At 69.1% G+C, this 57,671-nt stretch carries 43 protein-coding genes (1 of these 43 running past the window's edge); 26 read left to right on the top strand and 17 right to left on the bottom strand.

Annotation, left to right across the window (positions count from 1 at the left end):
• From VFZ09_RS48110 to VFZ09_RS48050, 13 genes are all read left to right on the top strand, one after another.
• A protein-coding gene (locus VFZ09_RS48110) for a phosphatidylinositol-specific phospholipase C domain-containing protein (protein WP_329734593.1) crosses the window boundary here: on the top strand, positions 1-776 show its 3' end. Its footprint begins 928 nt before the window's first position; only the last 776 of its 1,704 coding nucleotides appear in the window; its start codon lies beyond the left edge, outside the window; its stop codon occupies positions 774-776.
• A gap of 163 nt (positions 777-939) precedes the next feature.
• Positions 940-6,213, top strand: a complete 5,274-nt coding sequence (locus VFZ09_RS48105; protein WP_329734592.1) for a hypothetical protein — start codon at positions 940-942, stop codon at positions 6,211-6,213.
• Positions 6,213-11,963 carry an alpha-2-macroglobulin gene (locus VFZ09_RS48100; RefSeq protein WP_329734602.1) on the top strand — a complete coding sequence of 1,917 codons (5,751 nt, stop codon included), beginning with the start codon at positions 6,213-6,215 and terminating at the stop codon, positions 11,961-11,963. Before VFZ09_RS48105 ends, VFZ09_RS48100 begins: the two co-directional genes overlap by 1 nt.
• Entirely contained in the window at positions 11,953-14,313 is a 2,361-nt protein-coding gene (gene pbpC / locus VFZ09_RS48095; protein WP_329734591.1) for a penicillin-binding protein 1C, read from the top strand. The genes VFZ09_RS48100 and pbpC overlap by 11 nt, the downstream gene beginning before the upstream one ends.
• Positions 14,314-14,348: 35 nt before the next feature.
• Positions 14,349-14,816: a GNAT family N-acetyltransferase gene (locus VFZ09_RS48090; protein WP_329734590.1), complete on the top strand. Its 468-nt coding sequence runs from the start codon at positions 14,349-14,351 to the stop codon at positions 14,814-14,816.
• Between the two features lie 345 nt (positions 14,817-15,161).
• On the top strand, positions 15,162-16,307 hold the full coding sequence (locus tag VFZ09_RS48085; RefSeq protein ID WP_329734589.1) for a hypothetical protein: 1,146 nt from the start codon (positions 15,162-15,164) through the stop codon (positions 16,305-16,307).
• A gap of 2 nt (positions 16,308-16,309) precedes the next feature.
• A complete protein-coding gene (locus VFZ09_RS48080; protein WP_329734588.1) occupies positions 16,310-17,137 on the top strand; it encodes a hypothetical protein in 828 nt (275 codons plus the stop codon).
• 319 nt (positions 17,138-17,456) lie between these two features.
• Positions 17,457-18,203 carry a hypothetical protein gene (locus VFZ09_RS48075; RefSeq protein WP_329734587.1) on the top strand — a complete coding sequence of 249 codons (747 nt, stop codon included), beginning with the start codon at positions 17,457-17,459 and terminating at the stop codon, positions 18,201-18,203.
• A gap of 543 nt (positions 18,204-18,746) precedes the next feature.
• Positions 18,747-19,355, top strand: coding sequence for a hypothetical protein (locus VFZ09_RS48070; protein WP_329734586.1), 609 nt, complete (start codon positions 18,747-18,749; stop codon positions 19,353-19,355).
• Between the two features lie 104 nt (positions 19,356-19,459).
• Complete coding sequence (locus tag VFZ09_RS48065) at positions 19,460-20,425, top strand: type VI immunity family protein (RefSeq protein ID WP_329734585.1); 966 nt, start codon at positions 19,460-19,462, stop codon at positions 20,423-20,425.
• A gap of 24 nt (positions 20,426-20,449) precedes the next feature.
• Entirely contained in the window at positions 20,450-20,611 is a 162-nt protein-coding gene (locus tag VFZ09_RS48060; RefSeq protein WP_329734584.1) for a hypothetical protein, read from the top strand.
• A 138-nt stretch (positions 20,612-20,749) separates the two neighbouring features.
• On the top strand, positions 20,750-21,517 hold the full coding sequence (locus tag VFZ09_RS48055; RefSeq protein ID WP_329734583.1) for a thioesterase II family protein: 768 nt from the start codon (positions 20,750-20,752) through the stop codon (positions 21,515-21,517).
• Positions 21,518-21,598: 81 nt separating this feature from the next.
• The gene (locus VFZ09_RS48050) at positions 21,599-22,579 is read left to right on the top strand and encodes a hypothetical protein (protein WP_329734582.1); all 981 of its coding nucleotides are present in this window, start codon (positions 21,599-21,601) and stop codon (positions 22,577-22,579) included.
• Between the two features lie 45 nt (positions 22,580-22,624).
• Here VFZ09_RS48050 and VFZ09_RS48045 read toward each other — a convergent pair whose 3' ends face one another.
• Positions 22,625-24,835 (bottom strand): M4 family metallopeptidase, encoded by a 2,211-nt coding sequence (locus tag VFZ09_RS48045; RefSeq protein WP_329734581.1) that lies wholly within the window; start codon positions 24,833-24,835, stop codon positions 22,625-22,627.
• Between the two features lie 197 nt (positions 24,836-25,032).
• Between VFZ09_RS48045 and VFZ09_RS48040 the strand changes: the two genes are divergently transcribed.
• Positions 25,033-26,328 (top strand): AAA family ATPase, encoded by a 1,296-nt coding sequence (locus VFZ09_RS48040; protein ID WP_329734580.1) that lies wholly within the window; start codon positions 25,033-25,035, stop codon positions 26,326-26,328.
• On the opposite strand, the gene VFZ09_RS48035 is transcribed toward VFZ09_RS48040, so the two are convergent.
• Genes VFZ09_RS48035 through VFZ09_RS48020 form a run of 4 tightly spaced genes read right to left on the bottom strand, consistent with a single transcriptional unit; the run spans position 26,313 to position 30,254 of the window.
• Positions 26,313-27,206 (bottom strand): alpha-ketoglutarate-dependent dioxygenase AlkB, encoded by an 894-nt coding sequence (locus VFZ09_RS48035; RefSeq protein WP_329734579.1) that lies wholly within the window; start codon positions 27,204-27,206, stop codon positions 26,313-26,315. The genes VFZ09_RS48040 and VFZ09_RS48035 overlap by 16 nt on opposite strands.
• Before the next feature lie 23 nt (positions 27,207-27,229).
• Complete coding sequence (locus tag VFZ09_RS48030; protein WP_329734578.1) at positions 27,230-29,047, bottom strand: caspase family protein; 1,818 nt, start codon at positions 29,045-29,047, stop codon at positions 27,230-27,232.
• Positions 29,044-29,739, bottom strand: coding sequence for a hypothetical protein (locus tag VFZ09_RS48025; protein ID WP_329734577.1), 696 nt, complete (start codon positions 29,737-29,739; stop codon positions 29,044-29,046). Before VFZ09_RS48025 ends, VFZ09_RS48030 begins: the two co-directional genes overlap by 4 nt.
• Positions 29,736-30,254: an RNA polymerase sigma factor gene (locus VFZ09_RS48020; protein WP_329734576.1), complete on the bottom strand. Its 519-nt coding sequence runs from the start codon at positions 30,252-30,254 to the stop codon at positions 29,736-29,738. Before VFZ09_RS48020 ends, VFZ09_RS48025 begins: the two co-directional genes overlap by 4 nt.
• Before the next feature lie 255 nt (positions 30,255-30,509).
• Here VFZ09_RS48020 and VFZ09_RS48015 point away from each other — a divergent pair, with 255 nt between their 5' ends.
• The 4 genes from VFZ09_RS48015 to VFZ09_RS48000 all read left to right on the top strand — a co-directional run bounded on the left by VFZ09_RS48015 (position 30,510) and on the right by VFZ09_RS48000 (position 34,236).
• Entirely contained in the window at positions 30,510-31,271 is a 762-nt protein-coding gene (locus VFZ09_RS48015; protein WP_329734575.1) for an MBL fold metallo-hydrolase, read from the top strand.
• Positions 31,272-31,280: 9 nt separating this feature from the next.
• Entirely contained in the window at positions 31,281-32,345 is a 1,065-nt protein-coding gene (locus VFZ09_RS48010; protein WP_329734574.1) for a hypothetical protein, read from the top strand.
• A gap of 465 nt (positions 32,346-32,810) precedes the next feature.
• Positions 32,811-33,389, top strand: coding sequence for a hypothetical protein (locus tag VFZ09_RS48005; RefSeq protein ID WP_329734573.1), 579 nt, complete (start codon positions 32,811-32,813; stop codon positions 33,387-33,389).
• Complete coding sequence (locus VFZ09_RS48000) at positions 33,379-34,236, top strand: SEC-C metal-binding domain-containing protein (protein ID WP_329734572.1); 858 nt, start codon at positions 33,379-33,381, stop codon at positions 34,234-34,236. Before VFZ09_RS48005 ends, VFZ09_RS48000 begins: the two co-directional genes overlap by 11 nt.
• Positions 34,237-34,480: 244 nt before the next feature.
• Here VFZ09_RS48000 and VFZ09_RS47995 read toward each other — a convergent pair whose 3' ends face one another.
• Positions 34,481-35,392, bottom strand: coding sequence for an acyl-CoA desaturase (locus VFZ09_RS47995; RefSeq protein WP_329734571.1), 912 nt, complete (start codon positions 35,390-35,392; stop codon positions 34,481-34,483).
• 129 nt (positions 35,393-35,521) lie between these two features.
• On the opposite strand from VFZ09_RS47995, the gene VFZ09_RS47990 reads away from it, so the two are divergent.
• From VFZ09_RS47990 to VFZ09_RS47980, 3 genes are all read left to right on the top strand, one after another.
• On the top strand, positions 35,522-35,935 hold the full coding sequence (locus tag VFZ09_RS47990; RefSeq protein ID WP_329734570.1) for a hypothetical protein: 414 nt from the start codon (positions 35,522-35,524) through the stop codon (positions 35,933-35,935).
• A gap of 67 nt (positions 35,936-36,002) precedes the next feature.
• Positions 36,003-37,115: an isopenicillin N synthase family dioxygenase gene (locus VFZ09_RS47985; RefSeq protein WP_329734569.1), complete on the top strand. Its 1,113-nt coding sequence runs from the start codon at positions 36,003-36,005 to the stop codon at positions 37,113-37,115.
• Positions 37,116-37,120: 5 nt separating this feature from the next.
• Positions 37,121-38,263 carry a BMP family ABC transporter substrate-binding protein gene (locus VFZ09_RS47980; protein ID WP_329734568.1) on the top strand — a complete coding sequence of 381 codons (1,143 nt, stop codon included), beginning with the start codon at positions 37,121-37,123 and terminating at the stop codon, positions 38,261-38,263.
• Positions 38,264-38,272: 9 nt separating this feature from the next.
• On the opposite strand, the gene VFZ09_RS47975 is transcribed toward VFZ09_RS47980, so the two are convergent.
• Positions 38,273-39,166 (bottom strand): tetratricopeptide repeat protein, encoded by an 894-nt coding sequence (locus tag VFZ09_RS47975; RefSeq protein ID WP_329734567.1) that lies wholly within the window; start codon positions 39,164-39,166, stop codon positions 38,273-38,275.
• 227 nt (positions 39,167-39,393) lie between these two features.
• Between VFZ09_RS47975 and VFZ09_RS47970 the strand changes: the two genes are divergently transcribed.
• Positions 39,394-39,894: a hypothetical protein gene (locus tag VFZ09_RS47970; RefSeq protein ID WP_329734566.1), complete on the top strand. Its 501-nt coding sequence runs from the start codon at positions 39,394-39,396 to the stop codon at positions 39,892-39,894.
• Positions 39,895-40,011: 117 nt separating this feature from the next.
• Positions 40,012-40,374: a thioredoxin family protein gene (locus VFZ09_RS47965; protein ID WP_329734565.1), complete on the top strand. Its 363-nt coding sequence runs from the start codon at positions 40,012-40,014 to the stop codon at positions 40,372-40,374.
• A gap of 63 nt (positions 40,375-40,437) precedes the next feature.
• Here the strand turns inward: VFZ09_RS47965 and VFZ09_RS47960 are convergent, their stop codons facing one another.
• From VFZ09_RS47960 to VFZ09_RS47940, 5 genes are all read right to left on the bottom strand, one after another.
• Positions 40,438-40,641, bottom strand: coding sequence for a YbdD/YjiX family protein (locus tag VFZ09_RS47960; protein WP_329734564.1), 204 nt, complete (start codon positions 40,639-40,641; stop codon positions 40,438-40,440).
• Position 40,642: 1 nt separating this feature from the next.
• Positions 40,643-42,706 (bottom strand): carbon starvation CstA family protein, encoded by a 2,064-nt coding sequence (locus tag VFZ09_RS47955; protein WP_329734563.1) that lies wholly within the window; start codon positions 42,704-42,706, stop codon positions 40,643-40,645.
• A gap of 296 nt (positions 42,707-43,002) precedes the next feature.
• Complete coding sequence (locus VFZ09_RS47950) at positions 43,003-44,244, bottom strand: ATPase, T2SS/T4P/T4SS family (RefSeq protein ID WP_329734562.1); 1,242 nt, start codon at positions 44,242-44,244, stop codon at positions 43,003-43,005.
• 139 nt (positions 44,245-44,383) lie between these two features.
• Positions 44,384-45,013 (bottom strand): DUF2267 domain-containing protein, encoded by a 630-nt coding sequence (locus VFZ09_RS47945; RefSeq protein WP_329734561.1) that lies wholly within the window; start codon positions 45,011-45,013, stop codon positions 44,384-44,386.
• A 20-nt stretch (positions 45,014-45,033) separates the two neighbouring features.
• On the bottom strand, positions 45,034-45,621 hold the full coding sequence (locus tag VFZ09_RS47940) for a TIGR02265 family protein (protein WP_329734560.1): 588 nt from the start codon (positions 45,619-45,621) through the stop codon (positions 45,034-45,036).
• A 272-nt stretch (positions 45,622-45,893) separates the two neighbouring features.
• Between VFZ09_RS47940 and VFZ09_RS47935 the strand changes: the two genes are divergently transcribed.
• The 3 genes from VFZ09_RS47935 (at position 45,894) to VFZ09_RS47925 (ending at position 48,922) form a co-directional block, all read left to right on the top strand.
• A complete protein-coding gene (locus VFZ09_RS47935; protein ID WP_329734559.1) occupies positions 45,894-46,490 on the top strand; it encodes a hypothetical protein in 597 nt (198 codons plus the stop codon).
• A gap of 7 nt (positions 46,491-46,497) precedes the next feature.
• Positions 46,498-48,024, top strand: coding sequence for a hypothetical protein (locus VFZ09_RS47930; protein ID WP_329734558.1), 1,527 nt, complete (start codon positions 46,498-46,500; stop codon positions 48,022-48,024).
• Between the two features lie 172 nt (positions 48,025-48,196).
• Positions 48,197-48,922, top strand: coding sequence for a hypothetical protein (locus tag VFZ09_RS47925; protein WP_329734557.1), 726 nt, complete (start codon positions 48,197-48,199; stop codon positions 48,920-48,922).
• Between the two features lie 51 nt (positions 48,923-48,973).
• Here the strand turns inward: VFZ09_RS47925 and VFZ09_RS47920 are convergent, their stop codons facing one another.
• The 5 genes from VFZ09_RS47920 to VFZ09_RS47900 all read right to left on the bottom strand — a co-directional run.
• Positions 48,974-51,208, bottom strand: coding sequence for a cell-cell cohesion protein MtsF (locus VFZ09_RS47920; RefSeq protein WP_329734556.1), 2,235 nt, complete (start codon positions 51,206-51,208; stop codon positions 48,974-48,976).
• Between the two features lie 196 nt (positions 51,209-51,404).
• Positions 51,405-53,810 (bottom strand): helicase-related protein, encoded by a 2,406-nt coding sequence (locus VFZ09_RS47915; RefSeq protein WP_329734555.1) that lies wholly within the window; start codon positions 53,808-53,810, stop codon positions 51,405-51,407.
• A gap of 192 nt (positions 53,811-54,002) precedes the next feature.
• Positions 54,003-55,250, bottom strand: a complete 1,248-nt coding sequence (locus tag VFZ09_RS47910) for a calcium-binding protein (RefSeq protein WP_329734554.1) — start codon at positions 55,248-55,250, stop codon at positions 54,003-54,005.
• A gap of 263 nt (positions 55,251-55,513) precedes the next feature.
• Positions 55,514-56,530: a BPSS1187 family protein gene (locus VFZ09_RS47905; protein WP_329734553.1), complete on the bottom strand. Its 1,017-nt coding sequence runs from the start codon at positions 56,528-56,530 to the stop codon at positions 55,514-55,516.
• Between the two features lie 145 nt (positions 56,531-56,675).
• Positions 56,676-57,671 (bottom strand): hypothetical protein (locus VFZ09_RS47900; RefSeq protein ID WP_329734552.1); only part of this gene is annotated, 996 nt, incomplete at its 5' end.

The raw sequence follows: 57,671 nt of genomic DNA, 5'->3' as shown, positions 1-57,671 counted from the left end.
CGAACGCGGCCTCCCTCGGCGCGGACTTCACCACGGCCTTCAACAACATCTCCTACGGCTGGCACGCCGATGGTGATGACAAGGCGAGGGATCGGGTCATCGAGGCGAGGACGTTCCTGGACCACAAGCTGCCGGGCATGTACTGGCACGTGATCGTCTCGGGCACCCCGGGAGGCGACAACTGGGGCTACTCCGCGACGCACTACGGACTGTACCGGCACTCGGATTGGGTGGATGGCTACAGCCACGTGGCGTTCAACACCCTGTCGAGCGACAGCGCGGTCAGCGAGAGCTTCCTGGCGAGCTATGTCGACGGCCAGCTCGGAAGCCTGAGTGGCACCGCGGAGAACCGGGCGGCGCAGCTGGCCTCCCGCGTGCGGGCCCGCTTCCCCTTCCAGTACTGGACCGTCCTGGTCAAGCGCACGCCCGGGGGCTTCGACAACTGGGCCTACACCTGGTGGGGCGCGCACTACATGCGCTGGTACGGGGACTATGCGTACGCGGTGTGGGGCTACGGCGCCCAGGCCGGCGTGTACCTCTACGAGCACGTGGGGTACCAGGGCGACGTCATCCACCTCACGGGGCCCACCTACGAGCTGAGCAGCCGGGGCTTCAACGACCGCGCGTCCTCCGTGCGCCTCATCGGCAACTACCGGGCGAACCTCTGGCAGCACGACAACTGGGGCGGCTCGGGGCTGTACGTCACGCAGAACATCGACAACCTGGGCACCCAGTGGAATGACCAGGCGTCCTCACTCGAGGTGTGGCGCTACTGAGCGGGCGCTGACGCGGGCCCTCGGCCACGCCCGCGTGGGCCCGCGGACACACCCGGGGTGAAGCGAGGGGCCAGGGGAGCGCCTATGGGGTGGCCCGCCGATTGCTGGTATGAGAGGGCCGCCCGGCCGCACCCCTCGTGCGGCACCTCTCCCAGAGGGCCTCATGCTCCTCTCACCCCTGTCCCTGACCCTCCTGCTGCTCAACGCCGTCAGCCTCTCGCCCGCCTCCGTGCCGGCGAAGGGCAACCAGGAGGCACTCGTCACGCTCGACCGCGCCTCGCGGGTCGTCATCACCGCGCGCACGCCCTCCGGCACCGCCTGCGAGATCGTCGATCAGGTGCGCGGCCCCTTCGCCCAGAGCGGCTCCGCGGGAAGCGCCAACTGTGAGTTGGACCTCCTGCTGGACTCGGGCACCTACAAGCTGCGCCTGACGTCGCGAACGAAGGGCAAGGGCACCCAGGGCAAGGTGGACCTCAAGGCGGTGGCCTACACCGAGGACAACGCCCAGCCCGTGCTGCTGACGCCCGAGCGCGAGGTGCGCCAGGTGCTCGCCCCGCGCCACCAGGCCTCCTTCTGGTTGAAGCTGGACAAGCGCCAGCCCGTCACCCTGCGGGTCTCCGGCCGCACCGCCGGGGATGTGCGGCTGTGGCGCAACGGCGCGTGGCTGGAGCCCGTCGAGGTGAAGGACGCCTCCACGCAGCCGCGCGCGGGGCAGCCCCAGTACGAGTGGTGGATGGAGACCACGCTCGACCCGGGCACCTATCTGCTCACCACCTACGGCACGTCCCCGAAGCAGTGGACCGAGGGCCAGGAGGACAACAGCCTCTCGGTGGCCTACGGCTTCCCGAAGGCGCCCACGGAGCGCTCGCTGAGCGTCACCCTGCCGCCCTGGGGCATGACGGCGGTGGAGCTGCCCTCGGGGCCCTCCGCCGTCTTCCTGTCGCGGGACAGCGGCGGACAGTCCTCCAGCCGCGTGAGCCTCCACGGGATATCCGCTGACGGCGCCAGCAACGTCACCGGGGGCTCGGAGGGGGGCTGCCAGATTCAGGGCAAGGCGCTCGTCCCGCAGTGCAGCGTGATGGTGGGAGGCACGGACGCGAGCCGTCACGTGGCCATCCTCCGGGGTGAGCCCGGGACGCGGCTGACGCTGCAGTGGGCGCGCCTGCCGACGCGCGATCGCTACCTGGACGGCACCTACAGCCAGGGCGGGATGACGCCATACTTCGAGGCGCCCTCCACCGGCGAGTTCCTGGTGGGCCTGCACGAGGTGCCCCTGGATCCGGACAGCGCGCCCCTGGGGTGCATGCTGGAGACGACGTACGGCCGGGACTGGGGCCTCCTGGAGTTCGACGGTCCCGAGGTGGGCCGCGAGCGCGCCTTCCGCCGGGCCTTCAACTACAACGGCTCGAACGCCACCGTCTGGTTCCGGGTGACGAGCTCCGGGCGCTACGTCTTCTCCACCAGCGGAGACCGCAAGAGCCGCTGCGAGCTGTACCAGGTGGATGGCGCCCGGCGCATCCGCATCACCGAGACGAACCCCTCGGGGCAAACGTGCCGCATCACCCACACGGCCGGAGCCGGGGTGTACGAGCTGAAGCTGTACGGCGGCACCGAGGGCATCGAGCGGCTCACGCTGGCTCCCGAGGGCCGCGAGCCCCAGCAGGACACGCCCACCCGCACCGCGTGCCTCATGAAGGGCGTGAAGCTGCAGAAGGATTACCTCTACCGCATCGTCGCCAACCGGAGCACGGGCGGCTCCCTGCGGGGCCTCGTGCTGCGTCCGCTGCCGCTCGCCCTCAACGAGCCCCTGCCGGTGGTGCTCGATGGTCCACAGCCGCTCGAGCTGCCCCTGGTCTCGGGAGGCGCCGTCGAGGTGCGCGCCTCCGGGGGCGAGCCCTTCACGTGCGCCCTGGGCAGCACCCGAGTGGAGGCGCGAGAGGGGAGCTGCCAGCTCCCGGGCTCGGGCGGCACGCTCACGCTGTCCCAGCCGGGCGGCGCGCCCCTCAACCTGGTGGTGCACCGGCCCGCTCCGCCGCCTCCGCCTCCGCTGAGCGCGTACTCGCCCATCTTCCCGCCCCTGCCCTCGCTGCGGCCCTCCGAGCCCGCGTGGTTCGACTTCGAGCGCGGACAGTCGCACTCGCTCACCTTCGACGTGAAGAAGGAGGGCCTCTACCACGTGACGACGCAGGGACTGCTGGCCACCGAGTGCAGCATCCGCACGCCGGTGGTGCCCCAGGTGGGCAGCGCCCAGGGCGGAGGGCGCGGGCGCAACTGCCTCGTGTCCACCTACCTGCGGCCCGGCCGCTACCTGCTCACCGCGAGGACGGTGAACCAGAGCAAGGGCCGCGGGGCCGTGCTGCTGGAGCGGCGAGACCTGAAGACGGCCGAGGGCGTGCGCGCCGATGGTGAGGCCTTCTTCCGCGTGGAGGCGGGCGACCTCATCCAACAGAAGCTCACGGTGCCGCGCGGCGCGGACTACACGCTGTCCACCGCCGCGCCAGGTGCACGGCTCCAGTGCCGCCTGGATGACCCCCAGGGCTGGCCGGTGGTGACGGTGCCCACGCCCTGCGAGCAGACGCTGCGGCTGGCCCAGGGCACGTACCTGTGGACGCAGCTGCCGCTCACGGTGGAGTCCATGCGCCGCACCGCGCTGGAGCGCATCCAGCCTCCGGTGGTGCTCAAAGGCAACAAGGCGCACGCCGTGCGCTTCAACCAGTGGTACCGGGCGGACCTCGGCAAGGACGGCAAGGACGAGTTCACCTTCGAGGTGCCGGCGCGCATGGCCGTGTCCTTCACCCTCAGCAACGGCATGCAGGGGCGGCTCTACACCACGGGCGCGGACGGCACGCGCAGGCCCGTGGACGTCATCGCTCCACAGGGCACGTACACGCCCCCGCCGAGCGACATGGAGCCCGCGCCGGAGGGGGAGCCCTCGGAGGCTCCCGAGTATTCGGAGGGCAATCAGAACGCGGAGTACGCCGAGGGAGAAGAGGCGCCCCCGCCGAGCGAGGAGGAGGCAGCTCCGGCCCCGTACGTGGCGCCCGCGCCGGTGCTGCATGCGCCGCCTCCCGATGGCCAGTCCCTCCAGCTCGAGCCCGGCCGCTACACGCTGGTGACCGAGCACAGCCGCGGAGACGTGGCCATCTCCTACACGTTGTACCTGCGCACGGAGGTGCTCGCGCCGCCCATGGTGAAGGACGTGAACGTCCCCGACCGCATGCCGCTGGTGCTGTCCGTGGACGGCACGCTGCGCCTCTTCACGCGTGGCAGCACGGACGTGCGCTGCCGCCTCTTCGACGGCGCGGGCCGGCTCGTGGTGGAGAGCGCGGACCACGGCGCGGACTGGAACTGCGCCATCGCCGAGCCCCTGCCCGCGGGAAGCTACACGCTGGTGCTGGAGAGCCAGACGCAGCAGCCGGGCCCCTCGCGCATCTCGGTGGAGCTGGCCACGGTGTCCGACGCCGGAGTGCTCGCCGAGGGCGGCACGCTGGAGGTGGGCACCGGCGTGGTGCGCGCCTCGCTGCCGCCCGTGCCAGCGGACACGCTGCAACAGGTGGTGCTGCGGGCGAAGTCGGCCTTCTCCTGCGCCCTGGAGGACGAGCGCGGCGCGGTGGTGTCGCGCGGCATGGACGTGCGCGAGTGCCAGCTGCTGCTCGAGCCGGGCACCTCGCCCTGGCGCGTGCGCGTCTGGACGCTCGGCCAGCCCACGAAGGTGAGCACCAGCGTGGCGGCGCGGCCCCTGCGTCCCTTCTCCGGTGGAAGGATTCCGGCGGGCGAGGCCACGAGCGCGCAGCTGCCCAGGCCCGGCCGCTACGAGACGGGCAACGGCGTCTACTGCCTGCCCGCGTCCCGGCAGGGCCCCCTCAACCCGTGCGGCCCCGAGGCCTCGCTGGAGGCCGGTGACTGGGTGTTTGGCGTGCCCGGCGCCACGGCCGAGACGAAGCTCTCCCTCTCCGAGCGCGTGGACACGCTGGAGGAGCCCGAGGAGCAGCGCGCCCCGCTGAGCCAGCACCCCACGCTGCTGCGCCAGCGCTCGAAGAAGGACGCCCTGCACCTGCTGCGCGTGAGCGTGCCCTTCGGAGACCCGGCCTACCCGGCGTGCCGGCTGGACGGAGGCGTGTCACAGCAGCGCGGCTCCGCGTGCTACGCGGCCACCGGCCCTACCACCGAGTCGCTCGCGCGCTGGTGGACGCCCGTGACGGAGAAGGGCGAGGCCACCGTCCAGCGGCTCTCCTTCCCGGTGCCCAACTCGTCCGTGCAGCTGTCGCCCGGCCTGCAGGACCTGACATGGAGCGGCGGGCCCGCCCTCCGCATGGTGATGCCCGGCGAGCCCACGCGCGTGCAGCTCTCCCTCCCCCGGGAGGCGTGGGCCGTGCTGGTGGATGACAAGGGCGCCGCGGTGGACCTGTGCCCGCCCGGCGACACGCTCTCCCGCTGCATCCTGAGCGGCACGGGCGGCGCGGTGTTCCTCTGGTCCCCGGCCGAGTCCCGTGTACAGACGGAGGTGCTCTCGGTGGAGGCGGCCAGGCCGGCCCTGCCCCTCGCGACCCTCTTCGAGGCCACCTCGCGCGTGCCCGGCCAGCAGGTGCTCGCCTTCGGCAGCTCGGAGGCCCCTCGCCAGCTGCGGGTGACGGGCGCGGAGCGGTGCGTGGCCACGCTCGACGACGGGACGCGGCTGGAGGGTTGTGAGCTCCAGGTGCCGACCGGCCGCCGCGGCCAGCTCCTCCTGGAGACGAACCCGGGCGGCGTGCGCGCGGTGCTCGCGGCGCCGGACGGGCTCGGCCTGGCCCTGCTGCCCCCGGCTCCCAAGTCCAAGGTGCCCGAGCTGCCCGCCGCGAAGGCCCTGCGCCTCTCCGGCGAGGCCGTGGAGCGCACCCTCACCGTGCCCGCGGACGCCGTCGTGCACCTCCGGGGTGACTCGGGTGTCTGCGGCCTCGCGCGGGAGAGCAACGTGCTCGTGGTGGCGGGCCTGGATCGCGGCTGCTCGGTGGATCGGCTGCTCACGGCCGGCACCTACCGGCTCGTGGTGCGAGGCTTCGCCCACCAGCCCCTCACCGGCAACGTCACCTGGACGCACGAGCCGGTGAAGGCGCTGACCGAGGGCGTGGCCCAGGCCGAGGGCTGGGTGGCGCCGGGCCAGACGCACTACTTCCGCTTCGACACCGCCTCGGCCGGCCACATCGGCCTGGGGCTGCAAGTGCCCGCCGAGGTGCTCCAGTGCACCGTGCTCGACACCGCCCAGCGCGTGCTCGCCGAGGGCTGCCAGCAATTCCTCGCCCTGGAGAAGGGCACGTACCTGCTCGCCATCCACGCTCCCAACACGCTGGAGCGTCCCCTCCCCTTCAAGCCCGTCCTCGTGGGCCTCGCCGGTGCGAAGACCGGCGTCCCCGAGGAGTACCTGCGCGACTTCTTCCACCGCATCGGAGAGAACCCGTGATGCGCCTCGTGAACTCCCTGCTCTGCCTGCTCCTGGCGCTCGCGGCCGTGCCCGCGCGGGCGCAGGAGTACCGTCCGGCCGATGAGAGCCAGCGCCCCGAGGGCGGGGGGGTGAAGATCCTCCCCGACCAGTTCCTGCGCGGCTTCGACCCGGTCACCGTCTACTTCCCCGACAACGCTGGCCCCGGCAAGCAGAGCGCCGATGATGGCGCGAAGCTGCTCAAGGTGGTGCCCTCGTGGCCCGGCCAGTGGTTCTGGGCGGACCGCAAGACGCTCCAGTTCCGCCCCGCCGAGCCCTGGCCCGCGCTGGCGCGCTTCTCCTTCGAGGCGGGTGGCGCGCGGAAGATTCTCACCACGATGATGTCGGCGCCCTCGGCCATGTCGCCGCAGCCCGACAGCACGGACCTGAGGCCCTTCCGCACCCTCACGCTCACCTTCCCGCAGGCGCTGCCGCTCGAGTCGCTGCGCAAGATGCTCCGGCTGGAGGTGAGGGACCTGCCGGGCCTGGCGGACTCGCCCACGCGGGTGCTGAAGGACTGGACGCTGTCGCAGCTGCCGCGCGGCAGCCAGCGCGAGCAGGCCGTCTACGCCATCACGCTCGAGGAGGACGTGCCCGAGGGCAAGCAGCTGCGCGTCAACGTCAGCCTCGCGCTGGGGGACGAGGACAAGGTGCTGTGGGTGGGGCGGCTGTCCACGCGGCCGGCCTTCCACCTGCAGCAGGTGCAGTGCGGCCGGAGCCAGTTCTCGCTAACGGGCGGGGCCTCCACGCCGAGGGACATGGCGCTCGCGTGCGGCAACCAGGGAGACCTGCCGCAGCTCGTCTTCTCCGCGCCGGTGGAGGGCCTGTCGCTCACCTCGCTCAAGAAGCTGGTGCGGCTGGAGCCCGCGGTGCCGGGCCTGCACTACCAGGCGTACGGCAGCCGCGTGGCGCTGCGGGGCCGGTTCGTCCCGGACACGCTGTACCGCATGCGCATCGGCGCCGCGCCCATCCACGACGACAGCGGCCGGCCCCTGAGAGACCCCGGTGAGCTCCAGGTCTTCTTCCACCTGGACTTCAAGCAGCCCTTCCTGCGCTGGATGCAGGGCACCGCGCTGGTGGAGGCGAAGGGCCCGCGCATGCTGCCGCTGCAGGGCTACGGTGACGCGCGGGCGGACGTGCGCATCTACCGGGTGGATCCGCTGCACCCGGGCCTGTGGCACTTCCCCAACCGGCCCATCGTCGTCAACGAGCAGAGCGCCCCGCCCTTCCCCGGCGAGGAGCCCCAGGTGAGGCCCACGCCCGGCTACATCGGCGAGGACGAGCTGACGGCGCACATCCGCCTGCTGGGCACGCCGCTCGTCTCCAAGCTGGTGGACCTGCCCCTGCCCAAGCGCGGTGGCACCACCACGTTCGGCCTGGACCTGGCGCCCCTGCTGGATCCGGTGGTGGGCAAGGTGAGGCCGGGCACGTACCTCGTGGGCCTGCGGCGGCTCACCGGCGCGCCCGAGCGCGCCTACGTCCGGGTGCAGATCTCCAACCTGTCGCTGAGCACGGTGGAGGAGCGGGACAAGGCCGTCTTCTTCGTGCGCACGCTGGACACGGCGCAGGAGGTCCGTGGCGCGCGCATCGTGCTCGAGGGCCAGCGCCGCGTGCCGGATCCGAAGCACAAGGGCGATTTCATCCAGGAGCCCTTCACGCACGAGCTCACCACGGACGGCACCGGCCGGGCGACGCTCGGCCCCCAGGGAAACTGGGTGCAGCTCCAGCGCGTCTCCGTGCGCAACGGCGAGGACATCCTCGTGTTGGATCCGCGCGAGGCCCCGGCGTCCTTCGCCAACAACCACTGGTCGCCGTCCTCGGGCTGGCTGGAGTGGCTGTCGCAGCAGACGCCGCCGCCGCCGAACGACGGGCTGCGCGGCTTCCTCTTCACCGAGCGCCCCATCTACCGGCCGGGCGAGAAGGTCTACCTCAAGGGCTTCCTGCGCAATGAGGTGGGCGGAGACTTCGTGGCGCCCGAGAACGCGAGCAAGTACTCGCTGCGCGTGGATGGCCCGGGAGATCAGACGTGGAAGCTGCCGCTGAGCTTCACCGCGCTGTATGGCTTCTCCGCCGAGTTCCAGGAGAAGGACGCGCCCACCGGCGAGTACTACGCGGTGCTCGCCGAGGTGCGCACGGGGCAGACGCTCGCGCGCCGGAAGTTCCAGATAGAGGCCTACCGCCTGCCCACCTTCGAGGTGCAGCTGTCCAGCCCCGCCACGGTGCGCCTGGATGCGCCCTTCAAGGTGAAGGCGGTGGCGCGCTACTACGCGGGCGGCAACGTGGCCGGGCAGCCCATCGCGTGGACCGTGACGCGCCGCCCCTACTACTACGTGCCCAAGGGGCGCGAGGGCTTCCTCTTCGCCTCCAGCAACCAGTTCGCCCGGGAGGGACAGAGCCGCGCCCCCGAGGCGATGACGCGCAACGCGACGCTGGACGACAATGGCGCGGACGAGATGAGCGTCAACCCGGCGCTGGACCTGGACGGCTCGGCGCGCATCTACCGCTTCGAGGCCACCGTCACGGGCGCGGACAACCAGCCCGTCTCCGCGGCGCAGGACGTGAAGGCGCTGCCGCCCTTCGTGCTGGGCCTGAAGCTGCCGCGCTACTCGGACAAGCCCTTCACGCTCACGCCGGACATCATCGCCGTGGGCGTCAACGACAAGCTGGTGAAGGGCCAGGAGGTGCTGGTGCGCCTCTACCGGCGCATCTGGCACAGCCAGCTGCGGGAGACGAGCTTCGCCACCGGCGAGGCCCGCTACGTCACCGAGCAGGAGGACGTGAAGCTCGCCGAGAAGACGATCACCACCACGGAGGACAAGCCCGTGTCCCCGGCCTTCGAGCTGAAGGAGGCGGGCGTGTACGTGGTGGAGCTGGTGGCGCGCGACAAGCTGGGGCGCATGCAGACGCTGTCGGCGGACCTGTACGTGGGAGGCCAGACGCCCATCGCGTGGCAGAAGTCGCGCCAGGGCGTGTTCGGGCTCACCCCGGACAAGAACTCGTACAAGCCGGGCGAGACGGCGCGCCTCATCCTCCAGAGCCCCTTCCAGGAGGGCCGCGCGCTGGTGGTGGTGGAGGAGCCGGGCGGCAACACGTACACCTGGCACGACGTGTCCGGCGGCAAGGCGGTGCACGAGCTGGCCATCCGGGCGCAGTACGTGCCGAACATCCCGGTGCACGTGCTGTTGATGCGGGGACGGCTCGGCGAGGGAGACAAGGACGACTCGCGCTACCGGCCGCAGACGCTCGGGGCCTCGGTGGACGTGAAGGTGGAGCCGGTGAGCAACCAGGTGATGGTGGACATCAAGCACCCCGAGACGGCACGCCCCGGCTCCACCATCCCGGTGGAGCTGACGCTCAAGGATGACCAGGGCAAGCCGCTGGCCGGCGAGGTGACACTGTGGCTGGTGGACGAGGCCGTGCTGTCACTCGCGCCGGAGGCGACGCTCAACCCGCTGGACGAGCTCATCAAGGAGAACACGCGCGGCACCACGCTGCGGGACACGCGCAACAGCCTGGTGGGCAAGCTCTTCGAGCAGGAGGAGACGCCCGGCGGCGACGGCAGCGAGGAGGAGCAGCAAGGCGGCGGCAAGCGCGTGGTGCGCAAGAACTTCCAGACGGTGCCGTACTACCAGGCCACGCTGCAGGTGCCGGCGTCCGGCAAGCTGACGGTGCAGGTGCCGTTGTCGGACGACCTCACCAACTTCCGCGTGCGCGCGGTGGCCATCTCCGGGCTGCAGCGCTTCGGGTACAAGCAGACGGTGCTGCGCGTGCGGCTGCCGGTGCTGGTGCAGCCGCAACTGCCGCGCTTCGTGCGCCAGGGAGACCGCTTCTGGGGCGGCGCGGTGGGCCGCGTGGTGGAGGGCAACGGAGGCCCCGGCTCGGTGGAGGTGAAGGTCTCGGGTCCGGCGGACGTGCAGCCGTTGAACCAGAGCGTGGAGCTGCAGGCCAACCGCGCCATGAGCTTCGTCACCCCCATCACCGTGAAGAGCGCGGACGTGTCCGAGCCGCAGTCCCTCAAGGTGCGCGTGGACATCGAGCGCAAGGCGGACAAGGCGGGAGATGCCTTCGAGGTGCAGCTGCCCGTGCTGCCGGACCGCACGGTGGAGCACTTCGCGTACTTCGACACGCTGAACGCGGGCAACGCCACGCTCAAGCCGCTGCCCGAGCCCGCGCGCCCGGGCACCGCGTCGCAGGAGGTGGCCATCACCTCCATCCCCGGCGTGCTGGAGATGATCTCCGGCCTGCAGTACCTGGCCGATTACCCGCACGGCTGCCTCGAGCAGAAGCTGTCGCAGCTCTACCCGGACGTGGCCATGGCCGCGGTGCTGCGAGACCTGGGCGTGCGCACGCCGTTCGGCAAGCAGATCGACAAGAACGTGCAGCGCATGCAGGACGAGATGGCGCTCTACCAGGATGACCAGGGCCTGATGGCCTTCTGGCCGGGAGGGCCGGGCGACGTGCAGGTGACGGCGCTGGCGGTGGAGTTCCTGGACGGCGCGCGGCGCGCGGGCCTGAAGGTGGACGAGAAGCTCCAGACGCGCGCGGTGGAGGCCCTCAAGCGGGTGCTGCGCAGCACCTGGCCGGGCCTGGTGCAGGAGTGGCGCTACAACCAGCAGACGGCGGCGCTGCGGGCCCTCACGCGCGTGGGCGCGCTGGACCAGCACTACCTCGTGGACCTCTTCCAGCTGCGCGAGCGCCTGGACATCCAGAGCCTGGCGGACCTGGCCTCGACCATGCTCGCCCAGCCGTCCATGTACCGCACCAACCTGGATGCGCTGCGCAACGAGCTGTGGGACAGCGTCATCATCAAGCTGAACAAGGGCAAGCCCGTCTTCGAGGGCCTCAAGTGGCGCCGCGACGCGTGGGGCTACTACGGCTACCTCGGCTCGCGGCCCGCCAGCGTGGCGGCCGTCTTCGAGGCACTGATCCGGCTATCCCCGGAGGACGCGCGGCTGGCTCAGCTGCGCGACGCGCTCCTGTCCTACGCGAACGCGGAGACGGGCTTCGGCAGCACCTTCGAGAACCGCCGGGCCATCGGCGCGCTGGCGCTGTACCTGGAGAAGGCGAAGCCCGCGGTGCCGGACACCACGGTGACACTGTCCTCGGGCGGCACGCTCAAGGTGGACAAGAACACGAAGACGGCCCGCACCGAGGTGGCCAGTGACGCACAGCTCTCCGCCACCGTGAAGGGTGGACCCGTGGGCATGCGCGTGGAGACCCGGTACATCCCGGCCACACCGGGAGACAAGGTGACGCCGCTCAAGCAGGGCTTCATCGTCTCGCGCAGCGCCACCTGGCTGCACGCGGACGGCTCCGAGGAGACGCGCTTCGACGACGCCTCGGGCGAGGTGAAGGAGCTGAAGGTGGGCGACATCCTGGAGCTGCACACGCGCATCGTCACCGAGGAGGATCGCGTCCACGTGGCGCTGGTGGTGCCCTTCGCGGCGGGACTCGAGCCGCTCAACCCGGAGCTGGCGAACGCCTCCTCGGACGCGAAGCCGTCGCAGGCGGACTCGCTCCGCCCGGCCTACGTGCAGCGGCTGGACAACGAGGTGCGCTACTACTTCCTGCAGATGCCGCGCGGCACGCACACCTTCCACTTCCGGGTGCGGGCCGCCACCGAGGGCTCCTTCGTGCACCCGGCGCCCTGGGCCGAGCTGATGTACCGCGAGTCCATCCGCGGCCGCGGCGAGGGCCTGCGCATCGTGGTGAAGGGAGAGCATGAGAAGTAGACGGACACGCGGGGCGGTGGTGCTCGCCCTGGTGGTGCTGGTGGCGGGGGCGTGGTTCGCCTCCAGCCTCCAGGACGGGCTGCTTGGCTACGAGCCCTCGCGCCTCGTGCTGGACCGGCGGGGCACGTACCTGGGCGAGGTGCCCGGAACGGGCGGGGAGCTCGGCTACTGGCCGGTGCCCTACGTGCTGCCCGAGCGCATCGTCCAGGCCACGCTCATTACCGAGGACCGGCACTTCTACGAGCACCCGGGTGTGCACCTGCCCTCGGTGGGGCGGGCGCTGGTGCAGAACGTGCGCAACCTGCGCGTCATCTCGGGAGCGTCCACGCTGGCCATGCAGGTGGCGCGGATGCAGACGCCCGGGGAGCGCACGGCGTGGCGCAAGATGCGCGAGGCGGTGGAGGCGCTGCTGCTCGTGCACGGACACGGCCACGAGAAGGTGCTCCGCCAGTACCTGGCCATCGCCCCGTATGGAAACCGGGTGCACGGCGTGGGGCGGGCGGCACGGCTCTACTTCGACAAGCCGGTGGAGGACCTGTCCTGGGCCCAGGCCGCCTTCCTCGCGGGCCTGCCACAGCTCCCCGGGCGGATGAACCCCTACACCGAGGACGGCCTGCGCCGCGCCCGGAAACGCAGCCACCGCATCCTCCGCGCGCTGCACAAGCAGGGCGTACTGTCCCGGGAGGAATTGGAGCAGTCATTGCAGTCGGACCTGGGCCTGGTGCCCCGGCCCCAGCGCATGCCCGAGGCGCTGCACGCGGTGCTGGAGTGGAGCGGACTGGCCAGTGCCCGGGCCGAGCCCATCTCCACGGCCACGTTGGACCTGGAAGTGCAGTCGAAGGTGGCGAACATCCTCCGGCAGAACCTGAACCGGCTGGATGGCGCGGGAGCGGGCAACACCGCGGCGCTGGTGGTGGACACGGAGACGGGCGACATCCTCGCGTACGTGGGCTCGCGGGACTTCTTCAACCAGGAGCACCGGGGAGCCATCGACTTCGTGAAGCAGCGGCGCTCGCCGGGCTCCACGCTCAAGCCCTTCATCTACGGGCTGGCGCTGGAGAAGGGCATCGTCACCGCCGCTACCGAGCTGGCGGATACCCCCATGGACGTGCGGGTGGAGAATGGCCGCTCGTACGTGCCGGAGAACATCAACCACTCCTTCCTGGGGCCCATGCTGCTGCGCGAGGCATTGGGCAATTCACGCAACATCCCCGCCCTGCGCGTGCTGGAGCGGGTGGGCGTGGAGCCGACGCTGCGCTTCCTGGAGAAGGCGGGCGTGGGAGGCATTTCCTACGAGCCGGATCGCTACGGCCTGGGATTGGCGGTGGGCAACCTGCACGTCACGCTGGAGGAGTTGGCGGAGCTGTACCTGGTGCTCGCCCACGAGGGAGAGACGCGCTCGCTGCGGCGCTTCACGGACGAGCCCGTGGCGCCCTCGCGCCGGTTGATGACGCGCGAGTCGGCCCAGCTGGTGCGCCACATCCTCTCGGACCCGCTGGCGCGGCGGCCGTCGTTCCCCGTGGGCAGCGCGTTGGATTACCCCTACGCGGTGGCGGTGAAGACAGGCACCAGCCAGGGCTTCCGTGACGCCTGGGCCATGGCCTTCAGCGACCGGCTGCTCGTGGCCGTGTGGGTGGGCAATCACGACTGGCGCCGGATGAATGGAGTGGGCGGGCTGCACGGCGCGGCCAACGCGGTGCACGAGATCTTCGACGCGGTGATGCCCGGGTGGCGCCCGTACCGGCCGGTGCTGGATTCCTACCCACCGCCCTCGGGGGCGCTGGCCCTGGACGTGTGCCCGCTGTCGGGCCGGCTGGCGGGGCCGGAGTGCCCCCACCGCAAGAGCGAGTGGTTCGTCCCCGGCACGGCCCCGGCGGAGAGCTGCCCCTTCCACGCGAAGGTGCGGCTGGACCGGCGCAACGGACTGCGGGCGAGCCCCACCTGCCCCGAGCGCGAGGTGGTGACGCGGGTGATGCTGGCGCTGCCAGAGGAGTACGAGCAGTGGGCGCGGCGGCAGCACCTGGACATCGCGCCGCTGAGGGAGAGCCCGCTGTGCCCGAGCCGGCCCGAGGAACTGGAACCGAAGGTGGCCATCCGCGAGCCGAGGGGCACGGTGCGGCTGCTGTATGACCCGGACACGCCAGCATCGGCCTCGACGCTGCGGCTGGCGGCGGACGTGACGCCGAGCACGGAGCCCATTGTCTGGATGGTGGATGGTGTGCCGGTAGCGGAGGTGGGCTACCCGCACGAGTTCCGCTGGAGCCTGCGGCCCGGACAGCACGTCATCACCGCGGCCATGGTGCACCGCCCCCAGGTCAGCCAGCCGGTGACGGTGGTGGTGGAGGACTGACGGAGTAGAATCCTTTGCATCCCCTGGTCCTGCCCATGAGCCTGCCCCTGAAGTTCCACCTCGATGACCTCTCCGGTGAGCCGACCCGCGCCCTGATCGCGAGACACCTCGCCGGCATGCACGCGAACTCTCCCCCGGAAAGCGTGCACGCCTTCGACATCGACAAGCTGCGGCACCCCGACGTGACGTTCTGGTCCGCCTGGTTCGGAGAGGAGATCGCCGGCTGCGGAGCACTCAAGCGCCTCGACGCCGGGCGCGGCGAGCTCAAGTCGATGCGCGTGGCCGACACCTTCCTCGGCCAGGGAGTCGGGAGGGCGATGCTCGAGCACCTCATCGCGGAGGCGAGGAAGAGGGGCATGCGAAGCCTGTGGCTGGAGACGGGCTCGTCCGCGGCGTTCACCCCCGCGCTCCGTCTCTACGAGAGCGCGGGCTTCGTCCGCTGCGGCCCGTTCGACGGTTACACCGATGATCCCTTCAGCATCTTCATGACGCGGGAGCTCTGACAAATCGGGGCAGGCTTCGCGCTACCCTTGGGGGGATGCAGAAGAAGAGGACCCCGGATGAAGCCCCATCGCCTCGGACTCGGCGGGTGTGTATAGCTCCAGGGAATGTCGCCCCCTCCCCGTTCCCACCGAGGCACGGCAGCGGCCCTGCTGACCCTGGCCGCCTGCATCCTGCTGGCAGGCTGTGCCACGGCGCCGCACTGGCGCCCAGCGCATGCACTGGCGCCTGCGCCGGGTGCCTGGCAGCTGTCTGCATCCCCTTCCGCGGAACCCAGGCCGCCCACCACTCCCTGGTGGGAGCACTACCGTCCGTTCATCCCCCGCGAGCAGGACACCTGCGCCCTGTTGCAGGAGTCGGCCCAGGTGGACGAGCACCTGCGCCTGGCCGCGAATCTCCCCCTCCAGCCCCAACAGGCCCTGGCCCTGTGGTCCTGGCTCGCCAAGGCGCCGCTTTCACTTCGCACCTTCGCTCCACGCACCGCTCTCGCCTGGCTGTCGCGCCACGCACTGACACAGCGAAGGCCACTGCCAGCCTCCGAGCTCAGCCCTCTGTGCGAGCGCTTCCTCTCCCTCGTCGTCATGCGGCCCGACGGCTATCTCGCCTCCGCCTCCAGCGGCCAGCCCTCCTGGCGCATGGGACAGGTGGTGCTGCGCGATGGCGCCCTCATGGCCGGCAACTTCTTCGTCGGCCGCCTCTACCTCTCCCATGCTGGCATCTTCTACCCGCTGGACGAGGAGCTGCGTCTCTCCAGCGGCACTCCCCTCGGTGAGCTGGGGCTGGACAAGGACCTCGTCAGCACCTCGCTGGACGGCGCCGAGGAAGCCCTGGCTCAAACCGCGCTCGCCCTGGCCGCCAGTGTGACGGACGTGGACGGCACGCTGGAGGGCCTGCGCCAGCTTCCCACCACCGTGGCCACCCTCATCGAGTCCTCTCCCGAGTACTTCGCCAGCTACCGGGACAGGCCCCTGCGCGAGCAGGTCCGGGAGGCCTCCCGCCTGTCCACGCACCTGCTCATGCTGGCGGGAGGTACGGCGGGCTCGGGCGTACGCATGGCTGGTACTGGAGTGCGGCTGCCGGTGTTGCGGCTCAATGCCCAGGGGTTGCTGGCCGTGGAAGAGGTGGCCGTGCCCATGGGAACGGTCACCACCGCGCTGGGCAGCGGCGCAAGCGCTCTCGTCCTCATGTCCGCGCCACCACCGCTCGACCCGAGTGCGGCACGGGCCCTGTACGACAAGGGCATGCAGGAGGCACGCAAGGCCTTCCCGCACCTGGCCGGTGGCCCCAAGCAGAAGCACCACCTCCACCCCCGCTATCTCGGCGGCCCGGACAATGGCCCCACCGTCCTCCTCGACCCCGCCTATCACCAGCTCATCACCAATGAGTTCCGAAAGAGTCAGGGCTATGGGCGCGGCACCCTGGGCCTGGCACAAGCCCTGGAAATCATGAGAGTGGTCTACTCAAAATACCCGCTCCCCGGAGTGCACTTCTGACCATGCGAGAAACCATCGAACTCAACATCTCGTCGGACAAGGCGGAGGACATCCTCCCTCCAGAGGTAGGAGAGGATCGGGGATTGACCAGACATCTGGTGCTTCCCTCGAACGATCCGCTCCTGGAGAAGATTCGAGAGCATGAGCAGGCATGGCAGCGGCGCGGTTCGACGATGCTCACCTACCTGGAAATCCATCGCGAATACACCCCCAGGGAGTTGAAACAGGCGGAGCGGCTCTGGATGCGCGTGCGCCCCTTCTTCGAGCCCACGGGAGAGGACTGCGGCACGGTGTATGACGAAACCACGGCCTGCCCGAAGTGTGGCTTCGGCGCCAGGCAAATCGGGCCCCTGCGCCTGGAACTGAAGCGCATTCCCAAGAGGGACATTGCCCGGACCCTGGGGGGAGAAATCGTGGTGTCGGCGCGGCTGGCCGAGCAGATGAAGGCCGCGGGCGTCCGTGGCTACGAGTTGGGTCCCGTGGTGAGCCGTCAGGGCAAGCCAACCCCGCACTGGCACCAACTCCTGCTGCCCGAATGCTCGGTGGAGCTCGCGCCCGAAACCCAGGTGGGCGCTGACTTCTTCGTCCCACAGCCCGATGAAGCCCGCTGCCCAGAAGGACACGTGGCCGGATTCACCGTCCTCTCCGAAGTCCACCTCCAGCGCGCCAGCGTGGGCGAAGCGGACTGGCTGTGCACGCGACAAGCCGTGGGCCCACGCATGGGTGCCTTCCGCCCCCTCCCCCTCCTGCTCATCTCCCAACGGCTGTACCAGTTCCTCACCTCGCTCGAGGTCAAGCGCTTCGACGTGGAAGTCGCATACCTGGGTTGACCGCACGGCGGACACATGCCGGTGGCCCCAAGCAGAAGCACCACCTCCCCCCCCGCTATCTTGGCGGCCCGGACAACGGCCCCACCGTCCTCCTCGACCCCGCCTATCACCAGCTCATCACCAATGAGTTCCGGCGACTGGCGGGCTATGGAATGAAACCGCCAATGTTCCATGTCGTGCTGGAAATCATGAAGAGGGTCTACGCCAGATATCCCCTCCCCGGGGTTCATTTCTGACCATGCGGGAACTCATCAAGGTACGGCTTTTCGCGGACGAGGCGAAACTGTTTCTTCCTCCTCATCTTGGACGGGAGAAAGGCATGTCACGCCAGGTGCTGCTCGACCTGGACGCCCCACTCGTCGAACGGATACGGCAGCATGAGCAGGAGAAACGCAGTCAGGGTTCAGTGGCAGTCACCTACTGGCAAATCCACAGGAAATACACGCCCAGGGAATTGAAGGAGGCGGAGTTGCTCTGGCTGCGCGTGCGCCCCTTCTTCGAGCCCACGGGCGAAGACTGCGGCACGGGGTATGACGAAACCACGGCCTGTCCGAAGTGTGGCTTCGGTGCCAGGCAGGTCGGGCCGCTGCACCTGGAGCCGAAGCGCATTCCCAAGAGGGACATCGCCCAGACCTTGGGGGGTGAAATCGTGGTGTCGGCGCGGCTGGCCGAGCAGATGAAGGCCGCGGGCATCCGTGGCTACGCGCTGGGACCCGTGGTGAGCCGTCAGGGCAAGCCAACCCCGCACTGGCATCAACTCCTGCTGCCCGAGTGCTCGGTGGAACTGTCGCCCGAAACCCAGGTGGGAGCCGACTTCTTCGTCCCACAGCCCGACGCGGCCCGCTGTCCGCAGGGGCACGTGGCCGGGTTCGATGTCCTCTCCGAGCTCCACCTCCAGCGCTCCAGCGTGGGCGAGGCGGACTGGCTGTGCACGCGCCAGGCCGTGGGCCAACGCCTGGGTGCCTTCCGCCCCCTCCCCCTCCTGCTCATCTCCCAACGGCTGTACCAGTTCCTCACCTCCCTCGAGGTGAAGCGCTTCGACGTGGAAGTCGCACACCTCGGCTGACACGGATTCGAAGGCCAGGCGTAAGGATGTGGGCAAGGCCCCGCGCTCCGGCGGGATAGGCCCTGGACGAGAAGAGTCAGGCGACAGCAGAACTCCTCTTCATCGCCCGGAAACAGCAGGCCTGAATGAGATATCCTTCGGACACATCCACCGGGAAGCCAAGCAACTCCGAGAGGAAATACAGGTGGCGCGCTGCTGAATCTCACCTCAACCCGCTGGTCGAAAGCCCCACGACCTCCATCCAAGGAGTGTGCTGTGCCTTCCCTACCACCTCGCTGGCCATGGACGCAGACCAGGCCGCTTCTGCTCGCCACCTCGGCCACAGCACTCTTCTGCCTCTTGTATTCCACCGCGCCCCGGGCGCAGCACCGTCCTCTGCCCCCCGTTCTCGTCCAGCCCCAGCCAGCATGGGGCGAGTCGCGCACCGGCGCGCGCCCTCGTTTCAACCAGTCCTGTGGCGCGGCGTGCGCGGCTCCCGTCAACCCGAGCACGGGAGAGATTCTCGCGCCAGCGGCGGCACGGCTCGCTCCCACCGCGGAGAAAGTGGTCCAGGTCATCGAGGCCGCCCAGGGACTCCTCACCCTTCAGCGGCTCCTCACCGAGGCGGAGTTGACCGACGTCCAGACCATCGTCGAGCAATGCGTGGCGCAAGCCCATGCCGATGTCAACGAGGCCTACCAGAAGCAGGGCGGGAAATTTCAGTTCAAGAATGGCAAGTTCCCAAACGACGCCGAGTGTGGCCGGCTCGTGCGATTCGATGAGCACGGAGACAAGGTCACCCTGGCCCAGGAGCTTGACATCCTGAAGCATGCCGCGGCATTCGCCTGCATCAAGGCGCGCCTCCCCGAGGAACTTCGAGACCATTTCTCCGTCGAGCCACGCTACAAGGGCGACCCCGAGGTCAACGGAGCCATCCTCACGAACAACAAGCCCGATTCCCTCAAGCCGGATGTCGTGCTGCATGCCACTCGAAATGCCACCCACATCCAGTGCGTCTTGGAGCTCAAGTTCCCCTGCTACGAAAAGCACCGGCTCGACCCATTGCATTCTCCCGGCGTGGAGGATCAATTGGAGAGCTATAAGCGCCTCGCCAGGAATTGCCAGGTCATTCTCGTCACCCCATCGGGGCGCACTCCGTATGGAGGGGGATGATGGCTGCTCATCACCCCCGCCTCCGTCTCCGGGGCCTTTCAGAAGGCCGGCTGCACCCCCCAGAGAAGCTCCCGCGTTCCCGGCGGCAATTGCTTGCGCGAGAAGTGGTCCGCATCGCCTTCTACATGCCGCACGACCACGCCGACATCTCCCTCGGGGTGGGCCACGCCCTCGACAGCTACATGCGCGCGGCCGGCCAGGGACCGCGGACCCTCAACCACGTCCACTTCTCCCATGACGAAGGAGCCCCTCTGACGGAGGAGTCCTGGGAGCACATACGCCTCATCCTTCACAGCACTCGGAGGGGGTCCTTCCCAGAGGACTACGCCCCGGAGAAGCGCGGGCAGATCGAAAAAAGAGGCTTCGAGAGGGGACTGTTGTTCACGGGAGGCCCTGGCAGCCAGAATGGCTACCAGTTCGAATACCAGGCCCGCATTCCGTGGCGGCCCGCTCCCGAAAAGCCCATGGTGAGCCTGCTCACCGCGACACTTCCCCTCGAGTATCTCGAAGAGCATGGGCCCACACGCGTGCGCCAGTTGGTCCTCGACATGGCCTCCAGGCTGCCGTTCGCCTCCGGCCATGCGGGCCTGGCCCTCCACCTCTACCGGGGACTCCGGCTCACGGACGACGCCTTTCGCGCAGAAGCCCTGCGCTACCCAGGCATTGATCTCCGAGCGGCCTGGCTCCACGAGAAGTGGATGGGCCATCGGGTGGATGGAGTCCACTGGCTCAACTTCCTCGGGCCACCGATTCTCGCCCAACTGGGTGGTGCCACCACGCTACGCTCCCGGCTGCACTCAGCCGAGACGACCCTGGTGGAGCTCGATGCGGAGCGCGTCGTCGTCTCTCTCGGAGAACAGCCGGATGCGGGAGATTCAACCACCGGAAGGACCCTTCCCGCCTACCGCGAGCTCGCCCAGGTGCTGGAGCCCTGGCTCGAACCGCTCTTCCTTCCGCGAGCCGCCGTGTCTGTAGAGCCTCCTCGATACACGAAGCTCCGCCTCACGGAGGTGGAGGCCCGGCACTGGTGGAGCCGCTTCCTCGAACGCCGAGAAGCATCCGGGCCCTGATGCCAGGCTCTCAACGAGGACTCGGTGAAGGACATCGGCGGAGCGCTCGCCCCCAGCCTCACGGACGTCCACGCCTGGCGCAACATGCGCGAGGGTTTCGGCCTGAAGGGCGGATGGCTGACCAACGGGCTGGACAGCATCCACTACACGTCCGAGGACTTCGACCGGCTCTCCGCCTGGGATTGAGCGCCGGGCGCCGGCAAGCCCGCGGGTGGAAGGACCTTGCACTCCGGGTCCCGCCGGACCTCAGTGACCAGCCCATGTCACAAGCCTTCCAGGGGGGTTGACGCGCCCCACCGACCCTTCGCAGCATGGACGTCCCGCATGCACGTCCCTCCCGTCTACCGCCGATGGGTCACCTGCCCCGAGCCGCGCCCCCAGGCCAGCTTGCGCCTGTTCTGCTTCCATTTCGCCGGAGGTGACGCGTCCGTCTTCCGGCTGTGGGCCAAGCAGCTGCCCGCCTCCATCGAGGTGTGCCCCATCGAGCTGCCGGGCCGCGCCACGCGCCGCAACGAGACCCCCATCACCCGCTTCCCCGATCTGCTCGAGAAGCTGGCGAGCATGATGCTCCCCTTCGTCAAGCAGATGCCCTTCGCCCTCTTCGGGCACAGCTTCGGCGGCGTCACCGCCTTCGAGCTGGCGCGCTGGCTGCGGCGCCACAACGCCCGCCTGCCCGTGCACCTCTTCCTGTCGGCCAGCCCGGCCATGCACCTGCGCAAGGGCCCCCCGCCCCCGCTCAGCCATCTGTCGGACAAGGAATTCCTCAAGGAGGTCGCCGCCCGGTTCGGCACGCCCCTCGAGGTGCTCTACAGCGAGGACTTCCGGCTCGGCGTGCTGCCCGCGCTGCGCACGGACGCGCTCGTCGGCGAAAGCTACCAGTACGCCCCCGAGCCCCCGCTGAACGTGCCCATCTCCTCCTTTGGCGCCAAGGAGGACAAGGAGGTCAGCCAGGAGGAGGCCGAGTCCTGGCGCCATCAGACCACCGGGCGCTTCCAGCTGCGCATGTTCCCGGGCAGCCACCTGTTCCTCTCCACCGAGCGGCCTCGCATCTACAAGGCCCTGCTCGAGGACCTGGCGCCGCAATTTCAGTGACGGGGCGCGTGTTTCCCGGCATCTACCGCCCGCCGCTGGCCTCTCCGGCCACCAGGCGGGCGGCCTCCGAGGAAAGCGCACGTGCACATCCGGTATTCCGAGTGGAAGAAGCCCACCGACGCCGCCTACGCCTTCCAGCTCCGCGCCGCGGGCTCCGGGCAGGCGGGCGGCTTCTCCCCGGCCATCCCCGGAGCCGGCCTCCGCCAGGACATCCGCGACGTCGCCCGCGAGGTCCTCACGGACGGGGAGGCGGAGCGCTTCGAGCGGCGGGTGCACCGCTGGCAGGGCCCGGAGGACGTGGTCGGAGCCGCGGGCGAGAAGCCCTACGCGGGCCAGCAGCTCACCTTCGAGGAGTCCCCGTGGTGTGACGCGCTGACGCTGCGAGACATCGACGCGGTGCTGCGCGGCCACGTGCGGGTGATGCGAAGCCCCACCGGGCAGGCCGACTACGTGCTGCGCGACCACCACATGCTGGACGTGGCCCTGTACCACTACCGGACGACGGGCGAGCTGCCCCGGAGCCTCTTCCACGCGGACCGGCACTCCGACTGGTGCAAGGACAGCTACCTGGAGGCGCGCGTGCCCCCGCAGGCCGCCACCTGGTGGAGGCTCTTCGAGGGGTTGAAGCGGCCGGAGGGCTCGGCGCCCGTGCTCACCGAGGAGGACATCTTCTTCACCACCGCCAAGGCCGAGCCGACCGCGACGATGACGGGCCGGGACGTGGGCTTCTCCACGCTCGTCCCCTGGTTCGTGGACACCTCGGCGCTGGACTGGCGGCAGGTGCTGGAGCGGCCCGAGGTCATCCAGGCGGATTGGGTGTCGTTGGATCTGGACTACTTCCAGCCCGCGCCCCAGCTGCGGCTGAGCGGAGGGCTGATGCGGGACGCGCGCTTCCACGGGATGATGGAGCGGGCGCGGGTGCGCGTCTTCGTGCTCTCGCCCCAGTTCACCAACGGGGGCGACAAGGTGGACCCCTGGGAGGTCCAGGGCAGCCTCCACTCGTCGCTGCGGCTGTTGAACCTGCTGCGCCAGCTGCCCGGCAACGTGCGGCGCGTCCCCTGAAAAATGGAACGGGCGGCCCCCCTCGGAGAGAGCCGCCCGCCAGGACTACGGCCTGGTGTAGTTGATGGTCAGCGTGTAGCTGGCCGTACCCGAGCCGGCGCCGCGGACCATGATGTACGCGTTGCTCTGGCCCGCCGGCACCGTCAGGGTGCACGTCTCGGACGCCGTGGAGGTGTTCGAGCGGCAGTCGTAGAGCGAGGTGGTGGGCGCCGAGCCGAAGCGCACGTACAGGTCGGGGTTGCGCGTGCCCGTCATGGTCACCTTGAAGGTGGAGCCGGCCACCACGCTGTACGGGCCGAAGTTGTCGCTCGCGTTCTTGCCCACGCTGTCGCTGAGCGTCTCGGTCACCGGCGTGCCACCGCCACCGCCACCACCGCCGTACGTGCCCTTGAGGGTGACGCCGGAGTAGGCGGAGTAGGCGTTGAGCATCACGTACCAGGTGCCCGCGGCCGGGTTGGTGAAGGGGCAGACCTCGGCGTTACCGCTCGCGTACGGGCGGCAGTCGTAGGTGCTGGAGCTGGGGACGGCGCCGTAGCGGACGTACAGGTCCGCGTCACCCGTGCCGCCGCTGATGTCGAAGGACAGGCTGGACTGACCCGCGGGCACCTCGAGCGCGTAGTACTTCTTGTTGCCGGAGCTGCCCGACAGGCTGCTCACCGGCACGCCGTTGGTCAGCGCGTTCACCACGGGCGGCGGAGGCGGCACGCCCACGGCCTTCCAGGCCTCGTTCACCGCCAGGGCCTCGGCCGAGCCCGCGCCGTAGAGCGCCTCGGCGGCCTGGACGGTGTACGTCTTGGCCTGCTCGAAGGTGGTGCTGGCCGTGAAGAGGTCCGTGTTGGCCTTGTAGAAGATGCGGCCGGCCTTCTCCGGGCCAATGGCGGGCACGGCGTTGGCGGACTTGCCGCGCGGGTGCACGCCGCCCTTGCTCAGCAGCGAGAACACCAGGTTGCTGATGCCCGAGCTGTAGTGCACGTCCACGCCCGAGGAGTAGTCGCCGTAGAAGTCGAGCGACACGCCGTCCTTCACCGGGTCATCCATGTAGCGGAGCGCGTCACCGGCGGTGCCGGGCGTCCAGATGTCCTCGCCAATCTTGAAGACGTCCGCGTCCACGGCCCAGTTGCGCGTCCAGCTCTCGCACACGCCGGCGAAGATGTCGGACATGGACTCGTTGAGGCCGCCGGACTCACCCGAGTAGATGAGGTCCGACTCGGTGTCCGTCACGGCGTGGGTGAGCTCGTGGACGGTGACGTCCAGGTCCTTGCCCAGCTCGATGGAGTCCGAGTTGTTGCCATCGCCGTACACCATCTGGGTGCCGTCCCAGTAGGCGTTCACGTAGTTGCTGCCGTAGTGGACGGTGCTGACGAGCGCGGCACCCGCGTTGTCGTACGAGTCGCGGCCGAAGAGCGTCTGGTAGCAGTGATAGGTGGCGCCCAGCATGTCGTAGTTCATGTCGACATGGGCGTCGCCGATGGCCGCCTGGCCCTCGCTGCGCTTGAGCGTGCCCGGCGTGGTCGAGGTGTTGTTGGCCGAGTACACCTTGCGGTTGAGCGCCGAGTGGATGAGCGGGTTGACGAGCAGCACGCCACCGCGCCGCGCGTCCACGTAGACCAGGTCGTCGGCGGGCATGCCCTCGCGCTCGCCCTTCACGCGCACCTCGTAGGCCAGCCGCGGCTCGGCGCTGCCCTCGGTGCGCACGTAGACCAGCTCCGCGCGGCCCTGGGAGGCGGCGCTCCGGGCGGTGGAGCCCTCCACGGCGGCCTTCAGCGCGGCCTCGGGGGCCACCTTCGCGGCGGCGGAGACGTTCGAGCCATCCCGCGCCGAGCCGTTGGCCGCGTAGACATTGCCCGCCGCGTCCACGTGCACGACGAGCTCGCCGCCCACCACGCGCAGGCCGTCCTTCGTCTGCTGGAAGCGCAGGTGCTGGTGGCCCCGCGCGTCCACGCTGGCGCGGCGGAACACCAGGTCGTTCTCGTTGAGCCGGAACACCGGCGCCACCAGGCTCAGCGCCTCGCGCACGTCCGGCCGCGCGCGCAGCCCCGCCGCCTGGGACGCACGGCCGAACTGGCCGCTCACCGCGTAGGGAATGCCCTCGTCGCTTCCCAGCACCCGGGCGCCCTGGATGCGCGCCAGCGCGGCCTGGATGTCGGAGTCATCGCCCCCCTGCACGGGCGTCCCGCCCTCCTGCATGGAGCCGCACGCGGCCAGGCTGGCTCCCAGCCACGCCACGCAGAACGTCCTCACGAACCGGTTGCTCACGAAGCACTCCTCTGAAGTAGAGGCGACTTTCTTGACATACCTATTGATTGCGCTTCAAGGCACTGTGATGATTTTCACGATTTTTTCTGATTGAGTTGTATAAACGCGGACGCGTGAGCACTTGGTTGTTCACCACTGAAGTGGCACGGTGCGTGGTTTTTCTTTTTCTGAGAAAAGAGAGGCACTTCGGCACCGCCATGAAGCTCACGAAGCTCCACATCCACGGCTACCGGGACATCGCGCCAGGCACGGAGCTCGTGTTCGGTCCAGCACTCAACCTGGTGCTCGGAGAGAACGGCACCGGCAGGACGACGCTGCTGGAGCTGCTCTCGCGCGTGCTCGCCTCGGACTTCTCCGGGCTCATCCGCGAGGAGTTCTCGCTGGAGTACGCCCTCGACTTCCCGGGGATGGAGCTCCACATCACCGTGCGCAACACGCGGGCCACGGGCGCCGCCCCGCCGCCCGTCACCTCCGAGAGCCCGGCGCTGCTGCGGCCGCGGGCCCCGGAGGCCAGGGCGGAGCTCGAGCCCTTCATGGAGCTGGTGCTCGCGCTGGACGCCCCCGGCCCCCGGCTGGTGATGCGCGCCGATGCCACCGGCGTGGCCTGGGAGGTGGACGGACAGCCCGCCTATTCACAGACCATGTATTGGTCGCTGTTGGACCGGACCGTCTGGGTGGTGCTCTTCATGACGGCCCAGCGGCTGGAGCCCGAGGTCCGCGAGCCACTCAAGGAGTTGCTGCGCCGCACCTTCCTGCTCGCCCCCGCGCGCTTCGACGAGGCGCTCGGGACGTTCCAGCAGATGGGCAATATCCAGTATGGAATGGAGATGCGGGGCGACGAGGTCTTCCCGCTCGGGTTGATGTGGCTGCCCACGTGGATGCCCGGGCTGTTGCGCGAGCGGGTGGCGCGCGAGATGCCCGCGCCGGCCGGCCATCTCGACATCCGCCACGACGAGGTGGAGCGGAGCTTCCTGGCGAGGTTCGTCGCGCTCGCGGGCTTCAGCGCGGGCACGTTCCGGGTGGAGCTGCTGGACAAGCGCAGCTACGAGGGCGGCGGACGTCTGGAATTCGGCCGCTTCGGCTTCCACTTCACCCGGCGAGATGGCGTGGTGCTGACGCAGGAGCAGCTCGGCCACGGGCAGAAGCGGCTGCTGTCCTTCCTGTACTACCTGGACGTCAACGAGGACTTCGTCATCGCCGACGAGCTGCCCAACAGCCTGCACCCGCGCCTGGTGGAGGCCTGTGTGAGGGAGCTGGGCCGCCGGCAGTGCTTCCTCACCAGCCAGAACGCGTCCCTCTTCGAGCACCTCCCGCTCGGCTCCGCCGAGGAGGCCCGTGCGTCGCTGCTCCACTGCGGAACGGAGCTGCGGGACGGCCGCGAGTGGAAGGTGTGCGCCAACCCGTCACCGGAGACGGCCGCGAAGCTCTTCGGCACCTACCAGCGGGGAGACACCCCGCTCGCGGCGCTGCTGCGCACTCACGGGTTGTGGTGAGGCGGGTGCGCCTCGCGCTCCCGCTCGAGCTCCTGGCGGAAGAAGGCACTGTGCCGGGCGAGCGTCTCCATGTAGGGCCGCACGTCCTCGCGGGCCTCGGGTGAGAGCTGGGCGTAGGGAATCACGTGCTCGTCCGGCACGTAGCGGAAGGTGAGGTTGATGCGCCGGGTCTTGAAGTCCGGCAGCTCGGGCGGGAGCAGGTGGCCGGCGCGCGTGTCCACCCGCTGCACCCGGTGGAACGTCTGCTCCTTCCACCGCGCGCCCCCGAAGAGTTGGAGCGACCCATCGTCGAGCCACTGCTCCAGCACCACCTCGTCGCGCTCGCCCGGGCGGGTGGAGGTGACGAACTGGATGAGCGCGCGCTCCCCGAAGGACAGCGAGGCCACGGGCCCGGGCTCGAAGTCCTTGTGCTCGCCCACGCGCGCGGTGTCCACCCAGCGCCCGTCCTCGAGGCGGCTGCCGTAGAAGTTCACCAGGCAGGTGTTGAGGTGCCAGCGGGGCGGCATGTCCGGGCCCCGGAACATCCGGCGCGCCAGTTGCTCCACCTTGTCCACCTGGCGCTGGAGCACCGCCGGGAAGGGCTCGGCCTTGACGCAGCGGTCCTTCACGCCCTTGGGCGGCCGGTAGTAGTCGAGGCAGGCGAACTGCCAGTTGCCCAGCCAGTAGACCGGCCGTAACAACCGCCGCTGCTCCTGCCCCGGCGGAGGGGGGAAGTGCTTGGAGTAGCGCTGCTCCCACAGGGGGTGGAGGGCACCGAGCCACGCGAGGATCTCCGCGCGGTCCGCCGCCGGGAGGAAGCTCGCGTTGTAGTGGTGGCCCGGGGTGCGCTGGCGGGCCTTGTGGGCCAGGGAACGGCCATAACGGGGAGGAGGCGCCATGGGAGTCTCTCCCCTACCACACCTCAGAAGGTGGCGAGCACGCCCGCGCTGAACTGGCTCGACGTGGACCTCTCGGCTCCCGGCTGCAAGCCCAGGGAGGCGTTGCCCGTGAGGCTCCAGACGTCGTTGAGGTGGATGGACAGGAGCGGGAACGCCGTCCCATGGAAGCCGCCGAGGTTCAACCCCACCCGGACGTTCAGCCCCCCACGATGGAGGATGCCATCCTGGAGCACGAGCTCCTCCGAGAAGATGGCCCAGGCGGAAACGCCGACGGCCAGGGTCACCACCTCGCCCAGCGTCACGGAGTAGCCGGCTCCCACCGAAGGCACGGGGTTCAACCTGAGCAGCACCGTGTCGGACCCGGAGGTGAAGAAGGAATGGTTGACCGACGCCATCGCATGCACGCTGCTGGAGTCCGACACCCACCACCGCGTCCGCAGACCCGCCACCACCTGGATGGTCTTGAATTCGGGGTGGACCGTGCCGCTCACCTGGGGCACCCACTCGGTCCGGCCCGCCTCCCCCAGGCGGAAGGAGAGCGTCGGCGTGGGAATCCCGAAGAACAGCTTCACCGGGCGGGAGAACGCCAGCGAGGGCAATCCCGCCACGGACAACTGCAGCCGATCCGTCAACCCCACACCGTAGCCCACCGACAGGCTGGGAGGGATCGCATAGGCGATGGGAAGGGGATACGAGCCGTCCTGCGCCACCTCGCCATACCCCACCGACATCGACAGGCCCACCGCGTGGGTGCCGGCCGGGAGGGTGGTGAGGGTGGCGGCCAGCGGCCGGGCATAGCGCTTGGCGGCGAGCCCCGGCGCCCCCACCAGCTCCAGGTTCTCCTCGAGCACCGTCACCGACTTGCCGGCCTCCACCTGGAGCTCCCGGGCGAACGTGCCCTCTGGCGTCCTGCGACGCACCAGATAGGGCCCCACCGGCAGCGCCATGCGCAGGGCACGCCGGCCCTCGGGCACCTCCAGCACCACCAGTCCGGTGTGCAGCTGGATGACCTGCAGGGGTCCCAGCTCCTGCCGCACCTCGAGCGTGCTGCTCGCGCTGGCCAGCCGCGTGAGGGGCAGGTCCTGCCGCCCGCGCAGCCGCAGGTCGAAGCTGGGGTGCTGCACCGCCTCGCCGCGCAGCGAGGTGTCGCGGATGGTGAGGCGCTGCGCATAGGCGAAGGCCTCGCCCACCGTCACCTGTCCGTCGTCGCCCTCGTCCGCCGCGCCGCGCAGGCCGGCCACCAGGTGGTGCGTGAAGAAGGAGCCCTGGAGCTCATCCGTCTCGTGCGACGCCTCCTGTCCCGTGCTGGAGGCGAGCAGCACCGAGCCCTCGCTGGACAGGGCCAGGGGCACCTCCACCGCGAAGGGCGCCGCCGGGGAGAGCCCCTTGGCCCGCGTCCAGCTCCCGCCCTGGCAGGCGTCGAGGATGCCCACGCGCACCGCGGCCCGCTCGTCCTCCAGCCGCGCCCGGAGCGCCTTCAGCTCCAGCGGCTGGCCGTTGGGATAGAGCGCCCGATCGTCCGAGTGGCCCGAGTAGTAGAAGAGCAGCAGTCCCTCCCGGCCCTCCTTCCCGAGCCGCTCCAGCCGCGAGTCCAGCGCCGCGAGGACGCGCGAGGGCTCCGGGTCCTCCAGCACCAGGACGTCGTCCCGGGAGAACTGTCCGGCCTCGACGAGGACGGAGGCGACGCTGCGCGCGTCCCGGTGCGCGTACCGCAGGGGCGTGCGTCCGGGAGCGGCGCGGTTGGCGCCCACCACCACGGCCAGGCGTTTCACGTCCGGGGAGCCGGTGTCGGGTGGAGCGGCGGTGAGGGCAACGAGGGTCAGGGCGAGCAGTGCGTTCATGGCGAAGCGGGCCGCGAAGAGGGTTTGGAGAGGGTGAGCGGGAGGACCCACAGCGACTCGTCGCGCGTGGGCGCCTCGTGGAGCGGGGCCAGGGACTGAACGGAGACGGGCGCGAGGCCGAGGACGACGAGGAGCCGCTCGGGCTGCTCGCCGGGCTCCACCCGCCAACTGGTGGGCAGGAGGGTCTCGCCGCGCTCGGGCAGCGGGCCCTCATGGAGCACCTGCCAGGTGTCACCGTCGGCGGCGGCCACGGTGAGCCAGGTGAAGCCCTCGGGCATGACCTTGAGGCGCAGCAGGTCTCCCTCGGCCACCGGGGACTCGCCGTCCCACAGACGCACCGTGTCCCCGGTCTTCACGTAGAGCGCCACCGCCGGGCTGCCCTTGCTGCGCAGGCCGGCCCTCGGGCCCGGGAGCGTCTCCGTCGCCGTGCGAGGCACCCACAGCACCAGGGCGAGCCCCGCCGCGAGCGCCGCGACGCCCCAGGGCGCCAGGCGGGCCAGGAGCGAGGGAGCGCGGCGAGGCGGCTCGTTGGCGAGCGCCACGGCCCAGGACGGCACCGGCGGCGGCCGGCCCAGGGAGTCGACATGCCCGGCACAGCGGGGACAGGAGGCGAGGTGGGTCCTCACCTCCTCCGTCATGTCCCCGAGCGCGGCGCGGTCCAGCGCCAGGAAGGAAGGGTGGGAGGTGCTCATCGTTCCTCCTCGCGCCAGGGCCCCAGCCGCGCCTCGAGGCGGGTGAGGATGCGGCGCACGGTGCGATCCGACAGATTGGTGACTTCGCCGATTTCCGATTGGGTGAGGCCGTCCAGCCGGTGCAGCAGGGCCACCTCGAGCTCCTCGGCGGGGAGGCTGGAGGCGAGCGACTGGAGGCGCTGACGCACCAGCAGCACGGACTCGATGCTGGGAGCGGGGTGGGCGGTGGTGTCCTGCAGGGCGGCGGACATCTCCACCGGCTGGCGGCGCTGGCGGACCCGGAGCTTGTCGATGAGCAGCCGGGTGCTCACCCGGTAGAGCCAGGGCACCACCTCGTGCACGGGGCGCTGAGCCATACCGGAGCGCCACAGGCGGATGAAGGCCTCCTGGGCCACCTCCTCCGCCTCCGCCGCGTCGCCGAGGGCGCGGGCGCACTTGTTCTGGAGCAGGGGGAAGTATTGGCGGTACGCGGCCGTGACGGTGGCCGACGCACCTTCACGGGGCGGCGCGCTCATGGTGGGAAGAAGCAGGCATGCGGTTTCCTGGAGCATTCCCCCGTACAACGAAATGCCCCGGAAAAAGCGGACACGGCCTCACGGGCCGGGCGGGCGGCTCGGGCGGCTGAGCACGTACGAGGCGCCGACGAGGGAGGTCTCCGCCCCGGCGGTGCCTGGCTGCTCCTGCTCCATGGACGGTTCCCCCGGCATGGCCGCGCCTTATCGCACTCTGGGGTACTGTTCCACCGGCCCCGTGGGCCGCTCGAGGTGACGATGAAGCGCGTGTTGAAGATCGCCGGTCTGGTCCTGTTGGTCCCCGTGTTGGGAGTGGTGGCGCTGTTGCTGGTCATGGTCGTTGGCAACGGGGAGATTCCCGATGGACGGGAGCTGGAGGGCTTCGCCCGGGTGGTGAAGGACGGCCACGTCGGCGTGGACGTGCTCGACGCCGGGGAGGGCGCGGTGGTGCTCATCGACTCGGGCAATGATGCCGAGGGGAAGATCGTCCTGGGCGAGTTGAAGCGGCGCGGGCTCGGGCCGGACGCGGTGAAGGCCATCCTCCTCACGCACGGGCACGCGGACCACGTCGCCGGGTGTCACCTCTTCCCGAAGGCCGAGGTGATGGCGCTCGAGGCGGACGTGCCCATCGCCGAGGGAAAGGCGCGCAGTGGAAGCCCCATCCTCCGGCACCTGCCGCCCACCAACCGCGACGTGCGTGTCACCCGCGCGCTGAAGGACGGCGAGACGCTCCAGGTGGGCACCCTGTCCATCCGCGTGTTCTCCATCCCCGGCCATACCCAGGGCAGCGCGGCGTACCTCGCCAACGGAGTGCTGTTCCTCGGAGACAGCGCGGACGCGACGAAGGACGGCAAGCTCGTGAGCGCCAAGTGGCCGGTGACGGATGACGTGGAGCAGAACCGCGCATCGCTGAAGGCGCTGGCGGCGAAGCTGAAGCCCGAGGAGGTGAAGCACATCGTCTTCTCGCACACCGGGGTGCTGCCCGGATTCGCACCGCTCCGCGACTTCGCGGCGAACTGAGGGGCACACGTGAAGATCTTCCAGCACCTCCTGCTCGGCGCACTGCTGCTCGGACCCGTGGCCCATGGGCAGGAACAAAGCCCGGCCCGGACGGAGAAGGCGGCCCCCGCGCCCGCGGTGACCGAGTCCACCCTGTCGCTGCTCGAGCCCGCGAGTGATGGCTGCGAGTGGGCCCAGGTCGATGCCGTCACTTCTACGCGCCGGGTCATCGTGAAGCTCGCGGTGGACTGCCAGGGGGCGAGCACCGCGCTGAGCCGGGATGGCAAGCAAGGCGTGGCGAGGTTCTGGCGCGGGGGAGTCAGCCAGCCCGTGGTGGGCAAGCCCACGTTCCCGGAGAAGTTCCCCTCCCCCGCGTTCCGCGACCGCCTGTTCCTCGTGGACATGGCGACGGGTGGTGCCGAGGAGCTCCCCCTGCCCGGCTCGGGCGAGCTCATCGAATTCGGCTTCGACGCCAAGGGCCAGTTGCTCGGGCTCACGATTCAGAAGCCCACCCCGGAGCAGGAGCAGGTGGGCGCGGCGGAGGTGGATGGAAACACGATTCGATTCAGGCTCAATGGAACCATGAGACGCCCGCTGTTGGCCCACGCCTTCGTCTGGCGTGACGGAGCGTGGACGCGGCTGGATGTGAAGGCGAGCGATGAGGCCTCGGGGACCGGCCTCCTGCCAATCCGCAAGGAATTGGGTGAACGCTCGAGCCGTGTGTTGGATCCGCGCTTCGCGCCCAGGGAGATCGAAGACGACGCACTGCTGGACCAACTGTATGCGTTCACCCCCGAGCAGCCCGATGGCGAGTGGGCCGCACTGGTGCGTGGTGGCTACACGCTGGCGGTCTGGGGCACGCCCTTTGGTGAGGAATTGCTGGCCACGGGCCTGCTGCGAAGAGTGGATAAGGGAAAGGCGGTCGCGCTCCCCGGTCACACATTCCGCGAGAACGACCTGGTCAGCATCCAGTCACGCGGGTCATTCCTGCTCATCTCGCTCGCCGATTCCGGTGGGCATCCGCGCATGTACCGGGGGAAGAAGCTCGTCTGGAGCTCGGAGAACGCGCGGGCGGTGACGTTCTGGCCGAAGTGACCGGGTGACGCATTCGCCCTCTTTCTGTAGAGGAGGGCGGGGAGCCCGACCCATGCCCGCCCTGGGTCTACATCCGGCAAGACAGCCCCATCGAAGTCTGGACGCAAAAGGACTTGGCCCCGCCACCAAACGGGAGCTACAGCGCATTGGCGGGCTGCGGCTAGAGCACAAACTCTCCCAGGAGCAAGTAGGATGCGGGGGTTCACCCCAAGTATCTAACGCGACTAGAGGGTGGAGGCGGCAACGTCACTCTGGCACTCTGGTAGCCGCATCCGTGGCATACAGAGCAACCTACGCGAGTTGTTGCCCAAGGAGGCAACGGAGCCCTGATCCAGCAGTGTGACTTATGTATCCGTCGAGGACAACCCGAGCAGGCAACTGAGGGCAGTGCGACACTTCCCCCACCATTGGAATCAAGGGCGGACAGGCTATGATGTGATACAGCCCTCCACAGAAAGGGACAACATGCACAACAAAGAATTCACGGAACCAGTGTGTACCATCGAGGCTAGCGACAAGAGCTTCGATTATTGGAAAAATCGCGAAGATACTACGCCAGAACTCCGAGAAGGAATTGCGGCAGCGAATATGCTTATCGTGCCGTCAGAGTCCTACCGCGATTTTCGTGAGCCGACCTTCCCCACTGGGACAGAAGAGTTGCTCGAGTACCTTCGGGAGAATTCGCCACCAGAATTGACGCCAGAAATCTACGCCACCGATACTACATATCAGGAATTGGCGCTTCACGCAGACATTCTCAGGATCGCCACGCTCGTAGTAGAATTTGGCATCGTCCCTCTTGCCATTGGATTGCTATCCAACTATCTATACTCGCGCCTGGGTTCTCGTCGCGACAACACAACAGTCATATTTGACATGCATATTACCGGCCACCGCCAAACAGCAAAGGTTCACTACGAAGGCCCAGCACCTGCGTTCGAAGCCTCGATCAAGAAGGCGTTGGAGACTCTCCAAGCTAATCCTGACGCTGCTCTCCAGCAATCCAAACCCATCGTAAAGAGCAATGACCCTCATGGACATTGACGCAGCCTTCAGTACGCTCTCTACGCTTCCAACCTCCTGGGGTTCGTGGGATGCACATCCTATTCTCGAGGCTTTGCAGGCGGAAAAGAGCAAGGCAGTCGCCACCTCAGATCAAGAGCGGGCAAAACGCACTTGGTGTTGCGAGCAGGCGATTCTCATACACGAGGAATACATCAACGCCTTTCGCCTAATGAAGCGAGGCGAGTTCTACAATGCATGGTGCAATCTTGAGAAAGCAGAGCGCGGCCTTGGGTGGCTAGAGCGCCATTTCCCGTTCACACCAGACGACTATCACTTGGCGTTTACGTACCAGCAGATCGGTCGTTTTCAAAAACTCTTTCCGTATGCATATTTCGCCAGTCCGGAGATGGTGGCGCGCGAGAAAACCTGCAACATCTGCGGCGCCCGTGTCTCCATTCGCTCCCCATGTGGTCACCGCGTCGGCGAGGTATACAACGGCGAACTTTGTGTTAGAAAGGTCTCCAAATCGGAATTCATTGGCATTGCCCTCGTCCGAAACCCCGTTCAAAAATACTCTGTCCCCTTTCTCCTAGATCCAGAGACCAGCAAGTCCAGAGATCATTACGACTATTCGCTGATCAATTTTATCGTGGACCGATTGGCCTCTCCATACCATGGGTGGTCTTTTGAATGGACGAAGAAGCGGCATCCGCATGCTCGCTTCAAGAGCACAGGTCGAAACGATCCCTGCCCATGCGAATCAGGCGTCAAATACAAGAAGTGCTGTTGGTCAAACCCCGAGGGTGTTCTTCGTCCGCACTGCGAGATTGATTTCGAAGTCCCTCCGCCTTCGAATTTGTCGATGTTTACATATTCAAAGAGGTGAATCGCCAAGCCGTAGTCGCCGCACGGGGGATTATCACCTAATCGTTTATGGATTGAGCCCTCGTTTGGGGCCTCAGGTTCCCTGATAGCGTTTTACCTTTCCCCTGGGAGTCGATCTCAATATCCCTCTCTCTGCCCTGTCCCGCTCACTAGTCGGCTGGGTTTGGGAAGAAGATGTCCGCGACAACTCCCGCTCTCATCCCGTGCCGGTCGAAAGTGTGAGGCTGACAGTTTTCCTCATTCCCTTATCCTAGAGGGAGAGGAGACATACACGAACTCCCCATGGGGAGAGGCTTGGCATGGTGAGCGCGCGACTGCTCGCCCGGTTTAAGGATGTCAGTAGCCAGCCCCATCGCGCGCAGCAGCGTGAGGAAACCCCACCCCAGGTCCAGTTCCCACCAACGGATTCCCAGCCGGGCCGAGCGCGGGAACGTGTGATGGTTGTTATGCCAGCCCTCGCCCATGCTCAGCGCTCCGAACAGCAGGTTGTTGAAGCCCTGCACCGCCGCGCCCTCGTTGTGCCACCCGCGATAGCCGTGCCGGTGCGCCACGTAGCCCACGAGCCAGTGGCTCGTCACACTCACCGCCACGCGCACGAAGCTCCCCCACACCAGCCAGGGCAGCCCACCCACCGCCAGGAACAGCACCGCCCAGGGCAATTGCTGCAACATCCAGGTGCGCTGGAGGAAGCCATAGAAAGCATCCGCCTCCACCTGTCCGTCCAGACGGGGCTCGAAAGGCCGGGCGAACTCGAAGCGGCAGTGCAGGTTCCAGAAGTAGTCGCGCCACATGGGCTGCCGGTGCGCGAAGTAGTCGTGGCACCAGGGCTCGTTCTGTTGGAAGTCCCGCGTGTTGTGCATGCGCACCAGCGCGCGCGGCCCATCCAGCCCCACCAGCACGCCCAGGTAGGTGAGCGCGTACTCCAGCCACACGGGCACCCGGTAGGAGCGGTGGATGAGGCCCCGGTGGATACCCACCGAGTGCCCCGCGCACAGCGTCAGGACCGTGCTCCCCACGAAGAGCCCGAAGGCCGACGGAGTGAACGTAGGCACCGCCCCCACCACCGCGACCAGCGACACGAGCCCGAACCACAGCGATTTCGCGGGGTTCCACCGCACCTGCCCGTCACCCGGGCGCACCGTGTTTCCACCAGACATGACCACCTCCACCGGGGAGTACCGGAAGAGGTGGCGGCGGTTGCGGGGAGCCCTCGAATCCTGTCCCGGAAGCCGCTCGTGGCCTTCGCCTCGGCTCGTGGCTACCTCAACACCAGGGAAGGTGTGGACATGCGCGAGAGCATCCTGGCGGCCGCGATCGCGGCGATGACCTGGGCAGCGGCGGGGACGGCCAGCGCCCAGCAACAGCAGATGGCGGGCACCTACCAGCTCCAGCAGCCCATGGCAGGCAGCCAGGCCCTCCAGCAGCCGATGGCGGGCACCTACCAGCTTCAGCAACCCATGGCGGGCACCTACCAGCTCCAGCAGCCCATGGCGGGGAGCTATTACCTCCAGCAGCCGCTCACGGAGCGCTATGGCCTGCAGGCGGTGCCCCCGGGCGGCTACTACCTCCTGCAGCCCCTCCCGGGGAGCTACTCCCTCCAGCAGGTGCCTCCGGGTGGCTACTTCCTCCTGCCCGTGGACCCCAACGAGGCGCCAGCGGACACCGGGCTGGAGTCCTGGCCCTGGCCCCAGGAGCCCTGACAGGCGGAGCCTCTCCACTGCGAGCGTATTCCGCTGGGAGGCGAGGCGCGATACACCTGGGGTCGCCATGGCAGAGACCCCGATGAACATCCCCACCGTCGACCTCACCGATCTCTCGTCGAAGGACCCCGCCCGCGTCGAGCGCGGCGCGGCGGCCATCCGGGAGGCCTTCGGCGTCTTCGGCCTCGTGTACGTGAAGAACCACGGTGTCGATGCCCAGGCGCTCGAGCGCTTCTACGACGCGTTCCGCACCTTCGTCTCGTGGCCCACCGAGGCCAAGCGGCCCTACGGCCGCGCGGACATCTGGTACCAGCGCGGCTGGACGCCTCCGAACACCGAGGTCGCCGTGGCCAGTAATGGCCAGCCGGACTTCAAGGAGTGCTACTTCGCCGCGCCCTACCCCTCCGACGAGAGCTCGGCGCTCGAGTTCCCGCAGATCTACCCCGAGAACGTGTGGCCCTCCGATGCGCCGCCGTTCTTCCAGGACGGCCTGCTCTCGCTCGGCCGGTCGCTCCACGAGGCGGGGCTCGGGCTCCTGCGCGGCGCGGCGGTGGCGCTCGGGCTCCCGGAGGCGTCCTTCGCGGATCTCTGCCAGCGGGCCCCCCACGTCACGCGTGCGCTGCAGTACCTGCCCCTCACCGCCTCCCAGGTGAACACCGGCATCGTCTGGGGCGAGGAGCACACGGACTTCAACCTGCTCACGCTGCTGCCCGGGGGCCGGTTCCTCGACCCCCAGGGGCAACCGGAGAAGAGCCCCGATGACAAGAGCGGCCTCTACCTCCGCACGCGCCCGTCGCCCGAGGAGCCCAGGGGGCGGATGGTGCGTGGCACCGCGCCCGCGGGCTGCATCGTCGCGCAGGTGGGCCAGCAGCTGGAGATCCTCACGGGAGGCACGTTCCTCGCGACGCCGCACGTCATCACCGCGCCGGGCGTGCCGGGCTGGCAGCGTCAGTCGGCCGCGCACTTCATGCACGTGCACACCAACACGGTGCTCTTCCCGCTGTCGAAGTTCCGCACCCCCGACGCCGTGCGGAACTACGCGCCCCCGGTGCTCGCGGGCACGTATGACATCAAGACGCTGGTGGACATCGGCCTGGCGCCCCCGAGCGCGCTGGATCAGCTCGGCTACCGCCACTACGACCGGCTCAACCAGATGCGCGCGGGAAGCGCGAAGTCCTAGAGGCCATGCGCCTGCGTCACCTCGCCCTGGTCCTCGCCCTGCCCCTCCTGCCGGCCTGCAAGAGCCAGAAGGAGGCGCCTCCCGCCCCGAAGACCGCGGCCAAGGCACCCGCCACCCAGAAGAGCCGCATCGGCCTCGTGCTGGGGCTCGGAGGTCGCGGGGACCAGTCCTTCAATGACTCGGCGCTGCGGGGCCTGGAGGTCTGGGCCGCGGGCGTGAAGTACGAGGAGGGTGGCTACAAGGACGTCACGCCCCAGGAGCACGAGCCGCTCGGCATCACGCCCGTCATCCTCCAGAGCCGGGTGGCCGAGGACTACGAGCCCAACCTGCAACTGCTGGTGGAGGAGCAGGGCGTGTCGCTGTCGCTCGCGGTGGGCTTCATGCTGGAGAACGCGGTGGAGGCGGTGGCGAAGCGCAACCCGGACAAGCACTTCCTGCTGGTGGACAGCCCACTGCTGTCCGCCCAGGGCGAGCCGTACACGCTGCCCAACGTGCGCACCGTCGTCTTCCGCGAGGAGGAGGGCTGCTACCTGGTGGGCGCGCTGGCCGGGCTCGCGACGAAGACGGGCAAGGTGGGCTTCGTGGGCGGCATGGAGATTCCGCTGGTGAAGCGCTTCGAGGCCGGCTTCCGCGCGGGCGTGGCGGCCACCAACCCCAAGGCCACCGTGGTGTCCAACTACACCGGTGGCTTCACGAATTTCGCGCTCGGCAAGCAGGTGGGGCAGGACCTGCTGACCAAGGGCGCGGACGTGCTCTTCGCCGCCGCGGGCGTGGACGGCCTGGGCGCCATCCAGGCCGTGAAGGAAGCGCGCGACGAGGGCAAGAGTGTCTACGTCATCGGCGTGGACTCGGACCCGTCGCACCTGGCACCCAAGGCCGTGCTGTCCGCGGTGGTGAAGCGCGTGGACCTGGTGGTGTACGAGGCCGTGCGAGATGAGGTCCAGGGCCGCTTCCAGGGCGGCAGCCTGTCCCTCGGCCTCAAGGAGGGCGGCATCACCTACGCCCCGGTGCGGCTGGACTTCCCCGGCAAGGCCGACGCCCTGGCCCGGCTGGAGGAGCTGAAGGGGAAGATCATCGCCGGGGACATCCAGGTCCCCACGCACCCGGATCAGCTCCGGCCCGCCACCGCGGCTCCTGGCACGCCCTGAGCGCTCGCGCTAAGGCGCCTTCGTGGCGGCCTGGAGCGCCTTGCACGCGGGCTCGAGCCCGAGGTTGCACGCCTTCTGGATGAACTCGCGGGAGCGCTCCGGGCTCTTCGCCACGCCGCTGCCACTGCGGTGGGCGATGCCAGCATTGAGGCAGCCGCCCGGGAGCTCCGCGGCACAGGCCTTCTCGAAGAGGGAGACGGCGCGCTTCGGATCCTTCGCCACGCCCTGTCCCGCCATATAGGCCACGCCGAGGCTGTTGCAGGCCGTCATGTGTCCCGCGTCGCAGGCCTTGGTGAAGAGGGCCGCGGACTTCTCCAGGTTCTTCTCCACGCCCTTGCCGTTCGCATGGGCGATGGCGAGGCTGAAGCACCCATCCGCGTGGCCCTTGCCACAGGCCTTCTCGAAGGAGGCGCCGGCACGCACCGGATCCTTGTCCACGCCCAGGCCCGCGTTGTAGGCGAGGCCCACGTTGAAGCACCCCTTGGCGTCCTCCGCCTTGCAGCTCTTGTCGAAGAGCGCGAAGGCCTGCTTCGGATCCTTCTGCACGCCCGTGCCCTCCGCGTAGGCGATGCCCAGGTTGTTGCAGGCGTCCAGGTGGCCCTTGTCGCACGCCTTCTTGTAGAGGGCGGCCGCGCGGGCATCGTCCTTGCTCACGCCCGCGCCCTGCGCGTACGCCAACGCCGCGTTGAAGCACTCGCCCTTGTCGCCCTTCTTGCAGCCCTCCTCGTGGACCTTGGCCTGGCGGGCCAGCTCCTCGCGGCCGAAGAAGGCCTCCTGCTTCTCGGCGGCCTTCGTCGCGGGCTTCGGTTGCTGCGCGAGGGCGGACGCCCCCAGCAGGGTGATGGCCAGACCGAGGCCGAGCACCCACGGGCGCCGGCCGTTCTCGGTTCCAGAGCGAAGCATGTGGAAATCCTCCCGGGCACCAGGGCCCATCCTGTCGGACGGGTATAGCCAGGATCTCCGCCCGCGCGAAGGGGACTCGGCCCGGGCCACCGTCCTGGCTCAGCGCGGCGACCGGACCCGCCGGGGCGTGCCTCCTCCAGGGCCCGGCTGCCGTGGCTTCGCCGGAAGCGCTCCTCTTGTGCAAACGGGGTTGTACAACCACGGTTGTGAATCCGACGGGAGGACCCATGTCCACGACGAACCTCGACATCGCGCACCGTTACTTCCGGGCCATCGAGCAGGGAGCGACTGGAGAAGCGCTGGCCGCCTTCTTCCACCCCGAGGTGACGCAGATCGAGTACCCCAACCGGCTCGTCCCCACGGCAGCCACGAGGGATCTGCGGGCGCTGCTCGAGGGAGCGGAGCGCGGCCAGAAGGTGGTGGCCTCGCAGCGTTGCTTCTCCACGCGGCTGCCGGGCTGGGGCAACCTCGCGCTCTGGGGCGTGCTCTTCTTCCTCGCGGAGCGGGTGCTGCCCGGCCTGGGCAAGGACGAGTCGGCCCGGTATGCCTTCACCGTGCGCCAGTACCTCCTGGGCCTGCTCATGCCCGAGCTGGACTTCCGCAGGACGTTCGCCGCCACGCCCCTGTCCTGGCTGCGGCTCACCACGTACTTCTCCAATGTCTCGCTGCTGCTGCTGCTCGGCATCCACGTCTTCAATCAGCGCGAGGTGTCCTATGCGTCCCGTTGATCCGGGCTCCACCCGCGCGCTGCCCCGCCGGCTGCTGGTGGCCGCCGTGCTGCTGCTGGGTGCCCGGGTGGCCAGCGCCGTCTACGAGAAGCCCCCCCCTCCCAGCCCTGGAGCCTGGTGGCCTGGGTTCCCCTGGAGCAGGCCGAGGCCCTCTCCCGCGAGCGCCATCTCCCCATCCTCTATTACTTCTCCGCCGACTGGTGCTCGCCCTGCCAGCTGATGGAGCGCGACGTCTTCAACAACGACTACGCGGCCCGCAACATCAACACGCGCTACATCCCCGTGAAGCTGAAGGATCGCCACCAGGAGGACGGAGAGAACCCGCCCGCCGTGCAGGCCCTCATCAAGGCGCACTCCGTCAGCGCCTTTCCCTCCTTCGCCGTCGTGGGGCCGGACGGAAAGCGCCAACGCCTGACGCGCGGCTACGGCGGCTACACCGTGACGCTCCAATTCCTTCGCATCCCCACGCCTTCGGATTGAGTCTCCACGTTCGCGGTCTACAACGACACGCGGACGGGCGCGCCCAACGCGCTGGACATTGAGTCAGCAGCAGCGCCCGCCACCCCCGCGGTAGCGGGCGCGCATGCGCTCGTCGAAGAACTCCGGGTAGCTCATCACCGGCTTCCCGGGGTGCTTCAGACGCATGTGCTGGACGTAGGTGTCGTAGTCGGGCACGCCGATGATCAACCGGGCGGTCCGCACCGCCTGGAGCCAGAAGCCCCTCAGCCTGTCCCTCGCGGCGCCCATGTCAGTGGCCCGCCGTGGCCAGGGGAACGGGGGCGGTCTCCTGGGCGGTGGGGCCGGCCGAGCGGCGGGCGGCCAGGGCCGCGCGGATGCCGAACGAAACGGTCGCGATGACCAGCAGCATGAAGAGCACGGTGAGGGTGGCGTCCACGTAGTCGTTGGTGATGACGCGCTCCATGTCCTCCAGGCTCTTCGCGGGCGCCAGCACCTTGCCCTCGGCGGCGGCGGCGGAGAACGCGCGGGCATGGGCGAGGAAGCTCACCCGGACCTCGCCGCCGAACACCTTCTGCCAGCCGGCGGTGAGCGTGCAGCACACCAGCCACACGGTGGGCAGCGCCGGAATCCACAGGTAGCGCTCGCGCTTCATCTTCACGAGCACCACGCAGACCAGCGTCAGCGCGATGGCGGCCAGCATCTGGTTGGCGATGCCGAACAGCGGCCAGAGCGTGTTGATGCCGCCCAGCGGATCCACCACGCCCTGGTAGAGGAAGTAGCCCCAGCCGCTCACGCAGATGGCCGTGGCGAGCAGGTTGGCGGACCAGGACTCGGTCTTGCGCAGCGGCGCGTACACCAGGCCGGCCAGCTCCTGGATCATGAAGCGGCCCACGCGCGTGCCCGCGTCCACGGTGGTGAGGATGAAGAGCGCCTCGAAGAGGATGGCGTAGTGGTACCAGAAGGCCATCATGCCCGCGCCGCCCACCAGCCCATGGAGGATCTGCGCCATGCCCACGGCCAGGGTCGGCGCACCGCCCGCACGGGAGAGGATGGAGGACTCGCCAATCTCCCTGGCCGTCATGCTGAGCACGTCGGGGGTGATGACGAAGCCCCACTCACTGATGGTCCGCGCCGCCTGCTCCACGGTGGTGCCAATCAGGCCCGGCGGCGAGTTCATGGAGAAGTACACACCCGGGTCCAGCACCGAGGCGGCGATCAGCGCCATCATCGCGACGAAGGACTCCATCAGCATGGCGCCGTAGCCCACCATGAGCGACTCGCCCTCGTTGGCCAGCATCTTCGGCGTGGTGCCGGAAGAGATGAGCGAGTGCCAGCCGGACACCGCGCCACAGGCGATGGTGATGAAGAGGAACGGGAACACGTTGCCGGAGAACACGGGCCCGGTGCCGTCGATGAACCGGGTCACCGCCGGCATCCGGAGCTCCGGCGCGGCCAGGACGATGCCCACCGCCAGCAGCAGGATGGTGCCAATCTTCAGGAAGGTGGACAGGTAGTCGCGCGGCGCCAGCAGCAGCCACACCGGCAGCACCGAGGCGCAGAAGCCATAGGCGATGAGCATCCACGCCAGCGGCTTGCTGCCAAAGGTGAACAGCGGGGCCACGGACGGTGCGTCGGCGACGCGGCCGCCCAGCCAGATGGAGAGCATCAGCAGCACGAAGCCGAGGATGGACACCTCGAGCACGCGGCCGGGGCGCAGGTAGCGCAGGTACACCCCCATCAACAGGGCGATGGGGATGGTCATGGCCACGGTGAAGGTGCCCCAGGGGCTGTCCGTCAGCGCCTTGACCACCACCAGGGCCAGCACCGCGAGGATGATCATCATGATCATCAGCACGCCGATCATCGCCACCACCCCGGCGGCGGGACCCAGCTCCAGGCGCACCATGTCGCCCAGGGACTTGCCGTCGCGGCGGATGGAGAGGAAGAGGATCATGAAGTCCTGCACCGCGCCGGCCACCACCACGCCGAAGAGGATCCACATGGTGCCCGGCAGGTACCCCATCTGCGCGGCGAGCACCGGGCCCACCAGCGGACCGGCTCCGGCGATGGCCGCGAAGTGATGGCCGAACAGCACCCACTTGTCGGTGGGTACGTAGTCCAGGCCGTCATTGCGCAGTTGCGCCGGCGTGGCCCGCGAGGGGTCCAACCTCAAGGCCCTGTCGGCGATGAACCGCCCGTAGAAGCGGTAACCGAGCATGTAGACGCAGACGGACGCCACCACCAGCCAGGTGGCGTTGATCGTCTCGCCCCGGTGCAGCGCCACAGTGCCCAGACAGAACGCGCCGATGATGGCGACCAGTGCCCAACCCAACCTGCTCGCGAGACGACCCATGACCCCTCCGCTCCTGTGTATCGCGGCAACGTTCCCGCCGGGTCGGCACGGGGTCAATGATCAAGTTCCCCCCCCTCATGCACCACTCATCAACACAACGCGCCGCGTGAGGCCCCTCGGGTGACAATCCAGCCGGATCTCGCGAAACCAGGAGTCCACACGTTGCGCATGCGCCCTCTCCCTCTGGGAGAGGGCGGGGGGTGAGGGTCGTCACCCATCACGCGGATCATGGGCGGAAGACCCTCACCCTAGCCCTCTCCCAGAGGGAGAGGGGACACCCACGGACGCTCGGACCGTTACTCCTTGCTCTTGGGACCACCGCGCTCGAGCTGGCGGATGATGTCCGAGAGATCGTCCTGCTCCTCCTGGATGACGAAGACCCCTTCCTCGGCGGGCGCGGGTCTGGGCGGAACATCGTCCTGCGTGACGCGCTTCGGCCTGGGCGCGACCGGCCGGGGAAGAGGCTCCGGCATCGGCGCTGGAGTGGCCCGAAGTGAGGGAACGGACACGGGAGGCAGCTCGGGCGGAGCCTCCTCCGCGGGAGACGGCAGGTTCCAATCCGTCTTCCGGTTCAGCCACTCCGCGTAGCGCGTGAACGTCCACGAGCCATCGGCGGCGCCCGTCTCGATGGCGGACGGGAGCTTGAAGAAGTGGCCCTGGCGCACGAGGCTCTTCACGGGCGTACTGCCCGGGAGCACCTCGCACTCGGGCACACGGATGCCGAGCTCCGGACGGTAGCGCAGCCGCTGGCACACCACCCCCACGAGGCAGTCCGCCAACTGCGCGCACACCGCGCCCTGGATCTCCGGCGGAAAGGCCGACACCACGCGCTGGAGCGCCTCGGCCGTGCTCGCCGAGTGCACCGTCGCGAGCACGAGGTGTCCCGTCTCCGCCGCGTTCAACGTCAGCCGCATCACCTCCGGGTCCCTCATCTCGCCCACCATGAGGACATCCGGGTCCTCGCGGAGCGCGTCGACGAGCGCCTGCTCGAAGGAGGGCGTATCCCGGCCCACCTCGCGCTGGCGGATGAAGGACTGGCGCGGCACCAGCGCGTACTCGATGGGGCTCTCCACCGTGATGATGTGCCGGGCCTCGCTCAGGTTGATCTCCTGCAGCAGCGCCGCGAGCGTGGACGTCTTGCCGGAGCCCGTCGGGCCGCTCACCAGCACCAGGCCGTGGGCCGGCTCGATGAGGCGGCGCAGGTCCGGGTGCAGGTTGAGCTTCTTCAACGTGGCCTGGGCGGAGGCCAGCAGACGGATGGCGAAGCCCACGCCGCGCGCGGTGCGCAGGATGTTGATGCGGCAGCGCTGGCCCTCCACGTTGCGCGAGACGTCATACGAGCACCGCTCGAGGAACTCGGGCCATGCGGCATCACCGATGATGTCGCGCGCCATGGCGGTGAGCACCGAGCCCGGCACCGCCTCCCCCGCGAGCCGCAGCGCGCCGCGGATCCGCAGCGCCATGGGCATCTCGCCCTCCAGGTGGATGTCGCTCGCTCCCTGCTCTCGGGCGAGCCGGATGAAGGCTTCGAGTCCCACGTGTGTCCCCTCCGACCAGGGCCGTTCCAAGCAACCGGTATGCCGCGTGCGCTTCCGGAGACACTCATAGCCAGGAAGCACCAGGGCCTGCCGGGTTGTCCGGACAGAGAGAAAAGCGGACGACACTTTGTCCCACCGCTCACTCCCACTCGCTCAGGGGACGATCCGACCCGGGGTGTCCGGCCGCGAGCGTCTCCTCTTCCCGCTCCTGCGTGAAGCCGCTGGCGCTGGAGAGCTTCGTGTCCCCATGGGGATTGTCCGCCCGCACCACCGAGTGCGAGTGCGCCCGCTCGGGCCTCGCCTCGGACAGGGGGCGATGGCTTCCCGGCCGCCCCTCGGCGAGCGTGCCGCGGCCCGGCTCCAGGTGGACGTACTCGAATTCCCCCACGGGCTCGCGCGGCCTGAGGAGGGCGCTCATCGGCTCGGGCAGGGCCTCGCGCAGCCGGTGCACCGTCCCGGGAGACAGCGCCTCCGCGAGGAACTGGCAGACGACACCCGTGAGCTCCACCGCCTGCCCCAGCGGCACCCGCGTCCGCTCCGCCACCCGCGCATGCAGCTCCGCGAGGTTGAAGTCCTGGTGGGGGCGTACGTCACGCAGGCTCTCGGCCAGCGGGGCCGGAAGATCTTCCGCCAGGGCCTGGACGACGGGCCAGCTCAGCCGCTCCCCCAGCACCGAGAGCACCGCGCCGAGGGTGCGCTCCGCCTCCTCCCGGCCAGGGAGGCCCGCGTGCTCGGCGACCTGGGACAAGAGCTCCTCGTGCGTCATCATGATCTTCCTCGCGGGCCGATTCACTCCCACGTGAAGTCATATTCACTGTCGAGCGGGCCCAGCACCCCTCCCCGGACGCGCACGTTGCGCGCGCCCAGCCGCTCGAGCACCTCCACCATGGCGCCCTCGTGGTACGGCATGGGCAGGAAGCTGCGCCGCATCACCAGGCGGCCGTGCCGGGGCCCCAACCACTCCATCGCCCGCTCCCCGTAGTTGGAGGTCACCTTGTAGATGGCCTGGAGGCTGGCGGAGATGTGGTCGGTGCTCGCGCCGGACTGCGAGCACATCGCGCTGCCCACCGCGGAGGACATCAGGCCCACCGCCGCCTTCTGCCCCAACATGCGCAGCACCTGCTCCGCGCCCCCATGCCGGGCACTCAGCTCCCGCACCGCGGCCATGGTCAGCCGGAGGAGCAGCGTCACGGAGTAGTTGACGAAGTCCATCAGCCGCTGCTGGCCGAGCACCGCCTGACATCGCGCCACGGCCGCCTCGTCCCCGAGCGACCGGACCGCCTCCAACGTGCGGTTGAGGAACAGCCCGCGCGCGGTGTCCTGGGAGGTCGCCAGCTCCATCAACTGCTCCAGCGTGCGCTCCCAATCCGATTGCATTCCCATACTTCGGCTCGTGCTCATGTCCACCCGGCCCGCCTGTCCCTCCGCCTCGGCGAGGGACTCCCCCAGCATAGGTCAGGGTCCGGGTGGATTCCTACTTTGCGGGGAATCCCCGGACCAGAAGTGTAGCCCGGTAGTCCGATTTCGAGAGGACGGTACAGCCGGGCGGCGTGGAGCCCGGGAGGCTTGCGAGCGGACACGCGGCATGGTGGCGTTCCACGGCGAGACGTGTGTGCCGTCCAGCCAGACACTCCGGGGGTGATCTCAAGATGGACAACGTGAAGCTCGAGAACGTGCAGGTGCTGGGTGCCAACCTGTCGAACGTGCTGAACGCATTCGGCAGCTTCCAGCTGCTCGCCAGCCGCATCATGTTGGAGGAGGGGCTCGGCGAGGAGTCGAAGGAGGGCGTGGTCCAGTTCGACAAGGACCGGTGGTACCCGGTGACGCGCTGGCTGGCCACCTTCGAGCGCATCGGCCGCGAGTATGGGGAGAGCATGCTCGGCCAGGTGGGGCTCGCCGTGCCGAAGAACGCCCTCTTCCCGCCCTTCGTGACGGACATCGACAGCGCGATCAAATCGGTGGACGTCGCCTACCACATGAACCACGCCCTGGACGGGCGGCCCATGTTCTCGCCCACCACCGGCACCATGACCGAGGGCATCGGCCACTACGGCTACTCACGGGTCCCCGGCATGAAGCAGATCCTCTGCGAGTGCGACAATCCCTATCCCTGCGCGTTCGATCTGCACCTGCTCCAGGCGATGGCGCAGCGCTTCGAGGTCACCGCCACGGTGACGCATGACACCTCGAAGCCGTGCCGCAAGCGGGGCGGCGCGAGCTGCACGTACATCGTGAAATGGGTGTAGTCACCGCATGAGCGACGGACTGCTTCGGAAGTACGCCTGGCCCCTGGCCGCGGCGGGTGTGGCGCTGGTGCTGCTCCTGCTGCGTCTCGCATCACTCCTGGAGCTCGGCTTCGTGGCCGATGACTTCGCCCACCTGGTGGAGGATCGCCCCCAGCCCTGGTACTTCGCGCAGGATCACCTGTACCGCCCGCTGCGCAACGCGACGTTCCGCGTGCTGCCGGCCCTCTTCGGGCTCGACCCGGTGCCCTACCGCTTCCTGGTCATGGCGGGCTTCCTCACGTGCCTGGTCCTGCTCTTCGTCTTCCTGCGGCTCCAGGGCGTGGGGCTCGCGGGCGCCCTGTCCGCCTGCGTGTTCGCGGCGCTCCACCCGCGCAACCAGCGCGTCCTGTACTGGTTCGCGGCGGCCCAGGACATCGTGGTCGCCTGTGCGGTGCTCGCGGCCCTGAGCGGGTGGAGTCTCTTCCGGCAGCGCGCGTCGAGGGCCGGGTACGTCCTGGCGCTCGTCTCCTTCGGCGTGGGGCTGGGCTTCAAGGAGCCCGCCATCGTGCTCCCCGCGCTGCTCGTCATCGTGGATGTGCACCGGCTCGGGGCGGACTGGAGGGCCGTGCGCACCGCCCGCTTCTGGCGGCCGTACCTGGGGCTGCTGCCGGTGCTCGGGCTCTACGCGGCGTTCGTGCTGCTCTACCCCGAGGGCCGGCTGCGCCAGGCGGAGGCAGGCGCCAGCATCTATGGCGTCAGCACCCTCCTCCAGTCCGTGCTGGCCCTGGTGCGCACCCTCTTCAACCTGGTGCTGCCCTTCGCCCCGCCGCTCGCCCTGCGGGATGTGACGGTGCCCCAGCTGGCCTGTGCCGTGCTGGTGCTCGCCGCCGTCGTCCTGCTGGCGGTATGGACGCGGACGCGCCGCGCGTGGGGAGCGGCCGCCGCCTGGGTGCTCGTCGCCGCGGTCCCCACCAGCGTCTTCGCCCGGACGAACAATGGGGACCAGTACCTGTTCCTCCCGATGCTCGGCATCGCCTTCGGACTGGCCTGGAGCTTCGACGTGCTCTTCCATTCGAGGACCTGGGTACGGGCCGTGGGCTGCGCGGTGTTGATGCTCCAGGCCTTCTTCGGTGCGCGGTACCTCGCCCGGGCGCACGAGGAGTGGCGGGTCGCGGGCGAGCTCGTTCAACGCACCCTCCAGTCCGCGCGGGCCATCCCCTCCTCCGAGACGCTCACCACCCTCGTGGTCGTCGACCTGCCGCACATGAACGGGCGGGCGCCGGTGCTGAACAACGGGCTCAAGGGCGCGCTGATGTCCGTGGGGTTCCCCCGCTCCCTCGCGTTGGAGGTCAACCACCAGCGGCCCGGCACGGACCCGGCCCAGGAGGCGCTCGTCCAGGGGCTCCTGGCCTGTCCCGCCGGGCCGGTGGGTCCGGCGCCCCGGCGAACGTTCGTCTGGGTGGACGGAGCCTTGGTGGAGCGCACCGGAGCCTGCGCGGAGCGGTGGGTCCACGAGGATGAGCAGCGCCGGGCCCTGGCCTGGGTGAAGAGCTGAGCCCGTGTAGCGGCGGAAGCAACGCCATGGGCCCGTGCCCGTGGCCTGGGAAGCAACACCTACCGGCTCTCCGACAGACTCTCCCTCTGGGACAAACGGGCAAAAGCCGCCGGTACGGTGATTGCAGAAATACCGGACCGGACGACGGTGTCCCCCAATCCAAGGATTCGACATGATCTCCAAGAACAAGTTCCTGGGTTCCCTGCTGCTCGCCATCAGCCTCACGGGCGGTCAGGCCCTCGCCTCCAGCATCGAGCCCGTGCCCGATCAGGAGCTCGAGGAGGTGCCCCTCACGGATTCCGAGGCGCAGCCGGTGACGGTGGACCTGGCGTTCCGGGACGCGGAGCCCTCGAAGGAGCAGTCCATGGAGGAGGAGTTCCTTCCGGATCTGCCCGTGCTGCTGGACGGCAAGCTGTACTCGGCCGAGGAGCTGGAGAAGGCGGGCATCCAGCTGCCGCACTACGTGCTCGACTCGAACGCCGCCGAGCAGAACATCCTCCTGGGCTTCCGCGACGCGGCGTCGCTGAAGGTGTACCTGGAGAGGACGGGGCAGATGCCCTCGAGCGAGCCGCAGGCCGCCGCCGCGCTGCCGTGCTGGTTCCGGCCGCCCGCCTACTTCTTCGATGGCACCTACTACACGGGCAGGTACTTCTCGGTGCGCCCGGGCTTCGGGTACGCCAACCTGGGCATCTGGGACAACCGCATCTCCTCCATCCGGGGCACCCGGTGCGGCCGCTGGACGCTGCTCACCGAGCTCCCCTACTTCCAGGGCCGCCGGCTGTGGCTCGGCGCCAGCTGGGCCGTCCCCAACCTGAGCAGCTACCGCATGTACCCGTACTTCTGGCCCTTCCGCCAGACGTGGAACAACCGCGCCTCGTCCGTGATGGTGTTCTGGTAGGCCGGACGCGGGAGAACCCCGGGCTCCAGGTGTGAGCCCGGGGAGTGTGGCTCACGGCTGCCGGGTGAAGACACAGCCCGGCACCTCGCCCTCCGGGAGCGGGCAGGACGCGGTGCCCCCATCGGGCGTGGAGTACGTCCTCGGATAGCCGGTGTACGCGGTGCGCAGCGTGTAGTTCGCCTGCCCGTAGTCCATGCGGTCCACGGCGCTCACGAACACGTGGATGGAGCCCCCCCGGAGGAAGCGCGGCTCGAGGCAGGCGCAGGCCTGGGGCCGCACCGTCACCCGCGTGACGCCGTCCCCGCGTTCGAGCGAATACAGCGGCTGGAGCTCACCGGCACCGCCCGCCGGCGAGTACCAGGCGCGCATCGGCGCCCCGCTGTAGGCGAGCGTCAGGGGGGCGCCAGCACTGCCCGTGGACACGGGGGTGCAGACGCCACTCGCGTCCAACCGGTCCCCATCACAGAAGGACAGGGCCAGCGAGAGGCCATGGGGCACGCCCCCATCGGGCAGGTCCGCCACCTCCCACTGCAGCTCCCAGGTGCGGTCCAGGGGCGTGGGGAGAGGGGGCAGGATGAAGGAGAAGCTGTCCACGTCGGTGGGCACGGCGTCGTAGTCCCGAGGGCCCCGCACGCCCTGCCCCTTCGAGGGCTCATGTCCGACGAGCCCGCCCAGGCCGTGGGAGAGGGAACCGCGCACCTCGTACTCGGCCCCCCTGGGCGGCGCGGGGAAGGCCGTGCCGGCATCATCGCTGGCCAGCATCTTCGGCTCGGGGGTCTCCGTCACTCCGCCCTTCTTCCGGGAGGTCTCGTCCGGGTCGTCCAGCCACTCCACCTCCAGGCGGTAATCCCTGTCATCCGCCCAATGGGAGCCCTCGTCCTGGACGAGGAAGAAGTAGCTCACCGAGGCGCCGTGTGGCGGCACGGGCAACACGCCCTCGAGGTTGCGCAGGTGGGGGAAGGCCTCGGACTCGTCGCGCGAGGAGTGCAGGCACAGCGGCGTGCCCTGGCCACACCAGCCATCCACCCGGGACGTCACCTCCGGGTCCGTCCCGTAACCGTTGCCCTTGGGGCACACGTCCGCCTTCGTGACGCAGTCATGGGCCGAGGAGCCCTGCACCTCCGAGAGGACGCGCACCAGCCGGTGCGGAGCCCCTGGCAGCGGAGGGAAGCGGCCTCCCGTGGACAGGGGCACCAGACGGTAGTGCAGCACGGTGTGCACGGTGCTCGAAGGCAACCGCACCGCGTACCAGTCCTTGTCCTGCACCGAGCCCAGGCGCCCCGTGAAGGATGCCGATGCCGGTGGAGCCTTTCCCTCGAAGCTCACGGGACGGGCCCGCGCCAGCTCGTCGTTGTCGGTGGGAGACTCCTGGACGTCCGCCTCGTCCAGCACCTTCACGTCCACCGTGTATTGCAGGCGGAGGTCTCCGGGAGGCGGCCCGCTGGAGGTGCCGCCGTTCCAGGCCCGCACCAGCACCTGCCACCGTCCCGCCACGGGGGCCCGGCGCGCCGTGGCCAGGTCCGCGGCCACCGTGGGGGAGTCCACGTGGGCCTCGTCCTCCACGGTGCCGTCCGGGCGCAGCAGTTGGTACGACAGGAGGGAGGCCGAAGGAGGAGCGAGGCCCGGCGCCGTCACCCGCGCGTAGACGATCTTCCCGGCCGGCACGTCGAAGGCGAAGCGGTCCACGTCTCCGTCGGTGGCCAGGAAGCCGGAGGCACTCCCCACGGCGGCGCCCTCCTGATTCGTCAGCGGCACGGACGTGGCCATGTCCGCGGTGTCATTGGGCTCGTGGGCGTCCGGGTTCTCCAGCACCTCCACCCTGAGCGAGTACGGGTTGCGCACGTCGTAGCCGGGCTGGCTGGGATTGGCGGGCGTGTCACTGAGTTGGAGGAGCAGCCTCGCGCCCGGCTCGGAGAAGGGCAGGAGGAACTCGACGGGATGGGGCTCGCCCTCGCCGTGCGCGTCCACCCGGCGCGGCGCCAGCTCGCCGCCGTCCTCGTGCAGCAGACGGACGGACAGGCTCACCGGAGTACTGGACACACCATAGCTGGCGGTGACGCGCAGCACCGAGCGGGGCCCCAGGTCCGAGGGCATCCGCACGCTGTAATAATCAGTGTCGTGCTCGAAGGAGAGATAGCGATCCTTCAGGGGCACACCGGGCGTGAGCTGGCATTCGCGCGAGCGCAACGCCTCTTCCTGGGTGTTGCAGAGGTCCGCGGGGCCTTGCGGGGGACAGGCGGTGAGGACGAGCAGCACGAGCGGCAGCAGTCGAGCGGGAGTGTGCATGCGGAGCGCGGGGGGCAGGTGTGAACGGAGCGCATGCTACGGCTTCGAACGTCACCTGGGGTGGCGGACCGCATCGAGCTGTCACAGCCGGGAGTGAACCCGGGAAGCGGGGGTTGAGTTATACATCGTGCTTGGAATTTGGAGCCGAGTTGCCAGGAATTGGCCCCGCCGAGGGCCCTGGTCCCGGGCACTGCCCTTACGCGCTCCCCTCCCCGGCCCCGCTCCTGCGCCCATTGGCACCACTCTTGTCGGGAGCCGTCCCCGGCCCTCTGCCGCCCCGGCGCCGGCGCCGCCGCTTCATCGGGGCGCGCCCGGACTGGCCTCCGAGCTCTCGCAGCACCCGCGCGCGAACACCGCTCTCCAGCTTCAACTCCTGCAGCAGCGCGTGCACCTGCTGGGTCCCGTTCGGGTGGCGCAACGCCTCGCCGAGCCGCTCGGCGATGTCGATCCGCAGCGCCACGGAACCGAGCACCTCATAGCCGAAGGCCCGCGCATTCCTGCCGCCCAGGTCCGCCGCCTCGAGCACCGGCTCGCGTGGAACGCCCTGGGGTGCCGGACTCCGCTGGTACAGCGCCGTCAGCAGGCAGCGCCGCTCGAGCGCATGCGGCGCGAGCGCCTCGGTGACGTAGAGGAAACGCTGCCCCTGGCGGACCCCCAGCGCCCTCAAGCGCTCGCGTGACTCCTCATCCAGCATCCGCCACTGCTCTCGCGCCGCCTCCTGGGACGTCACCCCCAGCCCCTCGGCCAGACAGTAGGCGAGGCCCCGCATCGCCGCGGAACGGCCCGAGCCGGTGAGGGCCTCGGCGGGAAAACCCCCCATCGCCTCGGTGACCAGGTCCCGGGACAAGGCCACCAGCCGGCGCTCGAGCAGCCGCCGCGCGCCTCCCGTCCAGACCTCCGGCTCCGCGAGCGCGATCTGCGGGGTGCGCCGGTCCTTCCCGGGCACCAGACGGGCCAGCGGCTGCCCCTCGAACGAGATGCTCCCCGACGCCTCCACCTCGAAGGCGTCATGCGTCGCGTCCACCACCCGCTGGACGAACTGCTCCTCCGTCATCGCCCCGCCGTCGGCACCCGGTACCTCGCCCAGCAGCTGCCCCAACTTCGCGAAGGGGCTGTCCGACTCGGAAGCGGGGCGTGCGGCGGCCCTCACGAACCGGCGTGCACTCCTGCGCGCCGCCCGCTGCACGAAGCGCTCCACCAGCCGCTCATGCAGGGCATCACCCAACGCGTCCTCGATGCGGCGGGTGCGCTCCTGCCAGTGCTCGGCGTCGTGCAGCCAGCTCGACCGATGGCTGATGTACGTCCAGATGCGGATGGCCGCCAACCGGTCCATCAGCGTGTGGATGTCTCCGGAGACATCGTCGAGCGGCGACACCTGCTTGGACAGCCAGGATTGCTCCAGCTTTCCGTCCCCGTCCGAGAGCTGGAGGAAGGTCTCTCGCAACAGCGCGACGTGCTGCCCGAAGAGCCCCTTGCGGAAATCCGGAATCTGGCAGACCTGCCACAGCAGCTCGACCGTGGCCCGGTCGGTGGCGATGTCTCGAATGGCGGGAACGTTCGAGAGTTCCTTGAGCGCATCGAAGTCGTCCGCGCGCTCCACGCGGATGAAGCCATGGTGGTTCGGAGCCCGCGACAGCGAATCCAGCAGGGACTCCGGGCTCGAGAAATCGAGCGAGGCATTGCGCCAGATGAGACGGCGCACGGCTGGAAACCGGTGGGACTCGATGGCGGAGATCACCCGCGGAGGCAGCTCGGACAGGGAGTTCAGGGTTCCGAACGTCCCGTCATTCAAGTGGCGTCCCGCGCGGCCGGCGATCTGCGCCAGCTCGTCCGGGAAGAGCTCCCGCTGCTCGGCGCCGTCGTACTTGGAGAGCGCCGCGAAGGCCACGTGGTGGAGGTCCAGGTTCAACCCCATGCCAATGGCATCCGTGGCCACGAGGTACTGGACCTCGCCAGACTGGTACATCGCCACCTGGGCGTTGCGCGTACGCGGGGAGAGCGCGCCCAGCACCACGGCCACCCCACCCCGCAGACGGCGCAGGGCCTCGGCGAGCTCATACACACGGTCCGCGGAGAACGCGACCACGGCCGAGCGCGGAGGCAGGCTCTTCAGCGAGCGCGTCCCGGCGTAGCGCAGTTGGGACAGGCGGGTGGCGCGCTTCACCGACGCATGGGGGATGAGCGCCTGGACCATGGGCCGCATCGTGTCCGCGCCGAGGAACCACGTCTCCCGGCGCCCCCGCGCATGCAGCAGCCGATCCGTGAAGACGTGCCCGCGTTCCCGGTGGGCGGCGAGCTGGATCTCATCCACGGCGAGGAAGTCCACCTGCCGATCGGTGGGCATCGCCTCGACGGTGCAGATCCAATAGTCCGGGCGGGGAGGCAGGCGCTTCTCCTCGCCGGTCATCAGGGCGACCCGTCCCTCGCCCACGCGAGCGGTCACCCGGTCGTAGACCTCCCGGGCGAGCAGGCGCAGCGGCAGACCCATCATGCCCGTGTCGTGCTCGAGCATGCGCTCGATGGCGCGGTGCGTCTTCCCCGTATTCGTGGGCCCCAGCTCCGCCACGACGACGGAAGACCGGCTGGAGGGGCTGGAGTTCATTGGCGAAGTCTAACCCCGAACAGGGTCCTCCGCCTGGGTCACATGAGGGCCGGGCCCCCCGGGGGTTCAGGGGGACAGGCGGCGCCGCAGCTCCCCGAGTGCCCGCTCGCCAGCGGCCGTGGCGGCCAGCAGGTCCGTGACGGCGTCACGGGGGAGCGTGAAGTGATGCAACAGCGCCCCGATTTCTCGCGCTCAGAGATAGGGCTGGGAGCTCACCGGATAGCCGTAGGTGCCCTGCAGGTAGCTCTGGACCCAGGGGCTGACCGGCCACCTCCAGGTGTAGCGGAAGAGGTCATGGAGGTTGACTCCGGCGGCCTCGCTGGCGGCGAGGACGAAGTTGTCCACGGCGTCCTGGGTGGTGGCCGCGTCCGTGGCGGCGCCCACCCTCCTCCACAGCCGGTTGATGAAGTCCGAGCCGTGGACGCGGTGCAGGCGCAGGACGAACGACGCGAAGAAGTCCGTACCGCCCAGGCCATGATTGTTGGGCGGAGCCTGCCCGGCCCTCAACGTGTTGCTCCACGTCAGGCCCGGGTTGAAGCGATAGGCGTCCACCAGCCCCTGCACGGCCAAACGGAACGTGTGGAAGGGGTACCCGTTGATGGGGGCGCCACTCGCGCTCACCCCCGCATGGTCCATGGCCAGGAAGCGCATCGCCACCGCATAACCCGTGGTGATGGAGCCCGTGTTGTCCGTCCCCACGTACTCAATCTTGCTCCCGTAGAACCAGAAGTTGCGCCCCAGCTCATAGAAGGGCGTCTGCTCGTACTGGTTGGAGTAGAAAGCCGCGTTGCAGATGGTGCTGAAGGTGGATTGCAGGAACTCGACTCCCGTGTGGCCAAAGAAGCCACAGGCGCTGCCGCCAGCGCCACACCCGGTGTACACGCCCGAGGGCATCGCGGCCAGGCTGTTCAAGCCCTGGTAGAGGAAGTGAGGGGTGGGGGCCCGGCCCGTCGCGTTCAGGTAGAAGTCGTAGCCGCCGTCGATCGCATCGATGATGTTCATCAAGGTGCTCGCCGGGCAAGTCGTCGTGTCCGGTGTCCTCAGCGCCACCGAGCGTCCCTTCCAGGCATACAGACTGTAGGAATTGCCAATGAAGCTCGTGTAGGGCGCCCGGAGCACGCAAAACCACGAGTAGGGATTGTTGAAGTCCAGGAAGGAGGCGGAGTCTCCGTCCACGTGCTGCTGCCGGCAGGCCGCGTCCAGGCTCATGTTGTAGTCAACACCATTCAGCCGGCACTTCCAGCCGTACGCGTTGAACTGCACCAGCACCTCGTAGGCACTGGAGCCATGGGTTTGCTGGCAGTAGGCATTGAGATTGATGCTAGGCAGCGCCATGGCGGACGCGCGCTCCGGCAACAACACAATGCATACCGCCACCATGAGCAGCACGGCCAGTGGGGCCCGGCGGCCATGCCCCGCGAACGGACGTCGACCCTGCATGGTTTCGCTTCTGCGACGCACGTGCGCCGGTGACCGCGCCGGGGTGGCCTTTGCGGTGAGTGTGTTTTTCTTCACTCATGGCAGATACGCTACTGTCCGGTCCAGGTCAATACGACTCCGTATTCCAGGAATTCCCAGTGGGCCGCCGGTCATCAGCACCCCCGCCGAGGCCTGGGTGAGCACGCGAGTCAGCGGGGTGGGGGCTCCTGCCCGAGCAAACGATGGAGGGCTTCGTTCAGCTGGGCCCAAAGAGGTCAGGACGGCTACGGCCACAGCTCCAGCCACTCGGCGTACAGCTGCGCGTCTCTTCCCACGCACTCATGCGGATCCGTCACGCACAGGCCGGTGGAGCTGATGACGAGCTTCCACTGTGCGTTCATCCGCTCCGGCGCCCAGTGGGCGATGGCGGCCTCCTCGCAGGCGTCCCGGTTCTCCTGCGTACCGGCCTGCCCGCGGGCGATGAGGCCCCGGTAGCGATCGGCGCCTGGAGCGGTGGCCAGCGGAGGCAGCGTCCAGCTCGCCCAGGCGCCGTTCGTGCCCATCGCGTCACAGGGCGAGGCCAGCGTCACCACCCGTCGCACGGCGTAGTCCCTGCCAATCACCCCCGCGTGGCCTCCGCCCTGGGATTGGCCCGAGACGATGATCTTCGCCGGGTCGAGGACACAGTCCGTGGTGCAGGCCGGCTGGGTGAAGTAGCTGCCCCAGTTGCCCGCCGGGTCCACCGTGTCGCGCAGGTACAGCAGCAGCGCCTTGAGCCGGGGCAGGATGGCATCCGCCTTGTCCATGGACGTCACCGCGCTGCCCGGCTGCACGCTCCCGGAGATGAGGGTGCGCCGCGTGGCCAGGAAGCAGGCATCACTGTCGGAGCAGAGGGAGCGGACGGAGGGCTGATTCTGGTACGACAGGCCAATCATCCGGTAGCCCTTGGAGACGGCGCTCGCGTACAGGGTGTGGTCCCTGTCCGCGTACGCGGTGCTCAGGATGTCCGCCGGCTGGCTGCCCGTGCCGGGCAGGTAGACGATGAGCTCCGCTCTGGACGGGCTGGTGGGGCGCACGACGACGTGCGGCGCGGGGGAGTTGCCCGAGCCGGCGGTCCCTGCCTCCGCCGGGGTGACGAACCCGCAGAGCGCACCGCTCGGCCCGGCGCAGCTGCTCACCTGCTGCATCACCCTGCCCCGCGGCTCCGGCGTGGGCACCTGCTCCGCACCGCACCCCAGGCTCAACCACAACCCCAGCATCCCCGGGGCCCACCCCGGACTCCACGTCTTCAGGCTCTTCATCTCGAGTACTCCTGTTGGCGCGCAATATGGGGGGATGCGCGAACCGGGTTCAACCCGGACCGGCGTGGAAGCGATGGATACGAAAGACCCGGCGCCGCGGAGGGCGCGCCGGGCCTCGGGAGGGCGCTATGCGGCCAGGCTCCGCTCAGAACGCGCAGGAGGTACCACCGCCCCACCACACCGTGTGCTTGTAGAAGTTATTGACGAAGAAGTTCGGATCCATCCACTGAATCTGGTAGCACTCCTGCCACTTGTTGTAGGGAGCCGTGGTGCCGTTGGGCACGCGCATGGTGGCACCCGGCTTGACGACATACGTGGCCTTGCCAACGTTCTGGTTCTCGTTGACATTGTGATACCATTGGGCCCTGGCCTGCGAAGTGTCACCCTGATCGTTGATCATCACGTCGCTGGTGGTGTAGCTCCAGGACATGCTGGCGTTGACAGAGGCACCATCGTAGCCGGCGCTGGTGCCAACCGAGACGCCCACCGAGGTACTCCCCTGCGTGGTGGTGGGGTCGCGGTCGCTGACGAAGTAGTTGAGACCGTTGTACCTGCCCCAGACCTTCTGCCACATGTCCGCGGTGCGCCAGTCATTGCCCCAGGCCTGCTTGCCGGGCACGGACTCATGCCGGAACTCGATGTTCCACCAGTCGTAGGTGGTGGAGCCGTCGTTGCTGAGCTTGTAGAACAAGGTGAAGATGTTCTGCTTGCCGTGCGGGTTCAGGTCATAGAACGTGGACCGCTGAAGGACCAGGGTCCAGCCGGCGGCGAGGGTGTTCACGTCCTGCGCGCCCGCCTCGTCCTCCTTCAGGCGCTCGGCGGCCCACTCATAGGCAAGCCTGGCAGCGGTGGCCATGTTCTTCTCGCCGATCTGGAAGACCTGCTGCACGCCCCGGCGGTCAATGAAGAGGCCGTAGGCACTCTCGGACTCCTCGACGCCATGGGAGTCAATCGAGCGCAACGGCTGGTCGAACTGGGCGTCGACCAGACCCCTGGCGATGGACGTATCCCCGAACACCACCACGGGGTTGCCGGCGCGAACCTCCTTGAACAGCGCCTCCCGGTCGACCACGCTGGTGCGCGCGTGCGCCATGACGATGTAGCGCTCACCCGACGCCCGGCTCTCCCGGATGGCGTCCAG

It is taken from the genome of Archangium sp., assembly GCF_036277355.1.
Lineage (GTDB): Bacteria > Myxococcota > Myxococcia > Myxococcales > Myxococcaceae > Archangium.
This window is presented reverse-complemented; position numbering and strand designations above follow the sequence as displayed.

What these genes read in the sequence shown, in the direction of transcription:
- pbpC (WP_329734591.1), top strand. Translation starts at nt 11,953, where the DNA reads ATGAGAAGTAGACGGACACGCGGGGCGGTGGTGCTCGCCCTGGTGGTG.
- VFZ09_RS47955 (WP_329734563.1), bottom strand. Translation starts at nt 42,706, where the DNA reads ATGGGTCGTCTCGCGAGCAGGTTGGGTTGGGCACTGGTCGCCATCATC.
- VFZ09_RS48005 (WP_329734573.1), top strand. Translation starts at nt 32,811, where the DNA reads ATGCACAACAAAGAATTCACGGAACCAGTGTGTACCATCGAGGCTAGC.
- VFZ09_RS48035 (WP_329734579.1), bottom strand. Translation starts at nt 27,206, where the DNA reads ATGGCGCCTCCTCCCCGTTATGGCCGTTCCCTGGCCCACAAGGCCCGC.
- VFZ09_RS48030 (WP_329734578.1), bottom strand. Translation starts at nt 29,047, where the DNA reads ATGAACGCACTGCTCGCCCTGACCCTCGTTGCCCTCACCGCCGCTCCA.
- VFZ09_RS48100 (WP_329734602.1), top strand. Translation starts at nt 6,213, where the DNA reads ATGCGCCTCGTGAACTCCCTGCTCTGCCTGCTCCTGGCGCTCGCGGCC.
- VFZ09_RS48080 (WP_329734588.1), top strand. Translation starts at nt 16,310, where the DNA reads ATGCGAGAAACCATCGAACTCAACATCTCGTCGGACAAGGCGGAGGAC.
- VFZ09_RS47970 (WP_329734566.1), top strand. Translation starts at nt 39,394, where the DNA reads ATGTCCACGACGAACCTCGACATCGCGCACCGTTACTTCCGGGCCATC.
- VFZ09_RS47930 (WP_329734558.1), top strand. Translation starts at nt 46,498, where the DNA reads ATGAGCGACGGACTGCTTCGGAAGTACGCCTGGCCCCTGGCCGCGGCG.
- VFZ09_RS47985 (WP_329734569.1), top strand. Translation starts at nt 36,003, where the DNA reads ATGGCAGAGACCCCGATGAACATCCCCACCGTCGACCTCACCGATCTC.
- VFZ09_RS48105 (WP_329734592.1), top strand. Translation starts at nt 940, where the DNA reads ATGCTCCTCTCACCCCTGTCCCTGACCCTCCTGCTGCTCAACGCCGTC.
- VFZ09_RS48040 (WP_329734580.1), top strand. Translation starts at nt 25,033, where the DNA reads ATGAAGCTCACGAAGCTCCACATCCACGGCTACCGGGACATCGCGCCA.
- VFZ09_RS48090 (WP_329734590.1), top strand. Translation starts at nt 14,349, where the DNA reads ATGAGCCTGCCCCTGAAGTTCCACCTCGATGACCTCTCCGGTGAGCCG.
- VFZ09_RS47910 (WP_329734554.1), bottom strand. Translation starts at nt 55,250, where the DNA reads ATGCAGGGTCGACGTCCGTTCGCGGGGCATGGCCGCCGGGCCCCACTG.
- VFZ09_RS48075 (WP_329734587.1), top strand. Translation starts at nt 17,457, where the DNA reads ATGTCACGCCAGGTGCTGCTCGACCTGGACGCCCCACTCGTCGAACGG.
- VFZ09_RS47935 (WP_329734559.1), top strand. Translation starts at nt 45,894, where the DNA reads ATGGACAACGTGAAGCTCGAGAACGTGCAGGTGCTGGGTGCCAACCTG.
- VFZ09_RS47975 (WP_329734567.1), bottom strand. Translation starts at nt 39,166, where the DNA reads ATGCTTCGCTCTGGAACCGAGAACGGCCGGCGCCCGTGGGTGCTCGGC.
- VFZ09_RS48015 (WP_329734575.1), top strand. Translation starts at nt 30,510, where the DNA reads ATGAAGCGCGTGTTGAAGATCGCCGGTCTGGTCCTGTTGGTCCCCGTG.
- VFZ09_RS47940 (WP_329734560.1), bottom strand. Translation starts at nt 45,621, where the DNA reads ATGCAATCGGATTGGGAGCGCACGCTGGAGCAGTTGATGGAGCTGGCG.
- VFZ09_RS47945 (WP_329734561.1), bottom strand. Translation starts at nt 45,013, where the DNA reads ATGATGACGCACGAGGAGCTCTTGTCCCAGGTCGCCGAGCACGCGGGC.
- VFZ09_RS48055 (WP_329734583.1), top strand. Translation starts at nt 20,750, where the DNA reads ATGCACGTCCCTCCCGTCTACCGCCGATGGGTCACCTGCCCCGAGCCG.
- VFZ09_RS47995 (WP_329734571.1), bottom strand. Translation starts at nt 35,392, where the DNA reads ATGTCTGGTGGAAACACGGTGCGCCCGGGTGACGGGCAGGTGCGGTGG.
- VFZ09_RS48000 (WP_329734572.1), top strand. Translation starts at nt 33,379, where the DNA reads ATGGACATTGACGCAGCCTTCAGTACGCTCTCTACGCTTCCAACCTCC.
- VFZ09_RS47920 (WP_329734556.1), bottom strand. Translation starts at nt 51,208, where the DNA reads ATGCACACTCCCGCTCGACTGCTGCCGCTCGTGCTGCTCGTCCTCACC.
- VFZ09_RS47990 (WP_329734570.1), top strand. Translation starts at nt 35,522, where the DNA reads ATGCGCGAGAGCATCCTGGCGGCCGCGATCGCGGCGATGACCTGGGCA.
- VFZ09_RS47915 (WP_329734555.1), bottom strand. Translation starts at nt 53,810, where the DNA reads ATGAACTCCAGCCCCTCCAGCCGGTCTTCCGTCGTCGTGGCGGAGCTG.
- VFZ09_RS47960 (WP_329734564.1), bottom strand. Translation starts at nt 40,641, where the DNA reads ATGGGCGCCGCGAGGGACAGGCTGAGGGGCTTCTGGCTCCAGGCGGTG.
- VFZ09_RS47980 (WP_329734568.1), top strand. Translation starts at nt 37,121, where the DNA reads ATGCGCCTGCGTCACCTCGCCCTGGTCCTCGCCCTGCCCCTCCTGCCG.
- VFZ09_RS48020 (WP_329734576.1), bottom strand. Translation starts at nt 30,254, where the DNA reads ATGAGCGCGCCGCCCCGTGAAGGTGCGTCGGCCACCGTCACGGCCGCG.
- VFZ09_RS47905 (WP_329734553.1), bottom strand. Translation starts at nt 56,530, where the DNA reads ATGAAGAGCCTGAAGACGTGGAGTCCGGGGTGGGCCCCGGGGATGCTG.
- VFZ09_RS48025 (WP_329734577.1), bottom strand. Translation starts at nt 29,739, where the DNA reads ATGAGCACCTCCCACCCTTCCTTCCTGGCGCTGGACCGCGCCGCGCTC.
- VFZ09_RS47925 (WP_329734557.1), top strand. Translation starts at nt 48,197, where the DNA reads ATGATCTCCAAGAACAAGTTCCTGGGTTCCCTGCTGCTCGCCATCAGC.